The organism is Streptomyces cavernae (genome assembly GCF_004023625.1).
GTDB classification, from domain to species: Bacteria; Actinomycetota; Actinomycetes; order Streptomycetales; family Streptomycetaceae; genus Streptomyces; species Streptomyces cavernae.
The window spans coordinates 111,455-165,625 of record NZ_RPDJ01000028.1 but is presented as its reverse complement, the minus strand read 5'-3'; the positions used below and the strand labels follow the sequence as shown (position 1 = coordinate 165,625).

Below are 54,171 nucleotides of genomic sequence, written 5' to 3'. Positions count from 1 at the left end.
ACCAGAAGGGCGCGGACTACGGCCACATCACCAAGTCGTGGCTCGACAAGAACGACAACATCAGCTACTGGTGGGGCACTTGGCACCACGGCAAGACTGCCAAGAAGGGCTGGGTCAAGCTCGCGTGTGCCGACCCCCGGGCCGTCTGATGGCCGGCGCAACCATCCGGAAGACGATGGTGACCGCCGTGGCCGCCGCCACGCTGGTCGTCCCCGTGCTCGCGGGGTCAGCTGAGGCGGCCACGACGAAGGCCGTCGTCGGTACCTCTGCCTGCGGGAAGAAGTACCCGGCGGGCTACTGGTGGACGTATCCGACCACGAACACCAAGTTCCGGGCCGGCTCCGGCACGAACTACGCCGCACTCGGGCTCCTGCATGAGGGCGACGGCGTCGAGGTCAAGTGCAAGGCCAAGAAGGCCGGCTGGATGCGGGTCTACGTACTCAACGGCCCGCAGGACGGTCGTACGGGCTGGGTGGCCAGCAAGTACATCGCCTGATGCCAAACGCCGCCGGGCGGGTCCACTGCGGGCCTGCCCGGCGGCGTACGTGCCACCGAAGGAGCAGACTCCATGCTCAACGCCACATGGATCAGGCTGGCCAGCGGTCAACTCGTGCGCGCGGACCGCATCGTCGGCGTCCGCCCGGAACGTGCCGAGGCCCCCGAAGGCCGGTGGGCTGGCCCGAGCAACGTAAGGATCATGGTCTGTCTCGACGTCCCGGAAGCGGACGCCGAGGAGGACACCGGTGCCTGGTGGCAAGAGGCGGCCGTGTGCGCCCAGGACCGAGGTGACCTCCTGGTCGTGAACCTCCTGAACCTCATGGCCGACGCCACTGCGGGCTCGGGCCTCCGGTTCATCTACCCGGTCGTACGGGCCGGCCAGTTCGAACGGTGGGCTTCCGGATCCGTCCTCCCGCCGGCCGAGGAGCCGGCCGTCACCGGACTCCCGCGCATCCCGCGCGGTGTGGCGGCCCGCGCCTGAGCCAAGCCTCCCGTCGAAGCACGACCTGACGCTGCCCGGCGACGGGAACGATCAACGGGGAAAGAGAGGAACATGCGCACGCGAATGCGCGTCATGGCGGTAGCGGCGGGTGCTGTGACGCTGGCTGTAGCGCTGACCAGCTGCAACGACTCGGAGCCGGTGAACAACCAGGGCGGCTCCGAGTCCCGGTCAGCGGACAGCAAGACCGTCTACCGCCTGGGCGAGGCCAGCCCGCCGCAGGAATCCACCATGCAGAAGTCCAAGGGCGCCACCTTCACGGTCACCCCCACGAAAGTACAGACGGGGACGAAGGCTGAGGTGGAGAAATCCGGTCTGCAGCTCGACAAAAGTGACGGCCCCCAGGTCCCCGTGTACGTGTGGGCCACGCTCACCCACAACAGCGGCAAGGCCATGACCGTGGGCGACATGGACGACGACCTGGTCGTCGCGACGGACAAGGGGCAGCGCACCAAAGCCCTCATCGTCCTCATGGGACAGGCCAAGTGGCCGAACTGCCCGGCGGCGGACACCGAGAAGCCTCTGAGCGGCAGGCAGTCGGAGAAGATCTGCAACGTCTTTCTGGTTCCCGAGGGCCAGAAGGCCTCCGCGGTCGAGCTGACCCAGGGCTACTACAACGATCCACTGAAGTGGCCGGTCATGAGCTGACCCGACCGGCGTAGCAATCGAGCACAGCGGACCCCGGCAGAGCTGCCTGTCGGGGTCCGCGCCGCGTTCCCGGTGCGAGTTCGCTGCGCCAGAAGCGACTCCTCGGTGCCGTCATGGCGCGAGGCGTATAAGGGGCGACATGGACTTCCGACCGATCCCCCGTGAAACCGAGGCCTTCCAGCAGTCCGTCACCGCCGAGGACATCCAGGCCATGTGCCGGCGAGCCTTCGGCACCACCGTCCAGGTCACTTCTGCCGTGGAGCTGGACGGCGGCATGTACAACACCACGTCCCGGATCACCGCAGACGGTCTCGGCGCGCCGGTCATCCTGCGCGTCGCCCCGGCACCGGAGCGCCAGTTCGCCTCGGAGCACGCGTTGATGCGCAACGAGTACGCCACCGTGCCCTTCCTCGCGCCCGTCGCGGACCTGATTCCCGACGTGCTGTTCGCCGACTGGTCGCATGAGGTCATCGGCCGGGACTGGATGGTGCAAAGCCACCTTGCCGGTACACCCGCTCGCCAGCGCCTCGGCGACTACCCCCGCGACCTGTGGCCCGGCTTCTTCGCCCAGCTCGGCACGATCGCACAGGACGTCCATGCCGTACGGGGCCCGCATTTCGGCCCCGTCGCCGGGCCCGGCCACCCCACCTGGAGTGAAGCCGTGGTGGCCTCCCTGCACGACATCGCCGCGGATGTCAGCCGCGTCGGTCTGGACGCCACAGACGTAGACACGGCGGCCGCCCTCGCAGCCGAGCACCGCGACGTGCTGGACGAGATCACCGAACCCCGGCTGCTCACGGGCGACTTGTGGACCGTCAATACGATGCTCGCTCCTGCCCCAACGCCGGTGATCAGCGGGATTCTCGACCTGGACCGCACCTTGTTCGGTGATCCGGCTGCCGACTGGACCATCCGGATGGCCAGCGCCAAGCGGGATGAACGGACGGCGTTCTGGAGTACCTACGGACCCCGCGGCACCTCGCCGGCTGACGCCTGGCGGACCCTCCTCTACGAGGCACGGCATCTGGGTGCGATCCGACTGGAGCGGTACCGCCTCAACAACGCCTCCGGGATCCGTGACACCTACGACTCCATGGCTGCCGTTTTGGCCCGGATGGCCTGAGGTGCCCGCACGGCCGCTACTGGCCGAGCAGCGGAGCAAGTGCCGTGCGCAGCTGACCGAGTTGGCGGTAGTGGAGGCCGGCCATCCCTGCGTTGCAGGCCGCGGTGACATTGGCTTCGGTGTCGTCGACGAAGAGGCATCGGTCAGCCCTCGTCCCGACGAGTTCGGCGGCAATGCGGTAGACCCGGGGGTCAGGTTTCGCGACGCCAATGCGGGCGGAGTTGACCACCGTGTGGGCGAGGCCGTCCAGGCCCTGGCGGGCGAGATCCTGCTCCAGCCGTGTGGTTCCGTTGGCGACCAGGACTACGGAGGCGACCTCGCGTACTTGGGTGAGCAGGGCTACCAGCTCCATGTCCACGAGCGGGACGAGCTCGGTCCAGGCGGCCACGGCTGCGGAGGCCTGCTCCTGTGATCCGTAGGTTTCGGCGAGGTCGGCCGCCATGGCGGACCGCCACTGCTCGTCGGTGATCGCCCCGGTGATGGCGGGGTGGACGCGGGCCGGGGCGAAGGCCGCGGTCGCGATGGCGCCGCGGGGCAGTCCGTGCGTGTGCTCGATGTCGTCGTCAGCGGGCCAGTGCCGCAGTACGCGGTCGACGTCGCACAGGACGGCGTCATACGGCACGGAAGGGCGGGCCGGGTGCTCCTCAGTCATGCCTGCAGTCTGATTCCTCGGACCGCTCGGGGCAGGATCATCCGTCCAGGACGACGGGGCGCACGGGTGCACCGTGCTCGAGGACGCCGGTGACCAGGTCGGCGAGACCGATCGGGTAGACCGTTTCGGCCGTGGCATTCAGTTCGGCGAGGGTCCACCAGCGGTGTTCGCGGATGTTGTCGGGCTGCGATGCCCGGGCCGGGTCGATGGCGGCCGCGGGGATTCGGGCGAGGAAGTACTTCTCCACCTGGCGGACTTCGCGCCCGCCGACCAGGTGCTCTTTGCTGCGCTCCGCGAGCTGGTCCCCGAGCTCGATCGCCTCCTGGAGGACACCGAGCTCTTCGCCCATCTCGCGGAGCACCGCTGCGGCGTGGTCTCCCCCGTCTGTGTCCTCCAGGGAGCCGCCGGGGGTGGCCCAGAATCCGCCGTTCTCGTCGTAGCGCAGGAGAAGGACTCGGTTGTCATCGTCGAGGACGATGGCGCGGGCGGCTTCCCTCAGCGGCGGAGTGGAGGTCGTCATGCGCTCCAGTGTGGCAGTCCCGGGGGGACGTCAGGACCGCTCGACCAGGTATTCGCCAATGCAGGCAGCGTCCAGGTCGCAGGCCTGGAGCGTGGCGAGCGCGTGGGCGGGTGTCTCGACGATGGGTTCGCGGTCGTTGAAGGACGTGTTCAGGATGACGGGCACGCCGGTGAGCTGGTGGAAGTGCTCGATCAGGGCGCCGTAGAGGGGCGCGGCGGCTGGGTCGACGGTCTGGACGCGCGCGGTGCCGTCGACGTGGACGACTCCGGCGATCTTGTCAGTGTGGTCGGGGCGGACCGGCGGGGCCAGCAGCATGAAGGGGCTGGCCACGTCCAGGTCGAACCAGGTGCTGGCGTGGTCGGCGAGGACGGCCGGCGCAAATGGCCGGAAAGGCTCGCGGTGCTTGATCCTGCGGTTGAGGGCGTCGGAGCTTGCGGTGGTACGCGGGTCGGCGAGGATGCTGCGGGCCCCCAGGGCGCGGGGCCCGAGCTCGCTTCCGCCCTGGAACCATCCGATGATCTTTCCGTCGGCGATCATCTGGGCAGCGGTTTGGGCGATGTCGCTCTCCCGCCGCCACGTGAACGGCGTCCGGCGCCTTTCGACCAGGCCGGATCGGGGGTCGCGGTTCAGCGCCTGCTCGATCTCGTTGCCGGTGTACTCGCGGCCGAAGTAGTCGCTGGACAGCGGTCGCCTGGGCAGGTCACCGGTGAGGCGGTGCCAGGCATACAGGGCGCAGCCGAGGGCCTGTCCGCGGTCGGATGAGGCGGGCGGAGCGAAGTAGCCGGTGACCGCGTCCAGGCGGCGGATCTTGTCGGCGGCGACGCAGTTGAGGGCGACACCGCCCGCGAAGCACAGGTTGCCCAGACCGGTGGCGGCGATCGTCTGTTCGGCGAGCGCGGACAGGGCGCGCTCGGTCTGGTCCTGGACGTAGGCGGCGGCGTGAAACCCGAGTTCGTGCTCGCCGCGGCTGTCTGCCGGTCCGAAGTCGAAGCCGGTTCGTTCGGCGAGTTCCGCGATTCCGGGCGCGTGGGTGCGGGTCAGGCGCCCGTGCACGGTGGCGTCGACGACGTCGAACAGCGGGGCGTGGTAGCGGTCCGCATCGCCGTACGAGGCGAGCGCCATGGTCTTGCCGGCCTCCTGCTCGTGCCAGCCGAGCCAGTTCGTGTAGGCCTCGTACGTTGCGCCGATCCCGCCGGAGCGCGGCCGGGTGGGCGGGTTGCCGCCCAGGCGCTCGATCCCGTCAGGGGTGGCCCGGTAGTAGGTCTCGGTGTCGTTGTTGTTGCCGCCGCCATCGACGACCAGCACGGTCGCCTCCTCGTACAGGCTGAGGCAGTAGGCGGTGTAGGCGTGGCTGAGGTGGTGGTCGACCGGGACGATCCGGGCTGGGTCGATGCCGAGGTGGGCCAGGCCCGCCTCGGCCCGGGTGGGCAGGGTGCGGCCGATGCCGCTGACGGCGACCAGGTCGACGTCGCTGAGCTGGAGGCCGGCCGCGCGCAGGCAGTACAGCAGGGAGGCTTCGAAACCGGGGCTGTAGCGGGTGCGGTTGAGGCGTTCCTCGCCGATCGCGACCATCACGGTGTCGGTGATCAGGGCGGCGCCTCCGTCGTGCCCGAGGTTGATGCCGATGACGCAGGGCTTCGTGCCGCTCATCACGCGGCCCTCCGTACGGCGGGTGCGGTGAGCGGGTTCCACAGCCGGGTCCGGCCGGACGGGTCGCGGTGCAGGGCGCCGAGCTGGCACAGCTGGACGGTGCTGCCGCGGTGGGTGAGCGGCGGGGTGAAGGGGTGGCCGAAGGCTTCCAGGCCTCCGAGCTCGGCGTAGGCGTCGGCGAACTCATCGGCCAGCGGCGGCCGCGGGTTCGGGGCGGTGGCGGTGGTGAGATGTCGTGCAGTCTGGTCGAGTCCTGCGTCGGCGAGGACGCCGGCGATCTGGGCGAGGACCGCTTCGGGGGTGGCTCCGTCGGTGTTGATGATCGCCGGTGGGGTCGGGCACAGCGTGGGGGCGATCTCCACGTAGAAGGTGTGCAAGCGTTCCAGCAGTCCGGCGTCGAACCACTGCTTCCAGCGCGGGAGTTCAGCGACGTTTCCGCGGCGGTTGAGGCTCTGGTCGGGGCTGACCAGAAGGATCGCGGTGAGAACCGTCTCGGGCAGTTCGGGGGCGATGCGGCGGGCGTAGAAGTCGCGGGCGGTGCGGTAGGGCAGGGAGTCCTCGGCGCGGGTGGCGTAGCAGTACGCCAGGGCGCCGAGGTGGTTGCGGTCGGAGATGAGCAGGCGGGTGTCCGGGTCGGCGGCCAGGTGCCGCATGGCGCGGGCCTTGTCCAGTTCGTGCCTCAGGAACCACAGGGTGTGTCCGGCCGGGCTGGGGTGGACGGGAGCGGCGAGGCCGGTGGCGAGGCGGGCGTTGGGTTCGGTGAACCACATCGATTCGTCGCCCAGGGCGCACACCATACGTGCGAGCAGTGACGTCTTGCCCGCTCCGGGCGGGCCGTCCAGAACCAGTACGGGAGCTCGGTTTGCCACGATCAGGTTTCCTTCCGTGTGCGGGTGCCGGGGCGGGCGAGTTCCGCCAGGGCGAGAGCGAGGTCCTCGACGCGCAGGGCGAGGTCGACGCTGGTCGGCAGGTCGGCGGGGTGCTGCCCGGACAGGCGGGCGTCGACGGATGCCCATAGGGCGGCGAATGGGTCTTTGAAGCCGCTCTGGGTGCCGTCGGCCGTGGTCAGTCGGGTGCTGTCGGCCGGCTCGTAGGGGCGGGCGAAGTCGATCGTGGCGGCGGCGTCCGCGTCGGCGAAGTGGATCTGCTCGCGGAAGACACCGGCCGGAGTCGCGGCGATGACCAGGGTGAACGGCTCCCCCTCCGGTCCGTGCAGCAGAGCGTGTACGGACTGCTCGGACGCGTCGAGCGTGCAGGACGTGGCGGTGGTGCCGGGTACGGCCAGGACCAGCGCGGTCAGCAGGTGGTAGCCCTGCCACAGGAGGATCTGCAGTGCCGTCACCTGGTGCGGCGCAAGGCGGTCGGGGACCGGCTGCGGCGGATCGCCGGCGAAGGTGTACGGCGCGAAACCGGGCGGGAGCAGACGGCGGCGCGCGGCTTCGTCGACCCCGTCGGCTTTCACCAGCCAGCCGCCGGAGGGTTCGGGCACGTGGGCGAGGGCGGCGTGCAGCGCCGGGTCGTGGGCGCGCATCGCCCCGACTTCCAGCAGCAGCCCGGCGTCCCGCGCCCGCTCGGCGAGCTTGCGGGTGCGGATGACGTCCAGGCAGACGGGTTTCTCGGTGACGACGTTGACGCCGGCGTCGAGGGCCTCCTCGATGAGGTCCTCGTGCACGCCGGTGAGGATCACCAGGGCGTCCGCGTCCTGCAGCAGGTCGCCGACCCGGGTAGCGGTGCGGGGAACGGCGAACCGCTTCTGGGCCGTGCGGGCCCGTTCGGGGTCCCGGTCGGTGACGGCGATCAGTTCGAATGCCTCGGAGCCGGCCAGGAGTGGCAGGTGCAGTCCGAAGGCGGCGGCTCCGCATCCGGCGACCGCGAGCCGCCACGGCCGCGCGGTCGGGCGTGTGGTGGGGGTCATCAGGATGCCTCCGGAAGAGTCCAGCAGGTGGTGGCCGCGTGGTGGGAGCAGCGGGCGATCTCGCCTGCCGGCAGCGCCCGCAAATCGGGGTTGAACAGCTCCACCGACACCGGCCCGCGGTAGTCGGATCGGGTCAGGGCGTCGGCGAAGGCCGTCCAGTCCAGGGCGCCGTCGCCGGGGAACTCCCGTTGCGCGTCGGTGAGTTCGCCGGCCGTGCCGGGTCCGGGCTGTGGGATATCGGCGATCTGGACGTGCGTGATCGCGCTCGTGTCGAGACTGGTGATGTGGGACGGGTCGGCGCCGGCGACGGCCCAGTGGAAGGAGTCCACCAGCACACCCGCGTTGGATGTCTTGGTCTCCTGCAGCAGTTCGGCCAGAAGGGGCAGGCTGTCGACGACCGGGTGGGGGCCGTCCAGGTCGGGCGGCAGACCGTCTCGGACGCTGACGGCTTCGACGGCGAGCCGTACCCCGTGGGCTTCGGCCGCGGCGGCGAGCTCGGCGATCCGCTGCCGTGCGAGGGTCCGCGCCTCGGCGGTGTCGAGGGGCGAGCGGGGGTTGATCACGGTCGTGGCCACCGTGCAGCCGAGGGCCGCCATGGCCTCCAGACGGCTGTCCAAACCGTCGAGGCACGCGCGGTAGGTGTCCGGGGCGACCAGGAGCGGGGCGGGCAGGACGGGCCCGGCGGGCAGGATGCCGCTCGCGGCCGCCACGGTCACCCCCATCTCCTTCAGCAGGTCGCGTAACCGGCCGATGCCGAAGGCCTGGGCTTGCTGGATGGAGACTTCGACCTTGGGGAATCCGGCGCCTGCGGCCAAGGCGAGGAACTGATCCAGCGGGATACCGGAGAGGGTGGCCGGGTTCAGGCACGGCACGAACTGCCCGGCGGCGTCGGCGAGCGCCGCGGTCATGCCGTAGCCAGCTTTCCGTCGAGCAGCTGCTCGCGCAGCGTGTCCAGGTCCTCCATCACGTCGGCGATCACCCGCCGGACGCGGGCGGCACCGATGGGGTTGGGACCGGAGGCCTGCACGATCGCCTGCCAGGGGTCGGTCAGGTCCCGGCCGGACTGGGAGACCAGCGCAACCGCGCAGTCCAGCCCGGTCTCCTCGTGTAGACGGCGCGCGGCTTCGGCGGCCGCCAAGTTGTACAACTTGCCGACGTGGTACTGGGGGTTCTTGCCGGAGACGCCCTCGGCGGACCAGGGCCTGAGCATGCTGATCAGGCCGTTGGCGCGGTTGCCGCGGCCGACGACGCCTTCGTCGCCAGACTCGATCGACGAGCCGGTCGCCGTCAGGTACAGCTCGGGCCGGGTGTCGTCGTCGCGGGTGTTGATGGCCACGGTCACGTGGTGCTCGGGCGCGATCGTCGCCGCGAGTTCGGCGATGAGGTCGCGGGCCTGGGTCCGGTGGGCGATGTACGTCTCGAGGTCCGGGGTCTCGCGGGCGATCTGCGGGACGCAGGCGGTCAGCTGCACGCGCGGGCCGTGGCGGACGACCATGAGCTTGATGTCGGTGCCGTAGTAGGGGTGTTCGGCACGGAACGCCTCGCTTGTCAGCTGCTCCTCGATGCCGAGGGCGAGCTGCTCGGCGGTGCCCAGCGGCCAGTAGGCGACGCCGGCGCTGGTGTCGTTGCTGAACAGGCGGTGCCGTTCGGCGAGGTCGTCGAGGGTGCGTGGGGCGAACCAACGCTGGCGGGAGGCCTCGTGCTGGGCCGAGTCGGGGGCGTGGACGGCGCCGGGGCTGGACGCCTGGGTCAGCCGCGGCCGGACGTCGACCCACCGGTTGACGTCGAGCAGAGGCAGCGCGCTCGCGAGGTACTCGCGCGCGGCGGTGGTGACGATGTCGACGACCGGGATGGCATGGTCGCCGAGGGCGGCGGTGATGCGTCCGTTGACCAGGACCTGGACGGGTGCGGTGAGTTCGCCGTGGCCGAAGCTGACGTCGGCGGATCCGCCGAGCAGGCTGGTCTTGTCGGTGTTGTGGTGCAGGATCGCGCCGAACTCGTCGAGGCAGTAGCGGCTGTAGGCGCGGGAGATCGCCTCGGCCACTCCGTCGGCGAGGGTGTCGGGGTGTCCTGCTCCCTTGCGTTCGACAACCTCGGCGGCCAGGAGGGCGGAGGCAGCGGACAGGCCGGATGTGCTGGTCACGTCCATGCGGAGGACTCCTTCGTCGGGGTCGGGGCGTGCTGGGCGAGGGCGATGGGGCGGCAGCCGAGCAGGCGCAGGCGGCCGCGCTCGAGGTGGTAGGCGCCGATCCGGACCAGGTCGCGGGCGCCTTCGACGGCGCGGGAGCGGTCCAGGAAGGTCCACCCGGCGGCGAGGTTGATGACGGCGGAGTGCACAGCGTCGCGGTCGGCCTGGATCGCGGCGGGTTCCACGATCACGCTCAAGTGCATGCGGGCGACGCACACGCCGTGCCCGGCGCCCTGGCGCACGAAGTACTTCAGGGTCGTCTCCGGGCGGTAGACGGGGTGGGTGGCGACGGCGGCCGGCTCGATGATGGTCTGGTGGCCGGCCTGGCGTGCGCGGTCGATGAATTCGAGGTCCTCGCAGTCCCCCATCCACCGCCCGCGGCGTCCGAGATCGGTGCGGAACAGGCCGATGTCGAGCGCGGTCCGTCGGTGGAAGAGCAGGTTGCAGCCAGTGGCCCAGTACGGCCACTCGGCCGGCTCCCGGCCGTCGGGCCAGTCGACCGCGCCGTGGCACTCGCGCAAGGCCTTCGTCAGCGCCGTGACCTGCCCGCCCGGGTAGACGACGTTGGTGCGGCCGCCGACGGCGAACACCTTCTCTTCTTCGATCGCGTCGACGAGGGTCTGCAGCCAGCCGGGTTCAGGGGTGATGTCGGGGTCGGTGATGGCGACGTAGACGCCGCGGGCCGCACAGATCCCGCGGTTGCGTCCCGCGCTCAGCCCCGGGGTCGACTCGTACAGCACCCGCACGGTGAACGGCCAGGCACCGTCGCGGACCGTGTCCGCGATGGGCCGTACGGGCCCGGGCGGGTCGTTGTCCACGACGACCGCTTCCATGCGCTCTGCCGGAAGAGTCTGCCGGGCCAGCGCGTCCAGCAAATTGCGCACCTGGGCGGTGTTGCCGCGGGCGCTGACCACCACGGACACCAGCGGCGATTGCCGATGAGGCATCGGCGCTCCCTCCTCGCTCGGTGGGGGATCGGGATGCCGTTCATGTCACCGCCACCGCCCCATGGCGGGGAAGGCGAATCCTGTTGCGGAGCTGTTGCGGACCGTGCGTCGAAGTCCTGCACAGCTGGTGCCCGGACTGGCTAACGTGACGGTTCATCAGGGAGATTGCGTGCTGAGGGGGAACCGCGATGCCCGGCCAGCTGTTACTGCATCCGTTAGTCGCCTTGCGTGCCGAGCTCGGACTGACCGGCGAGGAGTATCTGGATCTGCTCGACGACGTGCACTACGCCCTCGGGTACGGCCGGATGGCCAAGAGCCGCCAGAAGATCTCCCGCTGGGAGAACGGCGTCAACGCCCCCGACGACAACGCCCGGTACGCCATGGCTCGCCTGCACGGCATCCCGCCCGAGGCCGTCCCCGAGCTCGGCTGGCCGACTTTCCTGTTGCTGGCCTTCCCCGATGACCGCGTGATCCTCGACAGCCCGTGGACCCTGGCGGGTACCGTGACGGCAGTAGCCGCTGCCGCTCGGGGAGGCTCCATGATGGATCGACGGGGATTTCTCATCGCCAGCGGTGCCGCGCTGGCCGGGCTGGCCTTGAGCTGGAGCGAGGCGCTTGCCGAGCCGGCGGCCGCCTCCCTCGCAGTCCCGCCCGACCCCGTTCTCGCCAACACCCCGCTGTCCACCGCGCTGTTGAACACGCTGGAGCAGCGCCTGGACGACTTACGCCGCCTGGACGACGTCCTCGGCGGCTCCCGGCTGCGCAGGACGGCGATCGCCGAATACGAACTGCTGAAGGACCTGGCCGAGAACACCGGCCAGCACGGGCCGCTCGAACACCGGCTGCTCTCGCTGCTGGCGGAAGCCGCACGCATGTGTGGCTGGCTGCACTTCGACGTCGGCCACCAAGCCCTCGCCCAGCGCTACTACGTCACCTCGCTGCGCGCCTCGGCCAGCGCCAATGACGCCCAGGTCGGCGCGAACACGCTCGCTTTCATGGCCATCCAGGTCTACTCCGAGGGCAACCCGCAAGACGCCGTCGGCTTGGTGCGTACGGCCCAGGACGCCACGATGCGCCGTACGACCCCGCGGGTGAGGGCGATGCTGCATGCTCGCGTGGCGCGCGCCCTGTCCAAGACCGGCGCCGGCACCGCGTGCTTCAACGCCCTTGACTCTGCGAGGACCGAGTACGCGCGGGGGCCGCACGACGATGATCCGTCCTGGTCGTACTGGCTCAACGAGGGAGAGATCGAGATGCTGGCCGGCTCCTCCGCCCTCGATCTCGAAGATCCCCGACGTGCGCTGACCCACTTCGAGCGGGCGCGCCAGGCCCAGTACGCGGTCGACGGCTACGTACGCGACAACGTCCTCTACTTGACCCGGACCGCCCGGGCCCATCTCCAACTCGGTGACCTGGACGCGGCCTGCGCCGCTGCGACGGACGCGTTCACACAGAACGCCGCCCTCGATTCCTCACGGCCGTCAGGCGCCCTCGACGATCTCCGCGATGAGCTGGGGGCCCACCGGAACGTTCGAGCGGTGCGGGACTTCCTGCTGCTCACCGCGTAGCTGTCGCACACTCACGGTGCGGGCCGGCCGCCGTCACCTAGTTGTGCTGTCGCATGAGGTTGGTGCCACGGTCGCGATTCCGGCCGCAGCGACGCCTCGCACGCACGGTCTCCTCGGGCGGGAGGTGAGTCGATGATGTACGGATGACATACATAGCTCCCCCGGAGTGGCCGCCGCCGGCTGGGTGGCCGCCGCCGTCCGACGACTGGACACCGCCGCGGGGTTGGACGCCGGATGCGCGCCGCCCGGTCCGCATTCCGCCGGATGGACACGGCGTGCTGCTGCCGGGGCTGCCCAGTGCTGAGGAACCCTCCGCGCCCGAACCACCGGCCGCTGCCGCGGATGCGCGCCCCGGGGTCGTGGTGCGGATGCTGGCGCTGTGGGCGCGGTCCGTCCAGCGCGACGCCCACAGCTACTACCAGGCCGCGAGCAAGGCCGCGTGGACGGACCGGGCGATCGACTACGGGGAGGAGTGGTCGCCCACCGAGGACGATCTCGCACGGGTACTCGAGGACGTCTGGGTTCGTGGCTACCAACTCATCATGTCGGCCTATCAGATGGAGCGCTGGTCGCGGGCCCACCAGCAGATCACCGGCGGCGCCGAGGAGTCGGACGAGCTCCTGGAGAAACTGCGCAACACCATCGAGCACCTCGACGAGGCGTCCTTCACCGACCTCGTCGCGCAGAAGGGCCCGCCCGACCCGAAACGCAAGAGGAAGAAGTGGTCCATCGAGGAGCTGCCCGGCAAGGAGCTCTTCCTGGGGTTCGACGCCGGCTATACCGAGGCCGCGTTCGGCCTGGTCAACCTGCGGGACGTGACGGAGCGGGCGCGCCCGTACGCCCAGCTTGATGCACCCGACGAGCCGTCGTTCGACGACTACGAGCCCGATTCGTACGACCCTGAAGGCGACTGAACCGCGCCTGCACAGCGGCGTGTTGTGCGGGACCGGGTCCCGCCTGCCGAGCTATCGCTGTGGTGTCTCAGATGCCGTGGAACCAACGTCATGAGACACCACACCTAGTCGTCGTCCGGCGCGGTCCCGACCCATGCCACAGGCTGCCCTTCGGGGGTGGTCCCCAGGTGCGGGTACTCCGCTTCGTGTCCGACGTCCAGCACACAGACCCTCCCCCACCTGCCGTGTTTGCCTGGGCACCTTCGGATCAGCACGTCGAAGTCGCCGTCCTGGACCGCGCGGTCGTACCGCTCCTGGAATCGCCGAAGCAGGGGCTCAAGCTCGTGCGCCAAGGAGGCTTCCACCCGGTCGATCTCTTCCTTGAGGCGCTGAACCGTGGGATCCGACATCACGGCGGTCAGGGCCGTCTCGGACTCCCACTGCACGCGCCACCGGGCGTGCGCCGCCCGGCGTTCCTCCGCGCTGTCCTTCACGGCTTCCCTTCTTCGGCTCGGGCCTCAACCCGGCGCCGGGGCTAGCTCTCGGGGGAAAGAAGCGTAGCCGCCGACGCCGGGAGCTTTCGGCCTCACCCGGGACGTCCCGTCCTTCGACGTGCCGGTGGGCCATGCATCGGATCAGGCGCGATGTGTACGGAGCGGTTCTTCGGTTCCATCGGCCCGGCGTCCGCGCCGATCCAAGGTGGTTGGGGCCTCACGGCTCGTCCGTGAGGCACTGGTGCTTCACCATCAGTTCGAGCAGCTCGTTCAGCGTCCACGCCATCCGCCGTATGTGTCCGACGGCCTGGCCGTAGCCGCCGGGCAGTTCCTCCGAACGGAGTTCACGACCCCGCGCGACGAGGTCAGCCACCTTCCGGTCCCGCTGGTCAACCTTGGAGGCGACGGCGAGGTTCACCAAGCGCGTCAGGTGGCTGCTGAGCCGCTGGGCATGTTCGACAACCTCGTCCTCGCACGGCATGTGGTCGTCCAGGACGGCGGCGACGTCATCGAGCAGCAGGCCATCGACATAGGGCGCCCAGCTCTGGACCTTCTCAAGGAGTCTCTTCAATCCCTCTGGGGTGCCGGGCAGCACAGCTTTCCGTACGGGATGCGTCCAGCCCGGGGCCGGCACGGTGTCGGTCATCGCACTCGCGCCTCCTCGATGGAAGGGGGCGTGGCAGCTGGCGCGGGGAGTCTGCTGGTCTCACCCGCGCCGTGCCGTGGCGCGAAGACGGTGTCGCCGTAGCCGCGCAGAACGATCGCGCGATTGCTGGCGTTGAACTGGTACGTCGTGTGGTGGGCCCAGCCGATTCCGAGCCCCTTGATCTGGGCTTCAGTGAATCCGCGATCGAAGGGCGGTTTCGGCGGGGTTGCGCCCGGCGTCTTGGCGCGACGGTCGGCTTCCGCATCGTCGGCGTCCGGGCCGGGGACTACGCGGACCAGGGCGTAGAAGGTGCCGGAGGGCTTGAGCCAGCGTCCCACGTCGGTCAGCAGGCGCGCGTATTCGAGGAACGGAAGGGCGTGGCGGCAGGTCACCAGGTCGATGCTTTCCGGCATGAGGCCGGGCGGGATCGGTTCGGCGTCGATGTCCCACCGCGTGTACGACAGTCCGTCGTGCAGGCCTGCGGCGCCGGCCTGGCGCAGGGCTTCGGCGGAGAAGTCGTATCCGGTTACGAGCACGTCCCAGGCCGCGAGTTGGCGCGTCCACTTGCCGTTGCCACAGGCCAGGTCGACGGCGGTCATGCCGGGGTGGGGCTGGACCGTCCTGCGGAAGTAGTCGGCTTCCTTGTCGGTGACGACGGAAGGCCAGCCGGTGGTGTACCAGTGGTCCCAGTCGGCGGCCGTGAGCCGCTGCACCGCGGTGTTCACGGCGTACCAGTCGGCTCGTCGACGACCCGAATGCGGTGCAGCCGGCCCGGGTCGAAGCGCCGGTCGACGACTTCCCCGTGCGGCACACCGAAGAGGTTCACGGCGGAGGGTTCGTCGGGGAAGGTCGGCAGCGCGTTCAGCGCTGCCTGGGGGTCGCGGTTGGGGAGCTCTTCCTCCAAGTGCTCCGGTGCCTCGGCCATGGGTCTCAGCTTCCGTAGGTGATGAGGATGGGGATGATGAAGGCGGCGACCGCCATGGCGGTCAGGATCTGCGGGCACCACTGGCGCCAGCCGCCCGGCAGGCGGGTCATGCGCTCACCTGCCTCGCTGGCAGGGTGGCCCGGACCGTCTTGCGGCGTCCGTCGGCGGCGAGGAACCACTCAAGACGGGCGCCGAGTTGCCGGGCCTCGCGCAGGCCGCGGCCCTTGTCTCCGCGCAGGGCCGCCGGTGCGTCGGGAAAGCCGGGCGAAGGATCCTCCACGTCGATGACCAGGTCTCCCCTGTCGGTGAAGGAGAGGTGGACGTGCATCTGGGCCGTTGTCCCGTTGGCGGGCTGTGCGTGCACGACGGCGTTGAACGCGAGTCGCGCGAGCACCTCAACCGCCGAGTCGATGTCCCCAGACCACTGCCTGATGGCCAGGCGGCTGCGGGCCGCCCCGAGCAGCTGTCGCACACTGCCCGGGACCAGGGCGAACGAGCGGGACCACACAGAGGCGGGGCCGGCAGAAGGCGCCGGGGGCCGGGGATAGACCGCGAACGCCGACTGGTCGATGATCCAGCCGCGGAGCGCGGCACGGTCTGCGGGGTGGCAGGCGATCTCCTGCTCGGACGGGGCGACGAACCCCGTGGCGTCACCGCAGATCAAGGCCTGCTCGATGGCCCGCCAGCCGGTCCGGCGGTGGCGTGGCGTGCCGAGCGGCGCCAAGTCGTACGCCTCGTGGACGGCCGTCCAGCCCTGCGCGGAGGCGAAGGCGCGCAGGACGGTCAGCGTCCTGGTCGCGATCGCGGAGTCGATGGCGCAGGTGTAGAGCACGACGCGTGCCCCGGCGGAGGCGCTGCCGACGATGCTGCACGCGGGCGGGAGGGGCGCGACGTGCTCAGGGATGCCGGTGTGGGGGCGTAAGTGGCTCACGACTCACCTCGGTCGTCTTGCGTGTCATCGGTGTCGACTTCGGCCCAGATGACCGAGGTGCCGTCCTTCTGGAGGCTGTGCCCGAAGCGGTCGGCCGCCCGGATGAGGAGGTGGAGGAGGTTCACCAGGGTGGCTTCGCCGATCGTGGGTGGCACCTCGGCCTCGATCCGGACGCGGTCGTCCGTCTCGTCGGTGGCCGGGGTCGCGCCGAGCGAAGTGAGCATCGAGGCGATCGCGGTGGCCTGGGTCTTCGGCGACTTCACGGATCTCCCCCGCGCACAACTGATCACGTACCGTAGTTTTAATGCATTAGCTTGAACCTGATGCATTAACTTGTCAATCGGGTCGCCCGAACCCGGCGATCCGGGAGCCGCTGACCAGTACGGAGTCCTTGCATGGGCCACGAGGAGCCGCCGCAGCATGAGGTGGTCGCCAACGACCTGCGCCGCCGACTCGACAACAGCGAATGGCGTGTTGGCGACAAGCTCCCCTCGCGCGCCCAGCTCGCCGAGGAGTACGGCGTGGGCGCCAACGTGATGCAGAAGGCGCAGGAGCGCCTCATCCATGAAGGCCGGCTGGAGGGCCGCGTGGGATCCGGCACCTATGTCGCGAAGCCGCGCGAGCGACGCCGCATGATCCGCTCCCGGCACCGGGAACGCCGCGGCGGCAGCCCGTTCCGCGCGGACATGGCCGAACTCGGCCGCACCGGCACGTGGGAGGCGCACTCCGAGGCCCGCACGCCCGCCCCGCACCCGATCGCCCAGCGACTGGGTATCGAGCCCGGCGCTCTGTGCGTCCGCACGAGCTACGAGTTCCTCGCCGACGCGCAGCCCGCGCAGCTCTCGGTCTCCTGGGAGCCGATGTCGATCACAGGAGACACCCCGATCGTGCTGCCCGAGATGGGCCCGCTCGCCGGCATGGGTGTCGTGGAACGGATGCGGTCCATCGGCATCGACATCGTCACCGCGCTCGAAGTGCCCCGCCCGGCCCGGGCCACCCAGGAGCAGGCCAACCTGCTCGGCATCAGCCGCGGCGACCAGGTCCTCGTCATCGAGCGCACCTACTTCGACGGCGACGGCCGCGCGGTGGAGACCGCCAACATCACCGTCCCGGACGCCCGCTGGGAAGTCGCCTACGAGTTCGGGGTCGACGCCCGCTAGCGTCGTACGGGCCGCCACGCTGTCATCGGCCTCCGTCACGGGGAACCCCGTCCCGTTCCCGCCCGGGACGCGCAGCGCGCACACGGCTCGGAAGCCACAGCTCACGCACCACAGCGGCAGACGCCGGCTCCCCCACGGGCCACCGCCGCACCACGGCCTCCAGCGCCACGAGCAACGCGGCCGCCGACGTCAGACCCTGCGATCGCCCAATCAGCCAGTACGGCCCCGGCGGCGCCTCCTTGTCGTCCGGGGGCAACGCCACCCGCACCGAGGATCCGCAGGCGGTGGTGTGAGGCAGCCGCCAACCGGCGGCGGCACCCGAGGGCACGAGAAAGGACAGGGAGGGAGCGGCCGGAAACGGGTCCACGGTGACCGCCCCCGGAGCAGGCAGCCTCTCCAGCGCCTGCAGCGCGAGGAACCGGCAGACCGTGACGACGTCGACGTCCCCCTCGTCGACCGCAGCCATGCCCTGCCCGATCGCCCGAACCGTCCCGTCGCCGCCCATACGGCTTCCTCCTCCACCCGCGGTTCGCGTGAAGGTAGGGCCGAACAAGGTGAGTTGGGCGAACTGACAGTTCGCAGAACCGTGAGTTCCCTACGTCACGTGCGGGGGACGAACGCGTGCGGCGATTCAGGCCGGGGGAACAAAGGTGCCTGCTCCATCAGCTGAGGGGCGAGGTCCTGAGGCGACACGGCACATGGCTTGCCATAGGCGCGGGCCCATCCCATCGCGGCACCGCGCGTGCGTTCGCGACGAAGGACTCCGTCTTCCTCGGTGTGCACGAACCAGTCGCAGCGTCCCCACGCTGACAACCACGCACGCCGTATGGCGCTCGGCTGAAGCCACACCCTGCGTCCCTCTTTCCTGCCCGGGCTCTCACTGAGGCGGGAGATGACTGCCCGGATCCCGACCATAGATGCCGTCGACGCCGAGGCGCACCCCCGGCGACGGCCAACCGCCCTGGCCGGCGGGCGGACAGATTCTCGTGCTCAGGCGAGCTGGAGGCGATCGGCGAGGGCGTCGACCTGGCGACGGAACGTGGGGCGCACCCGCTGCCGCAGGTCTAGGACCATGTCCCGGGCCAGCGGACTGCGGGAGAGGTCCTCGGGAGCCAGGTCTTCCAGGCTGAGCAGGTGCACCAGGACGGCGGCGTCGTCGCGGCGCAGGTCGTAGCAGCGGGCCACCTCGAGACCGAACGTGAACTGCCGCTCCCTGCTGGGCAGTCGGCTGATGTCGACCTGGTCAGCCAGGCGCAGACCTTCGGCCGCCTCGCCGGCGAGCATCTCGATGCTCATCGCGTGCAGGGCCACGTTGGTGGGGCCGAACACCGTCCACTGGACGTTGCCCTCCCCCGCGTTCCGGGCGAGCGGGACGGCCCGCTGCTCCAGCCGCCGACGAGCTTCCCGCCACCGGCGGCGCCGGGCGTCGGAGACAACGGCGACCAGTTCGAGAGCTCCTTCGACCGCCCGGGAGGCGGGGGTTGCCGGGACCGTTCGCAGTTGCTCGACGGCCTGGAGCGCGACCTCCCTGGCTTCTTCCACCGTGTCAGGTTCGTTGTGGGAGAGAAGGACGTGGCCCAAGTTCCACGCTGCGGCGGCCCGCCGAACAGGGTCGTCGGCCTCCTCGGCCGCGTACTTGGCCCGGTCGGCGACCACGAGGGCCAGATCCAGACGGCCCACCCGGCGACAGTACGAGCGCAGCAGCCCGTACAGATCGGCGGCTACCCGCAGTACCTCGCGCCGCGCGCGGGGATTGCTGCCATGACGGTGGCGTCGTACGGCGTCCTCCACGTCCGCGATCAGGTCCGGCAAGTGGCGGGCCGCCTGAGTGAACCGGTCCTTCGAGGCCTGCCAGGAGTGCCATGCCCGCTCGACGCGTTCCCGCAGCTGCGCCGGATCCGCCGGTTCAGGCCCCTGTGACCGGGTGTGGCCCAGCAGAGCGCGGGCGACCGCCGGCGCCACGCTGACGGGGACCGCGGGTTCCTCGATCGGGTCCTCGGACAGCAGCGCGGCCAGGGGCACGCCCAGCACCGCGGCGATCCGGTCCAGCACGTCTACGGACGGGACCTTCGTTCCGTCCTCGATCATGTGCAAGTAGCGCGGGGAGATGCCGCACAGCCCGGCGACTGCGGCGACCGGCCGGTCGCCCTTCTCTTGGCGGTACCGCCGGATCTTGCGGCCCACGGACAGGTGCGGCGGAGTCGACGTCATATCCGTCGCCCCCTTCCCGGGCCGTGCTCGTACCGTCAGCGTAGAGGCTGGGACCGTGTCCGCACCTACGGTCTGCCCACGTTCGAGTGACACGCTGTGACCCGGTGAAGGCTGGGTAGTTGGGGAGGCGCTGAATGGCTGGACTGGTCCTGTGGGACGTCGACCACACCCTGATCGACACGCGCGGTGTGGGCCGCGAACTGTCCGCCGCCGCGTTCTTGCAGACCACCGGGCAGCCCATGCGCCAGCAGGCACGGATCGACGGCATCACCGAGCCGGTGATCTTCCGGGAGACGGCGAAACTCCACGGCCTGGTCACGGACCGCGAGGACTTCGAGCAATTCGCCCGCGCCCTCACCGTCGCGCACCTGGAGCGCGCCGCCGAGCTCCGGGAGCGTGGCCATGCTCTGCCAGGGGCGGCCGCGGCCCTCGGATCGCTTGAGGCCGCGAGGGTGCGGCAGACCGTGGTCTCGGGGAACATCCGGCGCGTCGCCGAGCTCAAACTGCAGGTATTTGGTCTCGACACCCCGATCCTGTGGGATCTGGGCGCCTACGGGGAGGACCACGACGTGCGCGCCGACCTCGTCCGTCTCTCCCTGGAACGTGCGCAGGCGACGGCAGACGATGCCGTGCTGATCGGTGACACCCCGACGGACGTCGAGGGAGCCCATGCCAACGGAGTGCGTGTGATCGCCGTGGCCACCGGTCGAAGTGACGAAGCCGCGCTCCGCGAGGCCGGCGCGGAGGTGGTCCTCCCCGACCTGCGGGATTCCGAACTGCTGGTCAAGCTCGTGCGCAACGGCGCCTAAACAGGTGTGACGTCGACTCGATCAGACGGCGGAGCCGAGGAGCACGCCGACGCAGGCTCCTGTGAGGAGGAACGGTCCGAGCGGGTGGGCCGTCCTCCGGCTGGCACGGCGCGCGACGATGAGGCCGAGGCCGTACAGCGTGAAGAGCAGGAACCCCGCGAAGGTGCCGGCGATGAGGATGTCCCACCCGTACCAGCCGGTGACGGCGCCGAGGGTCAGGGCGAGTTTCACGTCTCCGAAGCCGAACGCGGTGGGGCTGATCAGGAACATCACGAGACAGAAGGCGCCGAACGCGAGAGAGCCGAGCAGAGCCCTCCGCCAACTGCCGTCAGTGCCGGGCACCAGCGCTGCCACGCCGAGCAGGCCCAGCGTGATCACGGCCAACGGAAGGGTGACAACGTCGGGCAGCCGTTCCACCGCGAAGTCCACGGTGGCGAGCAGCACCCCGATCGGGACGATCACCAGCCAGACCACCAGTTCGGGGCGGACACCGGTGGCGGCCGCTAGGACAGCGCAGACCGTAGCGGTGACCGTGGCGAGGACGGGCGTGCTGGGGCCGTACGAGGCGCAGTCGGTGCAGCGGGCCCGTCCCAACCATCCGTTCCCGGCGCCGGTGAAGGCGTGTCCGGCTGGACACGCTGCCCGCCACGGCGCATCGGGTGGCACGGAAAGCCGGTACACGGCGCGCGGTATGAGCAGGCCGGTGCCGGCGCCCCACAGAACCGCCGCCGCGGTGATCCAGAACGTCTCCACCGGACGGAGCTTAAGCTCAGCTCCGTCCGGTGATGCGGATGGCCCGTACCGTGAGGAGCACGTGGATGCTGTTGAGGCCCGGAACGACCTGCGCTGAGGCGATTGCGTTGCTGGACCGCCTGACCGAGCAGGGGCTCACCGACCTCCAGAACGCCGCACCCCACCACTTCATCGCCCGTACCGTGGATGGCGCGACCGAGAACTGGGAGCAGGCCGCCAACCGGGTGGTGGGCCAGTACGACCGGTGGACGCTTCAAGCCGCGACCGATCTGCTGGAAGCCTTCGCAGACCGGTCGGTGGCGGCCCGGCTGCGCGGCGAGCGCTACAACGCGATCGTGCACGGCCAGTTCACCGCGGACCGGTGGACGCTCCTGCTCAACACCGAACTGCAGGAAGTACGCACGTACTTCATGGACCTGGCCAATGAACTGCGCCGGACACAGGACCGGTTCATCCGCCATCGCGTTCGGACGGTGGTGCTGGACACCAACGACCTGCTGCACTACATGCGCTTCGACAAGATCCCGTGGCAGCGGCTCTTCGGCCGAGGAACAGCCGTGATGATCCCGCACGTCGTGATCGACGAGATCGACAAGAAGTCGTACGAGACCAACGACCCCGGTGTACGGAAGCGCGCACGCGGCGTCTTCGCGCTTCTGGAGCAGACCCTGGCCCAGATCGAGGCCGACGGCCACGCGGTGGTGAACGAGGACACCGTCGTCGACGTCCTCCTGGACGAGCCCGGGCATGTGCGGCTGCCGAACAACGACGATGAGATCGTCGCGCGCGCCTGCTATCTCCAGCAGGCCATCTCGCCGGCCTCGGTCACGGTGGTCACCGGGGACAACGGGATGCGGGCCCGCGCGCTGTCATGGGGCCTGAAGGCCAAGATCCTGGACGAGAAGTACAAGATCGAGCGGCTGAGTGCTGCGGAGAAGGACGCCAACGAGCAGGCCATCACGTTCGATGTGCCCGACGACGAGGCCGGATAACCCCGAGGGCTGGCCGGGCCTCAGCCGGTGGACCAGGCTCGCAGTTGCGCGGCGACCTCCTGGACGCGGGCGCCCTTGTGCTTGGCGCGCATGACGAGAGCGAGGGCTTCCTCCGGCTCGTAGTCCAGTGTGACGCCGTTGGTGTTGAGGAACGTCTCGGCGACCAGCCAGGCGAAGAACTCGTTCTTCGCCTCCAGCGGCTCGTGCAGCGCGATGGACTCCAGCATGGCGGCGGACTTGAGCCAGTCGCTCGCGTACACGTCGCGGCCCATGTAGTGCGCCTGGGCCCGGGCGCAGACGGCGTCCAGCACACCCAGATCGAGACAGGCCGGGTCGCCCGGGAGGGTCTGCGCGATCTGTAGGAGTTCTTGCGGGGTGAGGAATCGGGTCACGCGGCGTGACCGTGCTGCGGGAAATCGTGCAGGTCACGGCTGCTCATGGGCGCGGGATCGGGCCACGCGGCCGTGCTGGTGTCGGCGGCGTGGGTGTCCTGGGTGGCGAAGACCTCGGCGAGCTGCGGGACGCGGTCGCGGGTCCGGCCGAGGGCCTTGAGGAACGGGTCGTCGGCGGCCTTGAGCACAGCGTCGCGGACGAAGTCCTCGGGGGACTTTCCGACGATGTCGGCGGCTGCCGCGACGCGCGCGTACTCCTCCGGCTCGAAGGGCGGCACCTGGGATCCGTTCTGGTCCATACGAGCGACGGTACCAGCGGATCCGGCTCCCGCCGAAGGCGTTCGAGCAAGAAGAGAGGGGCAGCGGCCGACGGACGGCGGGTGCCCCTTCAAGTCTTCAGGGAACGTACCAGGCGCTCGTCGACTCGCGCGGGGCGCGTGATCGTCACGCGCTCGTTCGCGCGGCCTCGGAGTACGTGTCGAAGAAGCGGTCACCCGTGAGCTTGTGGTGAGCGAGCTGAGCGGCGACAGCCTGCTCGTCGCCCCACCGGCCGAGGTCGCTGGCGAGCGCGAGGGCGTACTGGACGACCGCCTGCTTCAGGAGCTCGTACTTGGTCGGCGTCACCACGCGCATCCCCGGCTGCGGGGTGGCCTTGGCATCGCAGACGCGGCTGGGATGCACCATGACAGGCAGGGCCCTGACCTCGGGGTTGTTCTTGTTGAGCCAGCGGATGCTGCCGCCGAGCTGGTCCGCGTCCTTCTTGGCGATCGTGTCGGTGACGCACCCGGTCTTCAGCTCGATCACCGCCTGCCGCGCGGCCGACAGCGCCCAGAGATTGTCCGGACCCGTGCCGTACAGCTTCTCCGGCCGCGTGCTCACGAACCCGAGGTGGCGGCCCAACCGCTCCCATGCCCGCTCGGCGTCGTCGGAGCGGTCCTCATCGCCCCACACCACTTCCTCGAGCAGTGCTTTCACCCCCAGGACCAGGTTGACGCCGTCGCCGTATTCGGCGGACAGAAACGTCGCGGCCTCTCGGGCTTGCACGGCGGCCGCCTTGATCTGCGTCGGTTCCACACCGCCCGCGGGCTTCAGGACGAACTGGTTCTCGTCCAGCGCCCCGGCCAGCACCTGCTGGGCGGCGACAGGATCCGTCATGTGCAGATAGGCGGCCTTCTGCTCCCTCAGCCAGCCCCGCAACGCCTTGTCGTCGAGGTCGTTCACGGTCAGCTGGATACAGTCGGCCGCCGCGGTGGTCCGTCCGGTTGCCGCCAGGTCGAAGGCTTCGCGCAGCGCAATGGCCTCCGGTCGTACGGTCCCGTGCGGGGCGTATCGCACCTCGGCGAGCGCCCGCCGGCTGCGCTCGGTCCACTGAGGCGCTCGGCCGAGGCAGGCCCGCAGTGCCTGGCGCACGGAGTCCAAGCCCTCGCCCTTGATCTGCCGTGCGATGTCGCTGCTGAGCTTGAGTTGGGCTTGGGTGGCGGGCGAGAACAGGCTCAGGTGGCGCGGTTCGTGGATGGCGACGCCTAGGCTGGCACCGAGCAGCAGCACGGCGCAGTAGTCCTCGCTGTCGCGCACGCCGCGGCCCATGCCCTGTTCGATCCGCTGCACCTCGCGGGCCAGGCGGACCATGCTGTCGGCCAGCGCGACCGCCTCGCGCCGCTCCACTCCGTCCAGGGGACGCGGGATCCCGTCGAGGATCAGCAGGCGGCAGGCGTCTGCGGGCAGGTCGACGCCGTCGTACTTGTTGACCAGGACCACCAGGCCGACATAGCCAGCCTGTAGTTCCTTGACGCCGACAGCGAGGTCGCCGACGCGGTGGGTGCGGTCGGCGTAGCTTTCCCAGGCCTTCGCGGCCTTGTCGCTGGGCACCAGGACCACGACGTTGACCGGCTTGTCCTCGGCGATGCCGTCGCCGTCCCGGTCCCCGTTGGCGAACTGGCGGGCCAGCTGCCGTACGGCCTCGGGGTCGAGCTCCGGGTTGAGCGCGACCGGCGCCAGGATCATCCGGTCTCCGAGATCGGCCGCGCTGCCCGGGGTGACGGGCCGGGCGACGAGGGCGGGATCGGCGTCGAGGTCTGTAACGAGGGCGCTGTCGTCGGAGAGCGTCGCGGTGAGGTAGACGCGTCGGCGTGCGCGTACGAACGAGGGGATGCGGTCGATCGGCGGGCACGAAGGCCGGATCTCCACGGCCTTCGTCGTGGCCGTCGCGGTGCACAGGTGCAGCACTTCGGCGATCAGCGGCCAGGCGAACTTGAAGGCGTCGTCGAACCGGTGGGGGTGGAGGATCTCCATGACCCGGGCCTTCTTGTCCGCCCACGCCCAGAACGGGATCGGCGCCAGGGCTGTGGGGTCCTTGGTCTGGAGTTGCGCCCACGCGTTCGCCGACTGGTGTTGCAGGTCCTCAGCGAACAGGTCCAGCAGCTTCTGGTACGCCTCGTGGCTCGCCGGCACCCGCAGCCGGAACTGGTCCTCCGCAGTCGCCAGCGCGGCGTGGGCGTCGTCGACGACGACGATCCCCAGATCGACCGGCTGACGCCCGTCGCCGACGATCCCGAACACCGACTTGCCGTTGATCAGCTTGTAGTAGTTCGTCACAAGCACGGCCTGGGCGGCGAGGAACGCCGGGTCCTGGGGATCGTCGGTGGTGGCCACGCTGAGCTTCGCGGCCTCTTCGCGGACCTGGCGGACCAGGTACTTGTCCGGGGCCAGATACACGGCCTTGCCGATGCCCTCGTTCAGGGTGCTCTGCGCGATCAGCAGACCGACGGCGGTCTTGCCGCCGCCGGTGTTCTGCTTGATCACGACATCCGGTTCGTGCCGGCGGTGGTCGAACCACTCATCGAGCACTTCGCCCTGCTCGTGGCGCAGATAGGGCCACGGGCGGTTGGCCAGCCCCGCGTAGATGTCCCGGGGACGCAGGATCGCCTCGCTGTCCCCCGCACCGATCCGGTCCCAGTCCAGCGCCATCCCGGCACTCCTCCCCAAACGCACGCGGGCGGCTCGCCGCGCACCCAGATGTCACCATTCTCTACCGACTCACGGGGCCGAGGGGGTCTAAGTCGATCATCGTCCGGTCCGGGATCAGGGTTTCCAGGTACGCGAGGTGGCGCGCGGCTGGCACCGAGGGACTGCTCGTCCTTGGCGGCCGGGAAGCCGCTCTCCGCACGGGACTTGGCTGTGCCGCGCTCGGAGCGGTCCTCTTCGAGTGAACGTCCTGCCGAACGGCGGTCCGTGGCGCCCGGGCGGTTCTACGATGACGTCGATGGCTTCCTACGCGAACGACTCGCGCTGCATGGCCATGGCCGAAGCCATGGTCCCGTTGCTGCGCCGCACCTGTCCCGAGGGGGCCGGCGGCTACGGCGGCTCCTACGAGGTGCGCCTGGACGACGAGGAAGCCGTCGGGCTCGGCGGAGTCGAACTGATCAGGGCCGCGATGCGCAGGGCGGCCCGGCAGCTGGACTGGAAGGTCGAGACGATCGGGTGGATCGGCACCCGCTTCGGCACGATGGTCGCCATTCGGGACACCAGGGAGGTCCCCGAGGAGCATCGCGCGGTGGTCGACGCGGCGAGGTACGAGCGGATGAGCGCCGCGGTGGCCAGGGTGTCGGCGGAGCCCGGCGATGCTCCCGTCCAGCGCGGCTCGGCGACCCTGATGACGCAGGAGTTCCGCGCGGCTGTCGCTGACGCGAGCGCCTGATCAGCGGGGTCCGCAGGACTCAACAGGCGCGTGGGGTAAGTAGCCCGGGATCAGCTGAAAGACACGCAGGTTCGCGAGGCGGTGACGATGGCGCCGCCGCGGGAGTTCACTGGAAGCATGGCGAGTTATGACGCTAGCTCCATAAAACGGCCTCGCCGTACAAAAGCGCAGGTGGAGACCCTACGGGCGGCGATCTGCGAGCTGGCGGAGGCAGCACAGCCGTGCAGCGTCCGCCACGTCTACTACCTCGGCATCGGGCTTCTGTGGGACAAGGACACCGGCCACTCCCGCCGGAACTACTCCGTCGTCGTCCGTGAGGTCGGCTTCCTGCGGGAGACCGGGAGGCTGCCTTGGGAGTGGATCACCGACGGCACTCGCATGATCCGGCAGGAGACCCAGTACGACTCGCTCGACGACGCCATGCACCACAACACAGAGAGCTACCGGCGCAACCTGTGGGCCTCACAGTCCCGCCGCGTCGAGGTCTGGTGCGAGAGCGACTCGGTCGGTGGCGTGCTCCTGCCGGTCACCTCTGCCTGGGGCGTGGGCCTGTACTCCTGCCGCGGCCAGTCCTCCAAGACCTTCGTCTATGAGGCCGTGCAGCAATACGCGCACCAGGGCAAAGGCGTGACGGTGATCTACTGCGGCGACTGGGACCCTACCGGCCGATGTGTCCCTCGCTCGGTGGTCGAGCGGATGGCGCGCTACGGCAATGGCGAACTCGACCTGGAGTTCCGGCAGATCGCCATCACCGCCGATGACGTCCGCTCCGGCCGGCTCACCACCCACGACGTCAACACTCGCGACGTCAACTTTGCTCGCTACCGCGAGGAGTGCCTGCGCGAACGCATCGATCCGCACACGGCCGTCGAGGTCGAAGCCCTCCGTCCCGGTCTGCTGCGGCAGCGCCTCGACGAAACCATTGAGGGCCTGGTCGACGACGTCCGGCAGTGGAACATCGAGTTCAGAACGGAGGATGCCGAGCGGGAGCTGCTGCGCTCGCTGCAAGCCGTGATGCAGAAGATCGTTCGAGGCGAGTCGCCGATCGAGAACGAGCAAGACGAGTAGCAGCGTTCCCGAGTGCTCGAGGACGGCACTCTGTGTCGTGGCCCTCGGTAACTGCCGCGCTGTTCCCGGCTCGCGGAAACGAACCGGAAACGGCCGGAGCCCCGCACAGGGCGGGGCTCCGGGTGGATGATGATCCGGTGTCCGGGGCTGTTAACGGCAGTCCCGGGCACGCCTACTTCTGTTGCCCCGCGGCCACGGGGTCGCGGAGCTCGTGCACCGTCCGCCGGGGCACCCTGGCACGGATGGCGATCTCGCTGTCGCTGCGGCCCCAGCCGATCGCGTCCGTGACCAGTTGCTGGCGTTCCTGGCGGGTCGACTCCAGCTCCTTGTCCACGGAGTCCGTCGAGTGCTCCAGCTCGGCGATGTCGGCACCGAGGACGGCCAGCCGGTCCCAGACCCGGTCGCGCAGATGGTCCCGATACGCGGAGGCGGCCTCCCGTACTCCCAGCAGGCGCCAGCCCCGTCGTGCGGCGTTCTCCTCCTCGCGGTCGGCCCAGTGGTCGAGTTGGGCGTCCGTGGAGGTGGACGTGATGTCACCGGCGGCCAGGCGGCCGTGCTCGATGTCCCAGTCCCGGAACTCCTTGAGCGGCCTGGGGTCACCGTTCATGAGGACGCTCCGGTACCAGGCGCGTGCGCCCAGGACGTCGTGGCCCTTGCCGCTCCCGTCGCGGTAGGGGATGCCGAAGGCCTCGTTGACCTCCGGGTGCCAGTGCTCGTTGCTCCCGAGGTACCGGGTGATCGACTCGCAGTTCTCGGCCATTTCGTCCAGCGACCTGCGCAGCAGGTTCGGCCGGTACACCTGCGGGAAGCGGGCCACGATGGTGCCGTAGTCGACCAGGTGGGCGTCCGCCTCGGGGCCGGCGGCCTTCCGGTCCCGCTTGCACAGGCGCGTGATGTTGCGGCCGGCGTGGCCGGAGTCGGCGGACCAGTCGAGGTCACCGCCCGCGTCGAAGAGGCCGTCCAGCAGGGCCTGCGCGTACGGTGCCAGCTCCTGCAGCAGCGCGTTGGCGGCGTCGACGTCCAGGTACGGGAGTTCCTCCACGCCGGAGTCGATGGTCCAGGACAGCAGCTCGGGCACCGGCTCGAACCACTGGTGGGGTCCGACGCCCGAGAAGAACGTGCCGGGGTGCCACCGCTTGTAGGTGTCGCGCGGTACGTCGCTGATCGACTTCCAGGCGGGGTTCCACGGCTCCCAGTTCTCCGGGATCTCGTGGAAGCGCAGCTCACCGCTGCGGGTGTCCAGCAGCACCTGCTGGTAGTGACCCGGGCGCCGGCCGCCGAGCGGCTTCGCCGTGATCACTTCGGTCACCGGTACGGAACGAACTCGCGGTGCCGCGTAGCGGGCGACCGTGATCTCCGGAACCGTTAAGGCCTCGTGCGTCATGTGCGTTGTCCTCCTTGGGAGATGGGGCGATTTCGTGCGGGAGCGGGTCAGTCCGTGCGGAGCATGCCGCCGGCCTTCAGCTCCGTCTTGTGGCGGTCGATGAGGCGGCGTACGCCGTCGTGGACACCGGCCATGGACGAGCCGCGGTATACCTCGGCGGAGTACTCGATCTTCCAGTCCCTGGAGTCGACCCCGGCCTCGGCGGCGGCCTCCTGGATGAGGGCGATGGTGACGGCGACTCCCTTGAGGTGCTCGTCGGCCAGCGCGGCCATGCGCTCGGCGTGGTAGTCCCAGTTCACCGCGGCTTCCCACGCGGCGTCGTGCGCGCGGGACAGCTTCAGGATCTGCGACTTCCACATGGTGTCCGGCGTGGTGTCGAAGGCCGCGAAGATCTCCTCCATGGCGGTCTTGGCCGTCACGTAGGCGGTCCACAACGGGGCCGCCTCTTTGGCGAGCGGGCGCAGCGCGGTCTTGAAGCGCGCGAGCTGCCACTGCTGGTGGGCGACGCGGTACTCGTCGGTCAGTTCCTGGGCGAGGTCGGGACCAAGGGTCGTGCGGTGGGTGGTGTAGATGTCGTCGCCGCTGGTCGGCTCCAGCTCCTCGCCGGTGAACGGCCGGAAGACGAACTTGCGGAAGACGCCTTCGCGGTCGGTTCGCAGGTAGTGCGGGTGATGCAGGCCGGCGAGGGGGTCGGTGGTCGTGGTGGTCACCTGTGTGTCCTCCTGGCGGGAGTTGAGGATCGTCTGGACGGTCCCCTTGGCCAGGGCGCTTGCCTCGATGATCTCGGCCTGTGATGCGCCTGCCCGGGCGGCTGCGATGACCAGCGGGTTCCGGTCGTCCATGAAGCTGCGCCAGGTCCGCAACGCAGCGAGGGCCGCCTCTTTAGGGGAACGTGCTTCCATGGGACAAAAATGTACCGGGCTATTTTTGTCCCACGGAAGAGTGTCGGGGACAACTGGCCAATTCACACGCCGACTTGGCGCATAGCTCATCCTTCGCGCGGAGCCGGGAAGCGAGGGAGTTCTCTGCGTTGTCAGTGGCGTGCCTACGTTGACCGCGAACACCGGTAGCTGCCGGTTGCCAAACCCTGATGGGTGGTTTCGCGGTGAACACCGCCGTGTCTTCCGGGCGTTGGCCTACCCTGCGGTGCCATGGACATCGAGCTGACTGACGATGAGCACCTGCGAGCGCTGGCTGCGCTGGAGGCCGTCGTCGGAAACAACGACGATGCCCTCGCCGTCCTGGCGGGCAGTGCCGGCGAGCGGCCGCTGCCGGCACTGCTGGCCGCCTACGGACAGCACACACTCCACCGCATCCTCATCGCCGCATTCGGCATCGACGCCACCATGGACTACGACGAAACTGGCCGGCTGGTCGCGGAGATCAACAGTGATCCGACGGCCCGCATCGTCTTCGTCCTGACCGACGCCCTGCACAATCAGGCAGCTCTCGCCGGCGACGACCCCGCCGCCGCGAAGCTGGTCGCCGGATCCATCCTCCTGGCGATCCACGCGTTCACCGACGCCGACAATCAGGACGCCCTGACCTTGCTGCGCGCACTGCGCAACGAGGTCCTCCAGGTCGACTGAGCGGCACCGGTTCAAGTTCAGTGGCACCGGACAACCTGCCATGGCTGCCGGTCAGCGATGGACGACATCCCGGTCGATGTCACGGTGGGCCAGCTGCACGACCAGGCCCCGGTCGACGAACGCCTTCGCCGCGTCGGCCAGCCCGTACGCGGCGGCCTCCTCGACGTCGCCAGCAACGACGGCGTGCAGCGCTATGGCCGTGACCGCGGCACGGTGACGTCCGCCGGCGCACTGGGTGACCACGGTGATCGGCGCCTTGGACGGGCCGGTCAGGTACGCCAGGATCTGCAGCGCGGTCGCGGCGAGGAGCTCACGCACGCCCGGGGTGCCCATCACCGTGTCGCGCACCGCCTGGTCGTGCGCGGTCAACTCGCGCAGATCGGCGCTGACATGGGGGTCCCGGAAGTGGAAGCGGAGATCCACGGCGACCGTGGCGCGCGACAGGATGTCGGCGTACTCGGACTCCTCGGCGTCGTGCAAGCGCCCCGTGGACACGATCGTCACGACGGGGGCGGGCGGCTGGGCGATGACGCGGTCCCGCTCGTCGTCCCACGCCGTGGCATGGGTGTCCTCGCGGCCGTCGGCCCACCGGACCGAGATCTCCCACGGCCCCCAGCTGTCCGGCTGGTCATCGATCCTGAGGACCTCGTACTCCTGGCCCCAGTACCCGTTGTAGTACCGGCCTCCGACCTGCTGGGGCCCGATCTGGCGGGCGATCCATTCGGCGTCCTCGCCATCGGTGGCCGTCGCGTCGATGTGGCTGCTCACTTCGGTGTTCCCTTCCTCGTCGGTGTCGTTCTCGGCCCGGCGCGGCGGCCGGGCTGAGGTTCGTGGTGCGGGATGTGGTCAGTCGGTGTCGCCGGTGTAGGGCGGCGGGTTGGTGGCGCCGGCGAGTTCGGCGGCCTGGTCCCCGGTCAGCAGACCGCGGGCGTCGATACCGGCGGCCACGGCTTCCACCTGGGGCCACAGCATCGACAGCATCAGGTCGGCCATCCGGCACGCCGTGGTCCACGACATGCCGGAGGGGGCGTCGTCCGGAAGGTCCTCATCGCGGGTGAGGACGTGGCCGGCGTTCTCGAACCAGGCGGCGGTGTACTCGAAGTCGTCGTGGTGGGCACACGCGGCCTCGCTCTCCGCAGACCACAGGCGTGCGGACTTCAGGTAGCGGGCCTGCGCGCGCTCGCCGGCGGCGCACTGCGCGGCGAACCGCCAGAACGGGATCGGCGGCCCGTCGAACTCGGTGCGCCCGGTCAGCGACCACTCGACTCCCTCGGCGGGCACGTCGATGACGCCGGTGACCTTGATGTGCGCCCCGTACGCGGCGGCGACGACGGCGTGCCCCGCCTCGTGGAAGGCGGCCGACCGCCGCGCCAGCTCGTACGGCAACGCCACCTTCAGCAGCGGCTTCGTCGTGCCGTCGTTGTACGTACGCCAGGCCTCGGTCGCGGCGGCGTCCAGGGACGCTGTGCCGTTCACCTGATCCGCGAGGGTGGCCTGCACCGGGGTGCGCCGGGCCCGTTCCCGGCCGGGCTCGCTCACGGCAGTCACGCCGGTACCGCCTGCAGGGAGTTGAGGAAGCGGGTGAGGAACGGCCACAGCACGGTGTCCCGGCCCCATTGCGGATCGATGAGCGTGACCTGCCACGCGGTGGCGACCTCGCGTACGGCCTGGCGGTCGCAGCCGGGGAAGGTCCGACGTACCGCGCGCGGCGATATCCGGTCCCCCATCCCGGTCATGACACCGTGGCCCTCCCAGGTCGTCACGTCGACGGCGTCGCGTTCCCCGTTCTCGTCGACACGGCGCCCGGGCCGGTACGTCCGTACGACCAGTCCGGCCTTGGCGGCCTGCGCGGCCAACGTCTGGGCGGGCTCCGGGTGGGCGACGAACACGGTGACGTATGCCCGCTGCCGCCAGGGCCTGCCGTGGAGTACGGCCAGTTCGCCGGGCTGGCTGGTCTCGGTGAGGATCCCGGCGAGGTTGAGGTCCGCGAGGACATCGACCAGGGGCAACGTCTCAGGGTCGGGGCCGCCGACGTGGCCGTTGGGAGTCCACCACATCTGGCCCTTCAGCCACCGGGCCGTCAACGCCGCCAACTCCTCCAGCGTGCCCGCCTGGTACCAGGCACGGGCCTCGGCGCGCCGCCGTCGGCAGGCATCGAGCCACTCGGCGAGCCTGCCGCGTGTCTCCTCGATGCCGGCGGCCCACAGCTTCGGCGCGGCGGCCGTGCTCATGCCGCGGCCTGGACGGTGAAGACATCGATGGTCTTGATACCGGCGGGCAGGACCGGCTCCTGCTCCGCGTAGCCGCGTACCACCACCCGGTCGCCGACCTGGAGCAGGCGCCCGAGGACCTGGTCGGCCACGGCGCAGCGGTCGTCGCGGATCCGGGCGTGCGCCGCCTGCCCCGCCTCGTCCTGCAGCAGCAGGCGCACGTACCCGTTGGCCTGCCGGATCGAGGCGACCGACACGGTGGCCTCGACGCGCGCTCCCTCCGGCACCCGCGACAGCGGCTTCCGTGAGACGCCGAGGGAGGCGTGGTGCTCGACGGGCAGGTTCCCGACCATCGGCACCGTACGGACGGACACGATCTCGCCCGTCCGGTAGGCCTCGGCCAGGTGGTCGAGGTACGACGGCCGGTATCCGTCCGGCAGGTAGATCAGAGCGCAGGCCTGGTCGAGCCGCGCGTACAGGTCGTTGAGCTCACCGTCCGCAGCCCACAGGGAGTGCCACTGCTCGGTGCTGAGCTCGGTGCCCGGGATGTTCCCCAGGAGCTCGCTGGTCTGCTTCACCTCCAGGTAGCGGCGGATCGTCGCCTCCACCTCGGTGCGGGGCAGGTAGCGGGTCGCGTTCTCCCGGGCGTGCTGCTCGTCGTACCACGTGGGCAGGCCGTACGACGCGGGCTCGCTGCTGCCCGCCGGGCCGAGGCCGGCCGGCTGGCCGTCGTGTGTCAGGACCGAAGAGGTTCGGGTGATCATCAGGGTGCCTCCGCGAACGGGAAGGAATCGGAGCACTTGCGCGGGAGGGCGGATGACGCCGGATCACCTCCCGGGGATCCGGCGTCCGCCCACGTCTTCGCTCGAACTTCGGTGATCCGTGCTAGGAGCCGGGAGTGACGTCGTCGACGCCGAACTCTCCGGTGATTCCGGTCTCGCAGAACAGCGCGTCGTCATGCCGCACGCCTGTCGGCCAGAGCCCCACGGTGGGGCGCTCATCGATGACGACGCACCCGCCCTCGCTAAGGAAGTAGTTGAACCAGGCGAAGGGCCGCTCGCCGCGGTCCATGCCGGGGTCGACCACGCCCGGGACGGCGCTGTAGGGGTAGATGGCCATGGCGCCCGGGACGGTCTCGCCCTCTTGGTCGACGCCCGGGCCGAACGTTCCCATGGACACGTCGATGCGCATGCAGGCGGTGCAGTAGCAGTGCGGACGGACGAGCTGTCCGCGGTGGCCCTGCACCGACCACAGGGGCCAGTGACTGGTCCGGGGCATCCAGCCGAGGCGCTTCTGCTGACGCACCGTCTTGGCGCACGCCTGGCAGTTTTTCGGGATCCGCCCGTGGGCGTCGATCATCCGCTCGTACGCGGCCCGGGTGTCGGGTATCCAGAAGTCGGCGAGGTCGCCTCCGAGCCCGGAGCCCCAGTTGGGCTTGCCCTTGTGCGTGAGGGGCAGCATGGCCGGCGATTCGGAGGCCTCCAGGGCGAGCGGCAGCAGCGCCGCGGTGTCGGCGTCGGAAGGCCAGAGCCCGCCGGGCAGGCTGGTCACGATGCGCGCCGCAGCCGAGGCCGCGTCCGGGCGGGTCAGGTACGGGAAGCGGCTCGCGCGGTGCCCGTCGGGCGTGGAGATGTTCCAGCACTGGACGCTGCTGCCTTCGTAGGCGGGGTGCTGGCTCCGCTCGTTCGGTGCGCCGTCCAGCGGGCGGGACCAGCCGGTGTGCACGACCAGGCCGCCCGGCTGGAGGTAGCCGGTGCCCGTCTCCACCTTCAGGTCGTCCGGCAGAGCCGGGGCGAACTCGATCTCGCGCGCCCCGGCTGCCTGGCTGATGCCGGCGCTCACGCTGACTCCTCAACGGGCTGCGGCACCATCACGACCGGGCGGCCGTCGTGGTCGAGGACGACCAGGGGGCGGCGCTCGCTGGCGGCGTCGAACACGGCCTGCCCGATGTCGTTGCCGCCGACGACTGCGTCCGGACTGTCGGTGACGTCCATGAAGTCGACCGGGCACTGGAGGGCGACCCGGACGGCCTCGCGCGACGCGGCGAGCGCCGGGGGCCGCAGGCCCGCCCCGGTGGCGGCCTGGTCGAGGTCGGCGTCGGAGGCATCGTGGCCGACGCCCGAGCTGAGCGCCGCGCTCACGAGGGCGGCCTGGTAGCTGGCGGGGTTGCTGCGTTCACTGATCTTCACGGGCAGGTTCCTCCACATCCCATAAGTGGCTTGCCACTTTCAAGGTAGCGCCGAGCCTTGAAAGTGGCAAGCCACTTATGTAAAAGTTCTTCGCATGCCCCCTCAGCGACGCGATCGGCACAGAGACCCAGGTCTGACCGTCCGTCCCGACGCCACCCTGAAACAGCAGGCCACGCAGGCGCTAAGCGACCGCGACCGAGAGATGAAGGCCTTCGTCGTGGCGTGCCTCAGCGCGCTGGTCGCTGACCCGGACGGCTTCCTGGAGCAGCTCAACGAGCACTGGCCTGCAGAAAAGCCCCGCGGCCGACCACGAAAGGCCACCTCGCCGTTGACCGACGCCGACGAGACAGACGACGCCCCGTGAACTGACCGGCTTCTTCTCCGGGCCTCCGCCGCTGCGCTGTTCGCGGGCGAAGGTGGCCTGTACGCCGCGCGCTCCGGCCCGACAAGATGGCCCGATGATCGAACTCCCGCCCGTGCCCGGCCGGATCGCCGGTCTCCCCCGCGATCCCCGCGGCTACCCCGTGCCCGCCGAAAACCTCTGGCTGCGTGGCAAACCTGAACTGGCCGTGCAGGACTTCCGCCGATGTGGCGCGCTGTACGCCCACGGGTGCTGCGCGGTCTGCGGCCTCCCCCTCACTCCCGGGGAGAGCCTCTACCGGCTGTTCGCGCAGGATGACGCCGAACAGACCGTTGCGCAGAACGCGTGCAAGCGCACGGACGGTCCCGGACACCGTGACTGCATGATCTTCTCGGGTGCGGTCTGTCCCTTCTTCGCCACGGCCGGTGCCCGCCGAGGCCGGGAGACCCGCGAAACTCCCAAGGGAACACCCCGTGGCACTACGGCGGCCCTGCTGGGTTTCGAGGCCGTACACATCGCGGTCGACCAGGAGCCGCCGCACCAGGTGTGGTTCCACTACGGCGGCGTCCAGGAGCACATCGCCTTCACCGGCGGAGAGGAGATGGCGGCCTTGCTGACCGAGACCGAGCCGCCGCGCGGCCCCGCCGTCATCCGCAAGTACTGGAAGACCGAGCCCGAGGTGAAACGCGTCTGGGCACAGACGCTGAAGCTGGCCCGCCGGCACGGCACCTCGATGCGCGGCTGACCTCGCCGGGCCGCCTATCCCTTCCGGTCGTGTCCCGTCCCGCTTTCCCGAAGCCGCGGATCGCCGCTGACGGCCCGCCACCACTCCTCGGTCTGGTTCATCCCGGGCTCGTGATCAACCGTCATGTCGAGCACCCAGCAGGAGTGATCCTCGTCTGGGTGATCCCAGCGCCAGTTCAGCGAGACGATCAGGGTGAGCGGATACTCGGCCATCCAGGACCCGGCGGCGTGCAGGACATCCGACTCCTCCGAGCCGGAGAAGGTGACCACCTCAAGGGTGTGCATGTGGCTGGTCTGCTTGACCGGGCCGTGGGTGAACGCCGCCTCGCCCTGGCGGCCGGTCACGATCCGCGTCACCCGTTCGCGGCCGCCGCCGTCCGTCTCTTCACGGTGATCAGTCATGACCGCGATTCTCCCGAGCATCGCCCACCCTTGCGCGACGTGATGCAGCTCCACCGCCAGCGCAGGTTCGCTCATACCGGGATTCTGCCGCCAGTAGCCCCGGTGGCCACCAGTTCAGGAAAACGCCGCTCCCAGCACGTGCGCACCAGCTTGCCCACGGCGATCCGCAACCGCGGCCAGTGCCACACGAGCAGCTCGGCATTGAGGTAGCCGGTCAGGTCGTCGCGCAGCCCGCTCGTGAGCACAATGCGATACAGGCCCACCAGGAGCTTCTCGTCACTCACCTCAAAGCGCCTGAGCCCCGACCACGCAAGATGCAGGGGCAGCTCCACCGTCCCTGTCTCAGGTCCGGACAGCTCCTCAAGATGCGCGGGCAGACGCTCGGCCACATGAGCCCAACGGGAAGCGGAGGCACGGTGCATGGGCACGGCTTCAGTATGGGCCCTGGTGGAAGGACTCATCTCCCAGCGGTGGAAGCCAGGTCTGCCAGCGTCCAGTCCGTGCCCTCCGGCCCAGTTGAAGGCCGCCCCAGGCCGCACAACCGCCGCACTCCACAGGAGCTCGCAACGGCTCGATGCAGTCTTGCTCGCCCCGCAGCCGGACAGAAAAGATCAACTCGAACCGACCGCGACACCACGAAGACGAAGAGGGGGAGATGACGGTGACCAACTCGCCGCTGTCACCGGCCGGATGGCTCGTGCTGGGATTGCCCTGGCCGACCGAGACTCGCGACGGCTGGGGAGAGTGCGCGGTGGCCATCGCGCCGACGATGATCCCTCGCTCTCTCGTCAGCAAGGGTGCCGGCATCGTGCTCGACCTCTCCACTGGTCTGGCCCGTGAGCCGAACGACGGCCCGGGCGAGGCCGTGTTCTTTTCGGACGTCACGCTGTGGCTCGACAAGCAGGGCAAGGACTGGGGCGACCTCGGCATCGACTACGAGGCCGTCATCGACGAGCTCCTGGACGCGCAGGTCCCGCAGCTGTACCTCACCCTCACGCAGAAGGCCCACGCCATCCTGTGTGACGCCAGCCGCGAAGGCCTGCGCCTGCACTACACCAACGGCGACGTCGAACACGTCACCCCGCAGGTCCGCCAGAACGTGCGCGACGGCATTGTCCAGAGTCTGAAGCGGGACTGGCCGCCCTACATCCAGAGCCTCATCGACAGCGGCGCCCTGCAGACCCGGTGAGCCTGATACAACAGGGCCTCCCCATCCTGGCCTTCCTGGCCCAGGACCCCCGGCTTCGCTGGCCTGCCTGCGGGGTCCCGGGCGACCACGGCGCCTGCTTCGGTGTGCCGTGGGCGCCGTACGACCGGTGCCTGGCCCAATCTCGAACCGGATGAGCGACACCAGGAGCTCGGGGCGTTATCGCCCGGCGCCGCGGTGGACTGCCGCGGTGTCCCCTTCACCCGCGGACTGCTGGAAGAGCTCAAGACGGCGGTCGACAACACCTTCGGCGAGGCCCTGTTCGGCCGCGCCCGCTTCCCCGAACTAGCCGACTTCACCTCCGTCACGTTCACTGGCGAGGCCTTCTTCTGGCTCGCCCACTTCGAAGAAGACGCCCGGTTCTACGAGGTCACCTTCAACGGCGACGCCGTCTTCGAGGAAGCCGTCTTCCAGCTGGGAGCCGCCTTCGAGCACGCGGACTTCCAAGGCACCGCCTGGTTCCAGGACACCCTCTTCGGCTCGGACGCCGACTTCGACCACGCCAAATTCGCGCGCGATGCACTGTTCTCCCGCGCCCAACTGCTCGGCGAGGCCGCCTTCCACGCCGTGACATTCACCAGCGACGCCGTATTCGTCTCAGCAGAAGTCGAAGGGAGAGCAGGGTTCTTCGAATCGGCGTTCGGCCGCGACGCCATATTCGCCGGGGCCCGCTTCAAAGACGACGTCGCCTTCCCCGACACGACGTTCAACGGGCCCCTCGTGGGCCCCATCGTCTGCGGAGGCCAACTGGACCTGACCCAAGCCGTCCTCACCTGCCCCATCCGCATACGGATCGCCGCCGCGCACATCCTCCTGCAGGCCGCGCAGATCAACACGGCGCTCACTCTCGACGTCCGCTACGCCGACATCAACCTGCTGGACGCCGTGCTCTCCCAGCCCGTCGCCATAAACTTCCACCCCCGGCCCTTCCCCTTCAACAACGACCTGATCCCCGAAGAACCGCTGACCGGACAAGATCCACAGCCGTCTATCGCCACGCTGGCGGGCGTAGACGTCTCCTTCCTCGCGCTGTCCGGAGTGGACTTGTCCGACTGCCTGTTCACCGGCGCCCACCACCTCGACCAGCTTCGCTTCGAAGGCCACGTCCCCTTCGCCGACCCGCCGGCCCCCTGGACCCGCCGCCGGACCATCGCCGAAGAACACCACTGGCGCGCCCTGCCCCTTCCCGGCCGCCGTTCCGCACAGACCCGCGGCTGGGAACCCGGCCCCGCCCACCCCGATCCGGCCGCGACCCCCGGGCCCAAGGACCTGGCCGCCACCTACCGGCAGTTGCGCAAGGCCCTGGAAGACGGCAAGAACGAGCCCGGCGCCGCCGACTTCTACTTCGGCGAGATGGAGATGCGCCGCCTCGACCGCGACACGCCCTTCGGCGAGCGCCTCCTGCTACACGCCTACTGGCTGGTCTCCGGCTACGGCCTGCGCGCCTCCCGCGCCCTGGCCGCGCTCGGCGTCGCCATCACCCTGACCATGGTGCTGATGGTGCTGTGGGGCCTGCCCGATCCGACGCCGAAACAGACAGCGACCGGCACCATGCCCTCCCCTAGCAACCGGATCCACCTGGTACTCGACAAGGCCGACCCCACCCTGTCCGGACCCCTCAGCCAACGCTGGACCCTCAAACGAGCGGAGAAAGCCGGCCACGTCGTACTCAACTCCGTCGTCTTCCGCTCCAGCGACCAGGACCTCACCACCGCCGGCACCTGGATCGAGATGTTCAGCCGGTTCAGCGAGCCCATCCTCCTCGGACTCGCCGCTCTTGCAGCACGCGGCAGAATCAAACGCTAAGGACACCAAGTGCACGTGGGCGGCTACTCGTCCGGCCTAACGGCGGGGACCCCGCCACCGCCTTTGTCGTTGGGCGGGGCATGGGAAGAGCGTCACGGGCAAGGGCGGCGGTTCGGGCACAGCGTGCTGAGGCTGGAGGAATGCTGATCCGCGAGCCCCGGCTCGCTGACGAGGCCGCGGTGCGCAAGCTGCTGGGGCGGGTGGAGTTCACTGGTCCGGACGACGCTGAGGAGATCGCCTGCCTCGCGGCCAGGAATCACCGGCTCGACCCCGCCTGCGGGGTGCGGGGTGCCTGGGTCGCCGAGGCCCGGCGGGGCGACGTCGTGGCCGTGGTCGCCGCAGCGCCGCCCCTGGGGTGGGTCGGCTCCATAAAGTACATGAGCCCTGAGCACCGGTCGTGGGTTGTGAACCAGGTGGTGGACATTGAGGCGTTGTCCGTGGCGCCCGAGGCCGGCGGCCGCCGTCTGGGGCATCGCCTGATCGAGAGGGCCAGCGCGTACTACCGCGGTCTCGGATACCGGCTGATGATGGGCACCTTCACCACCAGCAGCCCTTTCCTCACGGCGTACTACCGGCAGGCCGGTTTCACCGTGCTGGAGCCGGGCGAGAGCATCGTCATCTACGACCCGCTCGGCATGGCCCTCCACCGTCCTTCCGCCCCGCACGTGGTGCAGGGGTGGAAGGCGCTTCACCCCGATGTCGCGGTCGTCGACACGTACTTGCCCGACGGGACACCCATCAAGCTGATCACCGAGGTCCTGGTGCCGCAGGACGGCGAGCCGGAGGCCGTCCTCAACGACGACGGGACCCTGACACTCAAGAAGGACGGGGCCAGCCACACCTTCGAGGCCGAGACCGCCGACAAGATGCGGCAGATGTTCCAGACCCCGGTGACCCAGCAGGAGGTGGCGGCGATCGCCGAGGAAGCCGCGCGGTACGGGATCGAGCCTGTCGTCGCCGCCCGGCTGCGCAAGGCCTCGGGGTACTCGCTGCGCGAGCTTGTCGGCACATACTCACACTGATGACCAGCGGTGGAATTGGCTCGACACACCGACCAGGTCAGGAAGCCGGGGACGGCCTGGGGCAGTCTCACCCCGGCCAGTATCCGAGGTGGTGCTGGCGGGCGGTGACCAGGGAGCGCCAGCGGGCACGGACGGTGGGTTCATCGTCGAGCCACTGTATGGCCGACTCGCCGGGCTGGGGCAGGTCGCCCATGGCAGTTGCGATGTGGATGTAGTAGGTGAAGTCGCCGTTCGCGGTTGCCTCGCGTAGACGGTCGATGGTGGAAGTCAGGGCGTCTTGTGCGCCGCGTACGGCGTGGTGGAAGGCGAGGGCGGTCTCCAGGAGCGGGGTGAGCCAGGCGAGCCCGGCGACGGTGATCTCGGTGCGCAGCACGGTGGCGCGGTCGGTGACGTCGTTGGTGCCGGCGTCGCGTACGAGGGTGGCGACCTGGGCGAGGAGAGTGGTGGCCCGCTGGTCGAGTTGGCCGAGGAGCTGGTGGGCGAGGGCGAGTTCGTCGTCGGCGCGGGCCGGGTCGGTGAAGGCGCAGGCCAGGGAGAGGAGGGTCTGGGCGATGGCCCGCTCGCCCGGGGCGTCGTGCTGTTCAGCTTCCGTCCGTGCGGCGTCGAACGCGGCGATGGCATGGACCATGTCGCCGTGGGGGAAGCGGATATGGCCCAGGACGCGGTGGTGGCGGCCCTTCCAGCCCAGGGTGGGGATGGCGGCGAGCGCGGTGGGGAAGTCGCCGCGGATGCGGGCGAGGTTGGCCAGGCCGCGGCGGGCGCGCGGAGCGAGCCGGCCGTCTGCGTTGGCGACCTGGCGGTAGCCGTCGAGGGCGGCGTCGGTGCGGCCGAGGTCCTTGTGGGCCTTGGCGCGGTAATACAAGGCGAGTTCGGTGAGCTCGCCGGACAGCAGACCGGAGTCCAGGACGGCGGTGAGGCGCTCGGCGGTGCGTTCGCGGTGCTCGTGCTGGCGGCGGGCGATGGCGGCGAGAAGCTCGGCCAGGGCGTCGGCGGGCGTGTCCGGCCCCGGCTGGTGTGCGGCGTTGCCGGGCGCGGGCTGCTGGGTGGGTGGGGCGATGGGCTCCCAGACGGAGTCGTCGGTGTAGGCGTAGGCGGCGTCGGTGAGCCAGTCGAGGTCATCGAGGCGATGGTCTCGGGCCAGGCGCAGACCCTGGCGCAGGCACGCGACGAGCAGAATCCGGCCGGGAACGACGGTCTCGGCATCCTGCCATTGCCGGCCGAGGGCGGCGAGTGCGCGCACGGCGGCCTGGTGCCAGTCGGCGGGGGTCCACTGGTCCTCGGTGTGGTCGTCGGCTGTGCGCAGCGCGGTGCGGATGGCGCCGTGCAGGTGATACGGCCAGGTCGCTTGCGGGTCCTCGCTGATCATCGGTCGTTCGATGAGTCGGCGAGCCGCTGACTGATGGGTGAGGCCGGCGGCCTGGGTGGCCAGGTCCAGGTCCCAGGCGTCCAACAGGCTGGCACTGCGCAGGACGTGGCGTTCGTCGGTGGTCAGGTCCGAAAGGGTGCGCGCGATGAGGGCGGGGAAGGTGTGATCGAAGTCGGCCGACACGGGAGTGCGGCCGGTACGACGGATCTCCAGGAATCGGCTGACGGCCAGGTCCAGGTGCAGGGGCAGGCCGTGCGAACGCTCGGTGATGACCTCGCGGATTTCCGGGCTGATCAGCGGCTGGCCGTCCTGGGTGAGGCGGCGGGCGAGGTGGTCGTCGCAGTCGCGCGGGGAGAGGTCCCCGATCAGATACTGGCGGGCGCCGCCCTGCCCTGCGGTCGAAGCCGGCTGCTGGGTGTCCAGGCCGGGCCAGGCTGCCGGACCGGTGTAATCCAGTTGGCCCTGCAAGGCGGGATTGGCCCAGGGCAGACGGTTGCGGCCGCTGACGACGAAGAACGCGTTCGGCATCAGCCACACGAGCCGCTGTAGCAGGCGCTCGGTATCGCGGTGGCGGTCGCCCGTGTCCTCGAAAGTGTCCAGCAGGATGGCTGGCACCACCGAGTGCTTCGCGGGCAGGCGGCTGATTTCCCATGCCAGCAGGTGCGGATAGTAGGAGAGCGCCTCCAGGTCGGGTTCGATCTCCAGCAGATCGGCGGTCCTCTTGCAGCCGGCCAGAGCCCGCGCCCGCTCGCGCCGCTCGCGAAGTGCCGTGATGAGCGCCGACGCGACCTGCCCGGCGGCCGAGCCGACCAGACCAGGCAGTTGCAGGGCGCTGACGGCCTCGCTGACCGCGCCCTGAACCTGCTGCGGCAGCATCTGCCCGAACTTCCCCGCTAGGCCGGTGCGCCGAACGTACTCCTCGAGCGGCTCGCCGGGGTGCTGCGCGTCCCAGTAGCGGCGCAGCGCCAGGTCGAAGCTGGGCAGGGGGCGGCCGATGTGGGCTGCAAGGGCGAGGCGGACCGTGAGTAAGACGCGTTCGTAGTCCGACCCGTTCGATGCCGAGCGGGCCAGGTCGATACGGACCGGCAGGATTCGCTTGCCTGCCCAGGCGGGCTCGCCCCACTGGACGGGACGCTGCTCGGCGTCGGTGAGCGACGCCTCGATCTTGCGCAGCAGGGTCGACTTCCCGACCCCGCCCACCCCGTGGAACACGATCACGTTGTTGCGGGGCGCCTCCAGATCCTCGACGTCGAAGCCCGAGGCGGCGATGTGTCGCAGGTGCTCCTCGATGGCGGTGGCGACGAGGTGCCACTGGGCCTGACGGTTGGTGAATGCCTCGTTGCTGCCCACGGGGTCATTGGAGCTGAACAGCGCACGAAGGTCGGCCATGTGACGAAGTCCCCCCAGAAGTGATCACCTGAGACCCAATCTATGCCGCGTACCGTGACCGGCCACAGGCCAGGTCCAGCCCAACACCGAAAATGATCTTTTCGCCGTTGGTACCCGACACCCCGGAGGTGGTCTTCCTATGCACGACTCCGCATCGCCCTCGCCGTCGTCCCCCGATCCGCAATCCCCGTCAGGGCCGGCCCCGGGCCCGGGTGACGAGAACACGGTCGGGGCTGAGGACGCGCGCCAGATCGTGGGCGCCGTCATCGCCTGGTACAACCGGCAACTGCTGCTCGCTCGGCGCTCTGACGACCAGCAGCGTTTGGATGAGCTGACGAGGCAGCGCCAGAAGTGCGTGGAGGACCAGGCACGGCTCCAGGACGCTGGGCCTGAGGAGATCACGCGTATCGCCGACTTCTACACCGGACGTCTCACGGAACTGGAAGCCTCCGAGCCGCCCGCTGAGGCATAGCCGGAGCGGGCCTGAGAGCCACCGCGACAGGCCTAAACGGGCACGGGCAGCGCGGCCGCGGGGGCGTACGTCGGCAGATGGCGCGGCTGCTGGGCAGGCATCAGCGGGCACGCCAGCGCGCCGATCGCGATGAGGTCGTCGCGGTACTGCGGCATCGCCGCGAGCAGCCAGCGCTGCGTGGCCCAGAACCGGGCGGCCTCCTCCAGGGTGTAGGGGCGGGCCTGCTCCGCGACCAGGGCGAGTTCGGCGGCGGGACGCCCCGCCCAACGCCCCTGCCCATCCTGTGCGTTGCGATACAGCGGGTGAGTATCGCGCCGCATCACCAGGACCTCGTCGACGACCGACAGCTGCTCCGCCATCGCCACCACCTGAGGCAGGACCGCGAAGTGGGCGTCGTGCCCGACCACGGTGGTGAACCGGGCGGGCACGCCCCGTCGGCTCACCTTTGTGTAGCGGGCGGCCGTGCCCTGCCGCGAATCGGCCGCGCGCACCGCCAGGACCACCAGCTCCACCCGGTAGCCGGCCTGCCGGTACAGGGACGCGTCGGCGACGAACCCGGCGGCGCTGGACGGGGTGACCTCAATGACCACGTCCCCACGCCGCTCGCGCACGTACGCCTCGGCCTGCGCCTGCCAGGCCCGGTAGTCAGCTCGGATCCGCGCGGAAGCCGTACGCGGCTCCTCACGCAACAGTTGCAGGTAGTCCGGGTGGGAGAACTTGAAATCGTCGCCCGTGATGTGGGCCGGGCTGCGCAAGGTACGGCGGACCATCTGAGCGGCCCGGGTCTTGCCCGCGCCGGGCTGGCCCACCACGTACACCGCGACCGGTTTCTCCTGCGGCGTGATCCGCCCCAGCAGGGACGGCACGATCAACTCATCAAAAACCCACTTGTGTTCATCTGCTGAGAGCCGGTGGTAATCGACCCCAGGCGCCTCCCGGCGAGGCTGTGCGATCCGCCGGACCGGCTCGGCCAAGGCGGCCGCACGCTCGGCATCACGTCGCACCGCCAGCGACCAGTCCTCCGGCAGCTTGTGGTCGTACACGCGTCGGTCGGCGTCGGCGAGCTGACGGCGGAACAGTCCCGTCTCCCTGGCGTCCCACGGGCGCTTGCGCTCAGCGAGCACCGCCTCTGCCGCGCCCTCCGGGCGGCACCAGACCCCGTCTGGGCCGAGGTCGTTGCTGTACATGACCTCCAGTGCCTCGGCGGCACGCCGTACGACGAAGACCCGGTCCACCAGGTGCGCGGTCTCCACCATGCGGAGGGTGTCGACCAGCGCGGCCGCGCACGCGTCGTGGTTGTCCCAGGAGACGTACCGGGCCCTGCCCTCATCGGCGAGACGCAGATACCGGTCCAAAACGCCGAGCTGGCTGACGGCCTCGGGCACCGCCAAGGCCACGACCTCGATGCGGTAGCCCGCCTGCCGGTACGCGGCCACCTCGTTCAAAAACCCCTGCGCGTCGGGCAAGGGCGCCTCCACCACCGCGTCATAGCGGTCGGCCCGCACCCGAGCCTCCACTTCGGCCTGCCACCTGTAGGTCTCCGGCCGCACCCGTACCCCAGCGGTGCGCACGTCCTCGCCGAGGAAGTCGGCGTAGCGGGGGTGGACATCCTTGTAGACGTCGCGGTCCACCCGCACCGCACCGCCTCGCCGCTCGAGCGCTCGGTGCACCAGGTCGACGACCAACGTCTTGCCGCTGCCCGGCTGCCCGGCGACAAACACCACGACCGGGCACCGTTGAGATACCACCCCGCCCAAAGCGCTGGGCAGGACAACGTCGGCCAAGACCTCCTCGGACCAGTCCCCCACCGAAGCGGTCGTAGCAGACGTGGCCAGACCTGTCCCCGGCCGCTGGACCGGGGGTTTCACAGGCCGGGGCCGACTCGCCGAACTCACGTACTCCTCCACGCACGGGCTGCTGCTGGGACATCAAAGTGAGGGAGAGAACCCGGCTCAGGCCGGGCCAGTTGGTCAAAGCTGCTGAAGTTGCGTACGCAGCGCATCGAGGGTCTGGCCAGCAGCGGTCCGCCAAAGTGCCCACCCGTTCGACGCCGTGCCAGTCACAGCCGAAGCCGCCTTCGACGGCGAGGTAAACGGCACCGCCTTCCCCTCGACGATCAGCCGCCCGTCAGCGGCCACCGTCGCCACCGCCTCCCGACCCGCCCGCGGCTGCTGAAACGACAAGGTGTCCCCGGCCTTCAACAGACCCTTCAGTAGCAACTCGGCAAGCGGGCCCTGCGGAGCGACGGCACGCCCCTCACCAGAGAAACCACCGTCATGCGCGTTGTCGGGTGCGACGTCGACCGACAAGGTGATATGGACCGTTTCATCCGGCCCGGCAGCCGCCAGACGGGCCACCAAGGATGAGTCGAAGTGCAGGCTCACGGTCGGCAACGCGTGTCTCCTTTGAACGGCAACATCACACCGATCACTACTCTACCTCAGAGCACTCAGGAGAACTCTGGATCACTCGTATCTAAAGAATTCAGCAGAACATGGCTGACCGGCCCGCGCACAGTTCCGACCCGGACCACCTCACATCCTCGGCGCCGGACACTCGTCTCCTGCGAGACAACTCCCCAGCTACAGCGCGGCGGAAGGGGCGGGGTAGGCGACCGGCAAGGTGAACCGTGGCTGCTACGGGGTGGAGTGCAGTGCTCGGCAGTTCGCTCGTACGCCTGCTGGACCACATGGGAAACACAGCCCAGGCTTCGGCTTGAACGCGTGTGCGTGTCGCGGGTGTTGGTGCTTGACCCGCCCGCTACAGTGCTCAGCGACACGCGCGAACTCGGGACCCCGACGTGCCCGGGTCGGCCGACACCAAGGCGCCCCCAAGCGGGCTTGAGCCTAATTGCGCTGTCCCTTGATTGCGTGGCTGTTGTTGCGTAGCCCGGGGCATGCCCCGCGAGCTTGATCGTTGAGCCCACGCCCCACTGACACCGAGCAGACCAGGATGAACAGCCACAGGACGGCCCTGGCAAGGCAGCGAGACCAGTGAACGTCGGCACGGCCTCAGCAAGATCCCACGTACACAAACGTGGTGGTCGGGCTGAGGGCCGTACACCCTGGGTCCGGCCGCTGGAAAGGGCATCCGGACCGTTGAAGTTCAACCCGTCGTTCGGCGTCAAGGTTCTGCTGGTCGTGATCTGCGCACTGGTCTCGATAATCGTGGCCACCGGCGCTGGCATCCTCACCTACACCACCGGCTCGTCGCTGGCCGAGGCCGTGCTGTCCGCAGGAGGAGCCTTCGCGGTATCCATGGGACTCGGGCTTACGACCCTGGCCGCGCTCAGCATCGTGTGAAGAACGCCCCGGCCGGCCTCGTGCGCAGCCGACTCACTGGTCGACGTGCGTCACAGCCGTCGGGGCTTCACCGCGCAGGAAGTCGCCGCTGAGAGTCTTCGCGCGGCCCCTCATTCATGCTGAACACTTGCCGCAAGGGCGCGGCTTCCGGCTCTCAGCCGTCGCGCGGCGCGTCGCCCGCACCACTGTGGCACCGCCGCTACGTTGAACGCGTGCCTTCCAAGTACGCAGACCTCGGGACCCCGACAGCCTGCCCGCGCTGCGGGGACACCGTACGACGCCACACCGACCCGGACGGCGTCCCAGTCGACCTCGACATCCGCGAGGCCCCCACCCGGCTTGCGCCAGGAGGCCTGCGCTGGCGTGTCACCGGCAACGGCACCGCCGTCAACCTCGGTTGGGCCGACCCAACCGACACCGTACGCGTTGCGCACCAGGACGTCTGCACAACCAGCCCGCGGTCCGATATGGCCAAGCTCCTGGCCTACTGGCGCACTGGCGCATCCCGTGCGGCCACCCAGGCCGCCCTTGAAGCGCTCCAGCCGGACGTGTCCCACCTGCGCCGCACCCCCAACAGGCGGGAGGTGCGAAGCGTCGCCTGCCCTCAGTGCGGTGTCGCAGCAGGACAAGCATGCCGCGCCCCGGACGGCGCCACCCGGTACGTCAATCACCAGCGGCGTGTCACCGCCTACCACGCCGACCGACACCGCAGCATCCCCGGCCCTCAGGTCGGCGGGCAGCATCGGCTGCAGCCGCCCCGCGAACACGTCCGCACCGTGCCCTGCCCCCGATGCTCCTCCCCCGCGCACGCTCCCTGCACCGGCGCAAAGGGCAAAGAACGCACCTCCCACCATTTCGAACGCGTCGCAGCCTTCACAGCCTCACACTGACCGCGCCAGCGCGCGAACCGCCTTGCCATCGGACCCCGTTCGGGACAGGCCGGAAGAGCAGAGGCTGGTCCCCCTCAGTTCCCGGACGTGCACTTCAACGGAGAGACCCGATCGTTTCAGCCGTCGTCCTCGTCCTCTTCCTCGGCGTATGGTTCGGCCAGACGCAGTCCGAGGTCGTCCTGCCAGTCCCGGACCCACGCTCGCAGCTCGGCGATGCGGTCGGGGGTCATGTCGTACGCGGCGTACTCCTGGTCGGAGGTGAAGTCGACCGCTTCGAGTCGTCCGTGCAGTTCCTCGAGGTCGAACTCTTCGTCGTGCTGAGCGCCCAGACGCTCGAGTTCACCGATCGTGTAGAGGTCGCGTGCGCTGAAGACGTCGATGACGTCCCGAGGGAAGCCGCGGTCGTGCAGGGCACGGACCTTCAGGCCAACGGCATCGTCCCGGGACAGCGTGGGCCCGGCGTCCGTCTGCGCGGGAGGTCTGTGGAAGATCTCTTTCAGAATGTCGAGCTCGCAGGCTTCGCCGGTGGCCGCGTCGGTGGCAAGCAGACGGGCCATCCGAGGGGCGACCTCGACGACGTGGATCGCCCAGCCCTTGTCCTCCAGGCCAGCGGCGACGGCGCCGGTGATCTCGTGCAGGCTTGCCGATGCGTCGGTGGCCAGGTCCAGGTCCTGGCTGGTTCGGCTCACGAGTTCGTGAGCCTGGATCGCGTAGCCGCCGGCGAGCACCAGCCGGTAGGCATGGCCGCTGTCCAGGGCGTCGCTCAGCAGACGTCGGTGCAGTTCCGGGAGTCTCATGCCGCGGCGGCGGCCACCAACTCGGGAAAGCGCTGCTCCCAGCATGTGCGTACGGGCTTGCCCAGGGCGATCCGCAGCCGTGGCCAGTGCCTGACGAGCAGTTCGGCGTTGAGGTAGCCGATCAAGTCGTCGTGCAGGCCGTTCGTGAGCACGATGCGGTAGAGGCCCAGCAGCAGCTGCTCGTCGCCCACCTCGAAGCGCCTGAGCCCCGACCACGCCAGATGCAGAGGAAGCTCCACCACCCCGCTCGCGGGGCCGGACAGCTCCTCAAGATGCGCGGGCAGACGCTCGGCCACATGAGCCCAGCGGGAAGCGGCGGCATGGTCCACGGTCACAAGGTCAGTATGGCCCCCGGTGACGGGACCCATCACCCATCGGCGGAAGTGAACCAGCCGCCCGCGTTTCCGGCCAGCACCCGCCGCAGCCGCCAGACAACGGCCTGACCTGCTCCTATCGAACCGTCTACTCGCAGATCTATCGTTGACCATGGACGATTGGGGGTCGTCGTAGTGCGCGACACACGGCTGGTGCAGACGGCAGTGATCGGCGACGAGCACTCGGATGTGCCTGTCGTCCTGCCGACCGAGGCCATCGAGCTGGACGGGTTCCGCCACGCGCACGCCCACGACACCTTCTGGTGCGGGCTCCTGCTGGGCGGCTGCGGCGCCCAGCTCGCCCACAAGCTGTACGTTGACCGGCAGTGCCACTTCCAGCACTTTCCGCAGGTCAACGGCACCCCGCACGCTTGCCGGAGGCCGAAGGTCGGCGAGTCCAGCGCCGACCACCTGTATGTGAAGGCGGCCATGTCCCGGTCCCTGCTCGACCATGGCCTGGCCGGCCGGTTCGCCTTCCTGCCACCGATCGGGTCGCTGCTGGACCTGGACCTCGACGACGGCGTCGCATTGCGCGTCTACATGGACGGCACGGTGCCACCCGACTGGGCAGGCGACCGGATCCCCGTCCTAGGCCCCGGCGTAATGCCGGAGCCGGGGTGCTCTCCCGGTGCCCATACGTGTACCGGGTGCGGTGCGAGAGCAGCGGAGCCAGCCGCCAGGTCTGGATCGGCACCCAGAGCCTGGCCCACCCCACGGAATGGATCCCCCTCGCCGACTGTGCCTGGACCGACGACGGCCTGATCACCCCGACCGCCACCGAGATCCTCCGCGACCGCCCCTCCCCCACCGCCCCGGCGGCCGACAGGCACCACGCGGGAACCCTGCCGGAAAACGTCACCCGCTTCATCCGAGGCCTGGAGGCAGCCCAGCGCACCGGCACCGTCGAACACGTACGACGGCTGTGCGACGGCAGCGGCCCCTTCCTCGAAACCCTGGCCCCCGCCGTCCGTGCCGACGCCGAGCAGGCCCTGGCCGAGGCCCGGTCCTGGCTTGCCGGCCACGAGGACTATCAGCAGCGCGTCTTCGCCGACCTCGCCCAGGCCGTCTCCGAGAAGCGGGCCTGGGACGTACGCTCCCAACTCCAGACCGCCACGGCGCTCACCCGGCGCGGCGCCAGCCCCGCCGAGCAGCGCATCCTGACCGCGGCCCGTGCCTTCCTCCGCCAGCAGGACCATCTCTCCGATCCTGGCGCGGCCCGGACCGTCCTCCACCCTCTCCTGGCGCCGCGCCCCAAGCGACGCCGCAAACCGAAGGCAGCACCCAGGCCACAGCAGGCGCCGACGGAGAAGAAGGAGAAGGGGAAGGGGAAGAAGGAATCGAACAGTGCCCGGACGGAACGGCGCGAACGCAGTGCAGCCGTACGCCAGGCCCGGACGATCCTGAACCGCCTCCAACGGGGGGACCGCCTCCCCGCCGATGAGCAGCGGAAGCTGACCGACGAACTCGCCACCGCGGTGCAAACCGCCGGCGACTGGCTGTCCGCCGGCGAGCGGCAGCAGGCCAGGTCCTGGATCAAGAAGACGTCCCAGGCGAAGAAGCAGGCCCAAGCCCGTGACCGCCAGGGGCGCCGCGAGCTCCCGCCGGACGTCCTCGAATCCGCTGCCGCCGCTGTGCGCGGGGCGCTTAAGAAGACCGCCCGCGAGCAGACCACCACCACCTGGTCCCGGCTCAGGCAGCAGCTCGGCTCCGCGCTCCCCCACATGACGCTCGCCGACCGCGTCGAGGTCCTCACCCTCGTCGACCGGACCACGCCCGCCGACCAGGCACTCCTGTCGTCCCTCGTCGCCGCAGGAGACCCGGACATGATGACGTCCTACCGCAAGGTCGCCGGCGAGCTGGGGCTGGACGTCCCCGCAGACGACAATGACCTGCGCGACATTCTCGAAGCCGACGTGCACCAGGTTCACCACCACTGGCGCCGCCAATAGCCCATCCGTACAAGGCAATTGCCTGGATGCGCTTGTACGCTGGCGGGCGCCGTGGCGGGGCGGCGGTGCTTCTCGCTACCGTCGCCAGATGACCTTCAATGATGCGTTCGCCGCCGACTTACGACCGAGCGAGGCTCCGACCGGCGTGATCGTCAGTGCATTGCGCTGGGACATCCTGAACGAGTGGGTCCGGTACCTGAACGACGACAAGCACCCGGACAAGACGGCTGAGATGGCGTACGTCTGGGGCTTCATCAACCGGGATTTCGGCGGCGACGCGCTGCGGTGCCTGTGGGGCAAGCACGAGACCAACTACCCCATGTTCGCCGAGGCGGTGTGGCTGCTGCACCGCGAGTTCAGCGAAGGCGCCGGATCAGACCATCATCCTCTCTTCGCCGACCTGCCGCCGATCCCTGCCAACGTCCTGTTCCGAAAGATCGCGAACTCGTCCGCGGTGGCCTTCCGGAAACTGACCGAAGACCAGATGCTTGAGATCCTCCGCAAGGCACCACAGGACTACGCGGCAATGCGGTAGGCCCACCCGAGCCGCCGACGGCCCCGCTCTGGAGTTCGCCTGATGGGCGGGGCCGTCCATGGCTCTCGCCAGCCGCGCCGGGGTCCTGACCCGCGTCGGCTAACCGCGCCCGACAGGTCTGCCCACCGGGACGGCCAGCCTCACCAGGCTGCGCCGCGGCGGATGCCAGCATGAGAGCGATCACCCCGTCCGACGCCCGGGAGCCGTCGCATGTCATCCCGTGTTCCGTTCCGCATCGCCTGCTGCCTGTGCGGCAAGAACATCCCGCTCACCCAGGACATCTACGCCCTGGACCAGGAATGGGAACGGCGCTACCCAGCCATGCTAGGAACACTCGCCTGCCCCAAGTGCGCTCTCACCACTTCGTGGAGCTGCACCGCACGCGACGGCAGCTTCGTCGACGGACACATCCCTTCCGCCAAAGGCACCGACTTCGACGCGTGGAGCCACATCCTGGGCAACGGCACCCACCGTGCGATGGTGCTGTCCTACCCGCGATCCGGCCTCCTCCAAGGCGCCGAGGCGTACCTGCGCACCGCCGCCGAGCGCCGGACCACTCATCCGAAGGTGGCCGCGCAATTGCGCGCCGCTCTCCACACACAGGCCACGTCGCCGGCCTGCAGCGACCTCTGATCAGGACGGGCGGTGCGCACTCACCAGCAGCGTGTCGGCGGTGCGTGTTCCTTCGGTGGTGGCGGGGAGCACGTTGACGGTGATCTCGGTGAGTCCGGCGTCGTCGAGCAGCTTGGTCCACACGTGCTCCTGCAACACCCAGCGGCGCATCGTGGCTTCCTCGCCGTCCGGCGTCTTCGCCAGCACATCGGCTGCGACCACACCCGGTTGAGCAGGCGCCCCGCTCAAGTAGTGGGCGAGCGTGGCGAACACCAGCCGCCCGCGCGGCCGCAGCGCGGCGGCCGCCGCCGGCAGCAGCTCGTGCGGGTCGGCGAAGTCGATGGCGCCGAAGACGCTGTACAGCACGTCGTACGTGCCCCGCATTGCGTGCAGGTGAGACACCACGTCGGAGTGCACGATGTGCAGGCGCGGCGCGAGATACCTGTACAGGTCGGTCGCCATGGCGTACTGGGCGGGTGAGGCGTCGACCGCGGTGACCCGGGCTGGCTGGTGCTGAACCGCCAGGTGCGCGGCGTGCCTTGCAGCCCCGGCGCCAAGGTCGCCGACACGGCGACCGATCAGGTTGCCCAAGACCTCCGCGCCGGGTCCGGAGTCCTGCCCCCAGGCCCAGTAGAAGCCGTCCGGAACAGCACGGTCACTGGCGGCGCGTGCACGGCCATAGTGGTGCCAGAGGTCTGCGGTGCTGGTGGTCCCCCGCCCATCGTGGCGGCCGAGGGCCGGCGGCGGGCGGCTTCGACGAAATGTCACCCGGGGGGCATGCCGAGGGGCCCCGGCCGTCTCGCCAGAGCCCCCAGGTGACCGCACTACGGCATGGTCAGTGCGAGTCGTTGCCCGGGTGGCACGGCCCGCACTCGGCGGCGTCCGCCCACAGCGACAGGTCGACCTCCCAGCCGTCGGCGGCGACGATGTGCGCCGGCGCCCTCGCCCCGGACATATCGGGCGTCAGACCTGTCCTGCGCGGAATGCAGCACCGATCTGCGGCATGAACCCCGCAAGGCCAGCGCCCTCGTATCTCTTGACGGGAGCTCAGTTTCCGAAAGCTGGTCTGTCGTCGAAGGGGAGGGCGGTCCACTGCCCTCTCGGGAGCGAGAGAGCGTGGGCACCGGGGTGCTGCTGAGGGTCAAAGACCTCCCACTGCGGCGAGATGTCGTCCGCGAGCGGCGTAGAAGCGGTGTGGTGACGGGTGCAGTGCTGGGCCGCGTACTGCTCGGCGAGGTGGTCAGGCACCTGGGTGGCGCGTACCCAGAGCAGGCCGCTCTCGGTGGGGAGCCCGAGCAGGGACTGCTGCCAGGGGGTGAAGCTGGGCAGCTTGGTCACACAACGCCCACCGCTCTGGTTGCGGATCACGCAGCGGATGCTGGGAAGGCCGGGCATGAACATCAGCTGACCACTCAGCAGGTAAATCTCACCGGGCTCGGTGTCCGGGGTCGGAAGCTCGGGGGGTTCCATCAGGCCCTTTCTGCTTGGGCGGCCAGAGCCGCCGTTTCGTGCAAGCCCCCGTCAGACGGCGGACTCGCCGGCGGGCCGGAGACGGTCGAAGTAGTCCTTCAGGACTTCCTCGCTGAGTTCTCCGTCCAAGTTCAGCGCGCTTCGCAGGGCCTTCACGGTGGCCTCGGGGGGAGTGCCCCATCGAGTGTGCGCGGCACGCATGATCTCGCCGATCGTCCAGTGGGCTGAGTCGGGGTGGTGCCGGACGAACCAGTCGAGCATCTTCGCCACCGGGATCGTCAGGTTGAGGTCCCACCAGTAGGGCTCCTGGGCCGCCTTCTTCCGGTCCTTCGCGTCGCGGAGCTCGAGCATCTGACCGAAGTCGTCGAGGACGGCATGCCGGATCGTCGCGCCGAGGATGTCGGTCGGCAGAATGCGGTCCAGGCTGACCGCGACGCTCCACGCCAGATTGTCGGCGACCTCCTTGACCGACGCCTCGTTACGCTGGCGCAGGATCCACCGCTTCCGGACGTCCGGGCGCTCCCAGAGAGTGTTGAGGAAGTCGTTGGCGAACCGGTCCCGGACCTCGGCGGCACCTGGTGACAGGGCGTGGCGATCACCGGCGGACATGGCCGCCCGCACACCTTCGGCGGAGCGCCGGCGTGCTTCCACCCAGTCCTCGGCCACCGGCCGCGACCACTGCGCGCGGCCACCGACGGTCGCCTGCGGCAGCGGTACGTCGCTCTCCCGGCGCGAGATGTAGGACCGCAGGGTGGAAGCGCTGATCTCCCCCATCGCGGCCATTTCGGGGATTCCCAGCAGCTGGTCGCCGGACAGCTCGGGGCTGGCCACGTTGACGACGCACCGTTCCAGTGGCAGTGCGTTCTCCTGCTGCGCGTGCAACTGCCCCCACAGGGCCAGGTGGTCGAGCCAGTTCGCCAGC

Annotated in this window: 63 protein-coding genes (2 of these 63 only partly in view); 25 read left to right on the top strand and 38 right to left on the bottom strand. The window is 69.7% G+C overall.

Going from position 1 to position 54,171, the window contains the following annotated elements; genetic code table 11:
• The 5 genes from EF387_RS33460 to EF387_RS33440 form a co-directional block, all read left to right on the top strand.
• On the top strand, positions 1 to 149 hold the 3' portion of the coding sequence (locus EF387_RS33460) for a hypothetical protein (RefSeq protein ID WP_128380419.1). It extends 187 nt beyond the left edge of the window; only the last 149 of its 336 coding nucleotides appear in the window; its start codon lies off the left edge, out of view; the stop codon is at positions 147 to 149.
• The gene (locus tag EF387_RS33455) at positions 149 to 496 is read left to right on the top strand and encodes an SH3 domain-containing protein (protein WP_128380418.1); all 348 of its coding nucleotides are present in this window, start codon (positions 149 to 151) and stop codon (positions 494 to 496) included. Before EF387_RS33460 ends, EF387_RS33455 begins: the two co-directional genes overlap by 1 nt.
• Positions 497 to 568: 72 nt before the next feature.
• Positions 569 to 979, top strand: coding sequence for a hypothetical protein (locus EF387_RS33450; protein ID WP_128380417.1), 411 nt, complete (start codon positions 569 to 571; stop codon positions 977 to 979).
• 72 nt (positions 980 to 1,051) lie between these two features.
• Positions 1,052 to 1,645 (top strand): hypothetical protein, encoded by a 594-nt coding sequence (locus EF387_RS33445; RefSeq protein ID WP_128380416.1) that lies wholly within the window; start codon positions 1,052 to 1,054, stop codon positions 1,643 to 1,645.
• A 139-nt stretch (positions 1,646 to 1,784) separates the two neighbouring features.
• The gene (locus EF387_RS33440) at positions 1,785 to 2,768 is read left to right on the top strand and encodes a phosphotransferase family protein (RefSeq protein ID WP_128380415.1); all 984 of its coding nucleotides are present in this window, start codon (positions 1,785 to 1,787) and stop codon (positions 2,766 to 2,768) included.
• Between the two features lie 16 nt (positions 2,769 to 2,784).
• Here EF387_RS33440 and EF387_RS33435 read toward each other — a convergent pair whose 3' ends face one another.
• The 8 genes from EF387_RS33435 to EF387_RS33400 are packed head-to-tail and all read right to left on the bottom strand — an operon-like array spanning position 2,785 to position 10,640.
• Positions 2,785 to 3,420 carry an HAD-IA family hydrolase gene (locus EF387_RS33435; RefSeq protein WP_128380414.1) on the bottom strand — a complete coding sequence of 212 codons (636 nt, stop codon included), beginning with the start codon at positions 3,418 to 3,420 and terminating at the stop codon, positions 2,785 to 2,787.
• Positions 3,421 to 3,457: 37 nt separating this feature from the next.
• Positions 3,458 to 3,940 (bottom strand): NUDIX hydrolase, encoded by a 483-nt coding sequence (locus EF387_RS33430; RefSeq protein WP_128380413.1) that lies wholly within the window; start codon positions 3,938 to 3,940, stop codon positions 3,458 to 3,460.
• 30 nt (positions 3,941 to 3,970) lie between these two features.
• A complete protein-coding gene (locus tag EF387_RS33425; protein WP_128380412.1) occupies positions 3,971 to 5,590 on the bottom strand; it encodes a carbamoyltransferase family protein in 1,620 nt (539 codons plus the stop codon).
• Positions 5,590 to 6,459, bottom strand: a complete 870-nt coding sequence (locus EF387_RS33420; RefSeq protein WP_128380411.1) for an AAA family ATPase — start codon at positions 6,457 to 6,459, stop codon at positions 5,590 to 5,592. The genes EF387_RS33425 and EF387_RS33420 overlap by 1 nt, the downstream gene beginning before the upstream one ends.
• Before the next feature lie 2 nt (positions 6,460 to 6,461).
• The gene (locus tag EF387_RS33415; RefSeq protein WP_128380410.1) at positions 6,462 to 7,505 is read right to left on the bottom strand and encodes a Gfo/Idh/MocA family protein; all 1,044 of its coding nucleotides are present in this window, start codon (positions 7,503 to 7,505) and stop codon (positions 6,462 to 6,464) included.
• On the bottom strand, positions 7,505 to 8,413 hold the full coding sequence (locus EF387_RS33410; protein WP_128380409.1) for a sugar phosphate isomerase/epimerase family protein: 909 nt from the start codon (positions 8,411 to 8,413) through the stop codon (positions 7,505 to 7,507). Before EF387_RS33410 ends, EF387_RS33415 begins: the two co-directional genes overlap by 1 nt.
• Positions 8,410 to 9,654 (bottom strand): methionine adenosyltransferase, encoded by a 1,245-nt coding sequence (locus EF387_RS33405; protein ID WP_128380408.1) that lies wholly within the window; start codon positions 9,652 to 9,654, stop codon positions 8,410 to 8,412. The genes EF387_RS33410 and EF387_RS33405 overlap by 4 nt, the downstream gene beginning before the upstream one ends.
• Complete coding sequence (locus EF387_RS33400) at positions 9,645 to 10,640, bottom strand: glycosyltransferase family 2 protein (protein WP_128380407.1); 996 nt, start codon at positions 10,638 to 10,640, stop codon at positions 9,645 to 9,647. The genes EF387_RS33405 and EF387_RS33400 overlap by 10 nt, the downstream gene beginning before the upstream one ends.
• 224 nt (positions 10,641 to 10,864) lie before the next feature.
• Between EF387_RS33400 and EF387_RS33395 the strand changes: the two genes are divergently transcribed.
• Together EF387_RS33395 and EF387_RS33390 are read left to right on the top strand one after the other, a co-directional pair.
• Entirely contained in the window at positions 10,865 to 12,208 is a 1,344-nt protein-coding gene (locus tag EF387_RS33395) for an NsdA family TPR-like regulatory protein (protein WP_128380406.1), read from the top strand.
• Positions 12,209 to 12,483: 275 nt separating this feature from the next.
• On the top strand, positions 12,484 to 13,122 hold the full coding sequence (locus EF387_RS33390) for a hypothetical protein (protein WP_128380405.1): 639 nt from the start codon (positions 12,484 to 12,486) through the stop codon (positions 13,120 to 13,122).
• Positions 13,123 to 13,226: 104 nt separating this feature from the next.
• On the opposite strand, the gene EF387_RS33385 is transcribed toward EF387_RS33390, so the two are convergent.
• The 6 genes from EF387_RS33385 to EF387_RS33360 form a co-directional block, all read right to left on the bottom strand.
• Entirely contained in the window at positions 13,227 to 13,595 is a 369-nt protein-coding gene (locus EF387_RS33385; RefSeq protein WP_128380404.1) for a hypothetical protein, read from the bottom strand.
• Between the two features lie 217 nt (positions 13,596 to 13,812).
• The gene (locus tag EF387_RS33380) at positions 13,813 to 14,241 is read right to left on the bottom strand and encodes a DUF6415 family natural product biosynthesis protein (RefSeq protein ID WP_128380403.1); all 429 of its coding nucleotides are present in this window, start codon (positions 14,239 to 14,241) and stop codon (positions 13,813 to 13,815) included.
• On the bottom strand, positions 14,238 to 14,966 hold the full coding sequence (locus EF387_RS33375) for a class I SAM-dependent methyltransferase (protein ID WP_128380402.1): 729 nt from the start codon (positions 14,964 to 14,966) through the stop codon (positions 14,238 to 14,240). Before EF387_RS33375 ends, EF387_RS33380 begins: the two co-directional genes overlap by 4 nt.
• Positions 14,963 to 15,166 carry a hypothetical protein gene (locus tag EF387_RS33370; RefSeq protein WP_128380401.1) on the bottom strand — a complete coding sequence of 68 codons (204 nt, stop codon included), beginning with the start codon at positions 15,164 to 15,166 and terminating at the stop codon, positions 14,963 to 14,965. The genes EF387_RS33375 and EF387_RS33370 overlap by 4 nt, the downstream gene beginning before the upstream one ends.
• A gap of 106 nt (positions 15,167 to 15,272) precedes the next feature.
• The gene (locus EF387_RS33365) at positions 15,273 to 16,097 is read right to left on the bottom strand and encodes an ATP-binding protein (protein WP_128380400.1); all 825 of its coding nucleotides are present in this window, start codon (positions 16,095 to 16,097) and stop codon (positions 15,273 to 15,275) included.
• Positions 16,094 to 16,360, bottom strand: coding sequence for a hypothetical protein (locus tag EF387_RS33360; RefSeq protein ID WP_128380399.1), 267 nt, complete (start codon positions 16,358 to 16,360; stop codon positions 16,094 to 16,096). Before EF387_RS33360 ends, EF387_RS33365 begins: the two co-directional genes overlap by 4 nt.
• 132 nt (positions 16,361 to 16,492) lie before the next feature.
• Here EF387_RS33360 and EF387_RS33355 point away from each other — a divergent pair, with 132 nt between their 5' ends.
• Complete coding sequence (locus EF387_RS33355; protein ID WP_128380398.1) at positions 16,493 to 17,257, top strand: GntR family transcriptional regulator; 765 nt, start codon at positions 16,493 to 16,495, stop codon at positions 17,255 to 17,257.
• Positions 17,258 to 17,279: 22 nt separating this feature from the next.
• Here EF387_RS33355 and EF387_RS33350 read toward each other — a convergent pair whose 3' ends face one another.
• Positions 17,280 to 17,762 (bottom strand): hypothetical protein, encoded by a 483-nt coding sequence (locus tag EF387_RS33350; protein ID WP_128380397.1) that lies wholly within the window; start codon positions 17,760 to 17,762, stop codon positions 17,280 to 17,282.
• Between the two features lie 485 nt (positions 17,763 to 18,247).
• Positions 18,248 to 19,468 (bottom strand): helix-turn-helix domain-containing protein, encoded by a 1,221-nt coding sequence (locus tag EF387_RS33340; RefSeq protein WP_128380395.1) that lies wholly within the window; start codon positions 19,466 to 19,468, stop codon positions 18,248 to 18,250.
• Between the two features lie 134 nt (positions 19,469 to 19,602).
• Between EF387_RS33340 and EF387_RS33335 the strand changes: the two genes are divergently transcribed.
• On the top strand, positions 19,603 to 20,277 hold the full coding sequence (locus EF387_RS33335) for an HAD family hydrolase (protein ID WP_128380394.1): 675 nt from the start codon (positions 19,603 to 19,605) through the stop codon (positions 20,275 to 20,277).
• Between the two features lie 21 nt (positions 20,278 to 20,298).
• Here the strand turns inward: EF387_RS33335 and EF387_RS33330 are convergent, their stop codons facing one another.
• Positions 20,299 to 21,030 (bottom strand): prepilin peptidase, encoded by a 732-nt coding sequence (locus EF387_RS33330; RefSeq protein ID WP_128380393.1) that lies wholly within the window; start codon positions 21,028 to 21,030, stop codon positions 20,299 to 20,301.
• 65 nt (positions 21,031 to 21,095) lie between these two features.
• Here EF387_RS33330 and EF387_RS33325 point away from each other — a divergent pair, with 65 nt between their 5' ends.
• On the top strand, positions 21,096 to 22,022 hold the full coding sequence (locus EF387_RS33325) for a PIN domain-containing protein (protein ID WP_162467254.1): 927 nt from the start codon (positions 21,096 to 21,098) through the stop codon (positions 22,020 to 22,022).
• 20 nt (positions 22,023 to 22,042) lie between these two features.
• Here EF387_RS33325 and EF387_RS33320 read toward each other — a convergent pair whose 3' ends face one another.
• From EF387_RS33320 to EF387_RS33310, 3 genes are all read right to left on the bottom strand, one after another.
• Positions 22,043 to 22,414, bottom strand: coding sequence for a type II toxin-antitoxin system death-on-curing family toxin (locus EF387_RS33320; protein ID WP_128380391.1), 372 nt, complete (start codon positions 22,412 to 22,414; stop codon positions 22,043 to 22,045).
• Positions 22,411 to 22,713: a hypothetical protein gene (locus EF387_RS33315; RefSeq protein WP_128380390.1), complete on the bottom strand. Its 303-nt coding sequence runs from the start codon at positions 22,711 to 22,713 to the stop codon at positions 22,411 to 22,413. The genes EF387_RS33320 and EF387_RS33315 overlap by 4 nt, the downstream gene beginning before the upstream one ends.
• Positions 22,714 to 22,858: 145 nt before the next feature.
• The gene (locus tag EF387_RS33310; RefSeq protein ID WP_128380389.1) at positions 22,859 to 25,381 is read right to left on the bottom strand and encodes a DEAD/DEAH box helicase; all 2,523 of its coding nucleotides are present in this window, start codon (positions 25,379 to 25,381) and stop codon (positions 22,859 to 22,861) included.
• A gap of 295 nt (positions 25,382 to 25,676) precedes the next feature.
• On the opposite strand from EF387_RS33310, the gene EF387_RS33305 reads away from it, so the two are divergent.
• Positions 25,677 to 26,111, top strand: a complete 435-nt coding sequence (locus EF387_RS33305) for a hypothetical protein (RefSeq protein ID WP_238431842.1) — start codon at positions 25,677 to 25,679, stop codon at positions 26,109 to 26,111.
• Positions 26,112 to 26,282: 171 nt separating this feature from the next.
• Positions 26,283 to 27,179, top strand: coding sequence for a hypothetical protein (locus EF387_RS33300; RefSeq protein WP_128380388.1), 897 nt, complete (start codon positions 26,283 to 26,285; stop codon positions 27,177 to 27,179).
• Between the two features lie 172 nt (positions 27,180 to 27,351).
• Here the strand turns inward: EF387_RS33300 and EF387_RS33295 are convergent, their stop codons facing one another.
• Both EF387_RS33295 and EF387_RS33290 read right to left on the bottom strand, forming a co-directional pair.
• The gene (locus EF387_RS33295; RefSeq protein WP_128380387.1) at positions 27,352 to 28,563 is read right to left on the bottom strand and encodes a hypothetical protein; all 1,212 of its coding nucleotides are present in this window, start codon (positions 28,561 to 28,563) and stop codon (positions 27,352 to 27,354) included.
• Positions 28,564 to 28,610: 47 nt separating this feature from the next.
• Positions 28,611 to 29,465 carry a hypothetical protein gene (locus EF387_RS33290; protein WP_128380386.1) on the bottom strand — a complete coding sequence of 285 codons (855 nt, stop codon included), beginning with the start codon at positions 29,463 to 29,465 and terminating at the stop codon, positions 28,611 to 28,613.
• A 249-nt stretch (positions 29,466 to 29,714) separates the two neighbouring features.
• Between EF387_RS33290 and EF387_RS33285 the strand changes: the two genes are divergently transcribed.
• Positions 29,715 to 30,152 carry a hypothetical protein gene (locus EF387_RS33285; RefSeq protein WP_128380385.1) on the top strand — a complete coding sequence of 146 codons (438 nt, stop codon included), beginning with the start codon at positions 29,715 to 29,717 and terminating at the stop codon, positions 30,150 to 30,152.
• 51 nt (positions 30,153 to 30,203) lie between these two features.
• Here EF387_RS33285 and EF387_RS33280 read toward each other — a convergent pair whose 3' ends face one another.
• The 6 genes from EF387_RS33280 to EF387_RS33255 form a co-directional block, all read right to left on the bottom strand.
• Positions 30,204 to 30,920: a RapZ C-terminal domain-containing protein gene (locus tag EF387_RS33280; RefSeq protein WP_238431841.1), complete on the bottom strand. Its 717-nt coding sequence runs from the start codon at positions 30,918 to 30,920 to the stop codon at positions 30,204 to 30,206.
• Positions 30,921 to 30,998: 78 nt separating this feature from the next.
• The gene (locus EF387_RS33275; protein ID WP_128380384.1) at positions 30,999 to 31,700 is read right to left on the bottom strand and encodes a hypothetical protein; all 702 of its coding nucleotides are present in this window, start codon (positions 31,698 to 31,700) and stop codon (positions 30,999 to 31,001) included.
• Entirely contained in the window at positions 31,697 to 32,383 is a 687-nt protein-coding gene (locus EF387_RS33270; RefSeq protein WP_128380383.1) for a DUF6919 domain-containing protein, read from the bottom strand. Before EF387_RS33270 ends, EF387_RS33275 begins: the two co-directional genes overlap by 4 nt.
• Entirely contained in the window at positions 32,380 to 33,126 is a 747-nt protein-coding gene (locus EF387_RS33265) for a hypothetical protein (RefSeq protein WP_128380382.1), read from the bottom strand. Before EF387_RS33265 ends, EF387_RS33270 begins: the two co-directional genes overlap by 4 nt.
• A gap of 121 nt (positions 33,127 to 33,247) precedes the next feature.
• Positions 33,248 to 34,204: a hypothetical protein gene (locus EF387_RS33260; RefSeq protein ID WP_128380381.1), complete on the bottom strand. Its 957-nt coding sequence runs from the start codon at positions 34,202 to 34,204 to the stop codon at positions 33,248 to 33,250.
• Positions 34,201 to 34,551, bottom strand: a complete 351-nt coding sequence (locus tag EF387_RS33255; RefSeq protein WP_128380380.1) for a hypothetical protein — start codon at positions 34,549 to 34,551, stop codon at positions 34,201 to 34,203. The genes EF387_RS33260 and EF387_RS33255 overlap by 4 nt, the downstream gene beginning before the upstream one ends.
• Positions 34,552 to 34,645: 94 nt before the next feature.
• Between EF387_RS33255 and EF387_RS33250 the strand changes: the two genes are divergently transcribed.
• Positions 34,646 to 34,915, top strand: coding sequence for a hypothetical protein (locus tag EF387_RS33250; RefSeq protein ID WP_128380379.1), 270 nt, complete (start codon positions 34,646 to 34,648; stop codon positions 34,913 to 34,915).
• 94 nt (positions 34,916 to 35,009) lie between these two features.
• Positions 35,010 to 35,657, top strand: coding sequence for a hypothetical protein (locus EF387_RS33245; protein ID WP_128380378.1), 648 nt, complete (start codon positions 35,010 to 35,012; stop codon positions 35,655 to 35,657).
• 14 nt (positions 35,658 to 35,671) lie between these two features.
• Here EF387_RS33245 and EF387_RS33240 read toward each other — a convergent pair whose 3' ends face one another.
• A complete protein-coding gene (locus EF387_RS33240) occupies positions 35,672 to 36,058 on the bottom strand; it encodes a hypothetical protein (RefSeq protein WP_128380377.1) in 387 nt (128 codons plus the stop codon).
• A 71-nt stretch (positions 36,059 to 36,129) separates the two neighbouring features.
• A complete protein-coding gene (locus EF387_RS33235) occupies positions 36,130 to 36,480 on the bottom strand; it encodes a hypothetical protein (protein ID WP_128380459.1) in 351 nt (116 codons plus the stop codon).
• Between the two features lie 233 nt (positions 36,481 to 36,713).
• Here EF387_RS33235 and EF387_RS33230 point away from each other — a divergent pair, with 233 nt between their 5' ends.
• From EF387_RS33230 to EF387_RS33220, 3 genes are all read left to right on the top strand, one after another.
• On the top strand, positions 36,714 to 37,247 hold the full coding sequence (locus tag EF387_RS33230) for a hypothetical protein (RefSeq protein WP_128380376.1): 534 nt from the start codon (positions 36,714 to 36,716) through the stop codon (positions 37,245 to 37,247).
• A 195-nt stretch (positions 37,248 to 37,442) separates the two neighbouring features.
• A complete protein-coding gene (locus EF387_RS33225) occupies positions 37,443 to 39,071 on the top strand; it encodes a pentapeptide repeat-containing protein (RefSeq protein WP_162467253.1) in 1,629 nt (542 codons plus the stop codon).
• Between the two features lie 140 nt (positions 39,072 to 39,211).
• Positions 39,212 to 40,093, top strand: a complete 882-nt coding sequence (locus EF387_RS33220) for a GNAT family N-acetyltransferase (protein WP_128380374.1) — start codon at positions 39,212 to 39,214, stop codon at positions 40,091 to 40,093.
• 67 nt (positions 40,094 to 40,160) lie between these two features.
• Here EF387_RS33220 and EF387_RS33215 read toward each other — a convergent pair whose 3' ends face one another.
• A complete protein-coding gene (locus EF387_RS33215; protein ID WP_128380373.1) occupies positions 40,161 to 42,848 on the bottom strand; it encodes an ATP/GTP-binding protein in 2,688 nt (895 codons plus the stop codon).
• Positions 42,849 to 42,987: 139 nt separating this feature from the next.
• On the opposite strand from EF387_RS33215, the gene EF387_RS33210 reads away from it, so the two are divergent.
• Positions 42,988 to 43,320: a hypothetical protein gene (locus EF387_RS33210; protein WP_202918443.1), complete on the top strand. Its 333-nt coding sequence runs from the start codon at positions 42,988 to 42,990 to the stop codon at positions 43,318 to 43,320.
• A 32-nt stretch (positions 43,321 to 43,352) separates the two neighbouring features.
• On the opposite strand, the gene EF387_RS33205 is transcribed toward EF387_RS33210, so the two are convergent.
• Together EF387_RS33205 and EF387_RS33200 are read right to left on the bottom strand one after the other, a co-directional pair.
• Entirely contained in the window at positions 43,353 to 45,128 is a 1,776-nt protein-coding gene (locus EF387_RS33205; RefSeq protein ID WP_420802650.1) for a zeta toxin family protein, read from the bottom strand.
• A 162-nt stretch (positions 45,129 to 45,290) separates the two neighbouring features.
• Entirely contained in the window at positions 45,291 to 45,704 is a 414-nt protein-coding gene (locus EF387_RS33200; protein WP_238431849.1) for a DUF4357 domain-containing protein, read from the bottom strand.
• 714 nt (positions 45,705 to 46,418) lie between these two features.
• Here EF387_RS33200 and EF387_RS33195 point away from each other — a divergent pair.
• Together EF387_RS33195 and EF387_RS48710 are read left to right on the top strand one after the other, a co-directional pair.
• Positions 46,419 to 46,622, top strand: coding sequence for a hypothetical protein (locus EF387_RS33195; RefSeq protein ID WP_128380370.1), 204 nt, complete (start codon positions 46,419 to 46,421; stop codon positions 46,620 to 46,622).
• 116 nt (positions 46,623 to 46,738) lie between these two features.
• On the top strand, positions 46,739 to 47,512 hold the full coding sequence (locus tag EF387_RS48710; RefSeq protein WP_238431839.1) for a DUF6083 domain-containing protein: 774 nt from the start codon (positions 46,739 to 46,741) through the stop codon (positions 47,510 to 47,512).
• 116 nt (positions 47,513 to 47,628) lie between these two features.
• Here the strand turns inward: EF387_RS48710 and EF387_RS33190 are convergent, their stop codons facing one another.
• Positions 47,629 to 48,309, bottom strand: coding sequence for a nucleotidyl transferase AbiEii/AbiGii toxin family protein (locus EF387_RS33190; protein ID WP_128380369.1), 681 nt, complete (start codon positions 48,307 to 48,309; stop codon positions 47,629 to 47,631).
• Complete coding sequence (locus EF387_RS33185; RefSeq protein WP_238431838.1) at positions 48,306 to 48,644, bottom strand: hypothetical protein; 339 nt, start codon at positions 48,642 to 48,644, stop codon at positions 48,306 to 48,308. Before EF387_RS33185 ends, EF387_RS33190 begins: the two co-directional genes overlap by 4 nt.
• 159 nt (positions 48,645 to 48,803) lie before the next feature.
• Here EF387_RS33185 and EF387_RS47170 point away from each other — a divergent pair, with 159 nt between their 5' ends.
• The 4 genes from EF387_RS47170 to EF387_RS33170 all read left to right on the top strand — a co-directional run bounded on the left by EF387_RS47170 (position 48,804) and on the right by EF387_RS33170 (position 51,800).
• Positions 48,804 to 49,445: a hypothetical protein gene (locus EF387_RS47170; RefSeq protein ID WP_162467252.1), complete on the top strand. Its 642-nt coding sequence runs from the start codon at positions 48,804 to 48,806 to the stop codon at positions 49,443 to 49,445.
• Positions 49,331 to 50,632, top strand: a complete 1,302-nt coding sequence (locus tag EF387_RS33180) for a hypothetical protein (protein ID WP_162467251.1) — start codon at positions 49,331 to 49,333, stop codon at positions 50,630 to 50,632. The genes EF387_RS47170 and EF387_RS33180 overlap by 115 nt, the downstream gene beginning before the upstream one ends.
• Positions 50,633 to 50,720: 88 nt before the next feature.
• Complete coding sequence (locus EF387_RS33175) at positions 50,721 to 51,167, top strand: hypothetical protein (protein ID WP_128380367.1); 447 nt, start codon at positions 50,721 to 50,723, stop codon at positions 51,165 to 51,167.
• Positions 51,168 to 51,377: 210 nt separating this feature from the next.
• On the top strand, positions 51,378 to 51,800 hold the full coding sequence (locus tag EF387_RS33170; protein WP_128380366.1) for a hypothetical protein: 423 nt from the start codon (positions 51,378 to 51,380) through the stop codon (positions 51,798 to 51,800).
• Here EF387_RS33170 and EF387_RS33165 read toward each other — a convergent pair whose 3' ends face one another.
• From EF387_RS33165 to EF387_RS33155, 3 genes are all read right to left on the bottom strand, one after another.
• On the bottom strand, positions 51,801 to 52,547 hold the full coding sequence (locus EF387_RS33165; RefSeq protein ID WP_128380365.1) for a class I SAM-dependent methyltransferase: 747 nt from the start codon (positions 52,545 to 52,547) through the stop codon (positions 51,801 to 51,803).
• Positions 52,548 to 52,826: 279 nt separating this feature from the next.
• On the bottom strand, positions 52,827 to 53,249 hold the full coding sequence (locus EF387_RS33160; RefSeq protein WP_128380364.1) for a hypothetical protein: 423 nt from the start codon (positions 53,247 to 53,249) through the stop codon (positions 52,827 to 52,829).
• Positions 53,250 to 53,300: 51 nt separating this feature from the next.
• A protein-coding gene (locus EF387_RS33155) for a hypothetical protein (RefSeq protein WP_128380363.1) crosses the window boundary here: on the bottom strand, positions 53,301 to 54,171 show its 3' portion. It continues 524 nt past the right edge of the window; only the last 871 of its 1,395 coding nucleotides appear in the window; its start codon lies beyond the right edge, outside the window; the stop codon is at positions 53,301 to 53,303.

Bases quoted from the DNA above. Each gene is read 5' to 3' on its own strand.
- EF387_RS33175 (WP_128380367.1), top strand. From the start codon at position 50,721: ATGACCTTCAATGATGCGTTCGCCGCCGACTTACGACCGAGCGAGGCT.
- EF387_RS33445 (WP_128380416.1), top strand. From the start codon at position 1,052: ATGCGCACGCGAATGCGCGTCATGGCGGTAGCGGCGGGTGCTGTGACG.
- EF387_RS33435 (WP_128380414.1), bottom strand. From the start codon at position 3,420: ATGACTGAGGAGCACCCGGCCCGCCCTTCCGTGCCGTATGACGCCGTC.
- EF387_RS33310 (WP_128380389.1), bottom strand. From the start codon at position 25,381: ATGGCGCTGGACTGGGACCGGATCGGTGCGGGGGACAGCGAGGCGATC.
- EF387_RS33380 (WP_128380403.1), bottom strand. From the start codon at position 14,241: ATGACCGACACCGTGCCGGCCCCGGGCTGGACGCATCCCGTACGGAAA.
- EF387_RS33315 (WP_128380390.1), bottom strand. From the start codon at position 22,713: ATGGACCAGAACGGATCCCAGGTGCCGCCCTTCGAGCCGGAGGAGTAC.
- EF387_RS33350 (WP_128380397.1), bottom strand. From the start codon at position 17,762: ATGGGCGGCGACGGGACGGTTCGGGCGATCGGGCAGGGCATGGCTGCG.
- EF387_RS33415 (WP_128380410.1), bottom strand. From the start codon at position 7,505: ATGACCCCCACCACACGCCCGACCGCGCGGCCGTGGCGGCTCGCGGTC.
- EF387_RS33235 (WP_128380459.1), bottom strand. From the start codon at position 36,480: ATGCACCGTGCCTCCGCTTCCCGTTGGGCTCATGTGGCCGAGCGTCTG.
- EF387_RS33440 (WP_128380415.1), top strand. From the start codon at position 1,785: ATGGACTTCCGACCGATCCCCCGTGAAACCGAGGCCTTCCAGCAGTCC.
- EF387_RS33190 (WP_128380369.1), bottom strand. From the start codon at position 48,309: ATGAGACTCCCGGAACTGCACCGACGTCTGCTGAGCGACGCCCTGGAC.
- EF387_RS33355 (WP_128380398.1), top strand. From the start codon at position 16,493: ATGGGCCACGAGGAGCCGCCGCAGCATGAGGTGGTCGCCAACGACCTG.
- EF387_RS33450 (WP_128380417.1), top strand. From the start codon at position 569: ATGCTCAACGCCACATGGATCAGGCTGGCCAGCGGTCAACTCGTGCGC.
- EF387_RS33220 (WP_128380374.1), top strand. From the start codon at position 39,212: ATGCTGATCCGCGAGCCCCGGCTCGCTGACGAGGCCGCGGTGCGCAAG.
- EF387_RS33285 (WP_128380385.1), top strand. From the start codon at position 29,715: ATGGACATCGAGCTGACTGACGATGAGCACCTGCGAGCGCTGGCTGCG.
- EF387_RS48710 (WP_238431839.1), top strand. From the start codon at position 46,739: ATGCTGAACACTTGCCGCAAGGGCGCGGCTTCCGGCTCTCAGCCGTCG.
- EF387_RS33215 (WP_128380373.1), bottom strand. From the start codon at position 42,848: ATGGCCGACCTTCGTGCGCTGTTCAGCTCCAATGACCCCGTGGGCAGC.
- EF387_RS33160 (WP_128380364.1), bottom strand. From the start codon at position 53,249: ATGGAACCCCCCGAGCTTCCGACCCCGGACACCGAGCCCGGTGAGATT.
- EF387_RS33455 (WP_128380418.1), top strand. From the start codon at position 149: ATGGCCGGCGCAACCATCCGGAAGACGATGGTGACCGCCGTGGCCGCC.
- EF387_RS33245 (WP_128380378.1), top strand. From the start codon at position 35,010: ATGATCGAACTCCCGCCCGTGCCCGGCCGGATCGCCGGTCTCCCCCGC.
- EF387_RS33295 (WP_128380387.1), bottom strand. From the start codon at position 28,563: ATGACGCACGAGGCCTTAACGGTTCCGGAGATCACGGTCGCCCGCTAC.
- EF387_RS33430 (WP_128380413.1), bottom strand. From the start codon at position 3,940: ATGACGACCTCCACTCCGCCGCTGAGGGAAGCCGCCCGCGCCATCGTC.
- EF387_RS33305 (WP_238431842.1), top strand. From the start codon at position 25,677: ATGGCTTCCTACGCGAACGACTCGCGCTGCATGGCCATGGCCGAAGCC.
- EF387_RS33340 (WP_128380395.1), bottom strand. From the start codon at position 19,468: ATGACGTCGACTCCGCCGCACCTGTCCGTGGGCCGCAAGATCCGGCGG.
- EF387_RS33270 (WP_128380383.1), bottom strand. From the start codon at position 32,383: ATGAGCACGGCCGCCGCGCCGAAGCTGTGGGCCGCCGGCATCGAGGAG.
- EF387_RS33265 (WP_128380382.1), bottom strand. From the start codon at position 33,126: ATGATCACCCGAACCTCTTCGGTCCTGACACACGACGGCCAGCCGGCC.
- EF387_RS33410 (WP_128380409.1), bottom strand. From the start codon at position 8,413: ATGACCGCGGCGCTCGCCGACGCCGCCGGGCAGTTCGTGCCGTGCCTG.
- EF387_RS33325 (WP_162467254.1), top strand. From the start codon at position 21,096: ATGCTGTTGAGGCCCGGAACGACCTGCGCTGAGGCGATTGCGTTGCTG.
- EF387_RS33405 (WP_128380408.1), bottom strand. From the start codon at position 9,654: ATGGACGTGACCAGCACATCCGGCCTGTCCGCTGCCTCCGCCCTCCTG.
- EF387_RS33425 (WP_128380412.1), bottom strand. From the start codon at position 5,590: ATGAGCGGCACGAAGCCCTGCGTCATCGGCATCAACCTCGGGCACGAC.
- EF387_RS33290 (WP_128380386.1), bottom strand. From the start codon at position 29,465: ATGGAAGCACGTTCCCCTAAAGAGGCGGCCCTCGCTGCGTTGCGGACC.
- EF387_RS33250 (WP_128380379.1), top strand. From the start codon at position 34,646: ATGCCCCCTCAGCGACGCGATCGGCACAGAGACCCAGGTCTGACCGTC.
- EF387_RS33230 (WP_128380376.1), top strand. From the start codon at position 36,714: ATGACGGTGACCAACTCGCCGCTGTCACCGGCCGGATGGCTCGTGCTG.
- EF387_RS33170 (WP_128380366.1), top strand. From the start codon at position 51,378: ATGTCATCCCGTGTTCCGTTCCGCATCGCCTGCTGCCTGTGCGGCAAG.
- EF387_RS33400 (WP_128380407.1), bottom strand. From the start codon at position 10,640: ATGCCTCATCGGCAATCGCCGCTGGTGTCCGTGGTGGTCAGCGCCCGC.
- EF387_RS33335 (WP_128380394.1), top strand. From the start codon at position 19,603: ATGGCTGGACTGGTCCTGTGGGACGTCGACCACACCCTGATCGACACG.
- EF387_RS33370 (WP_128380401.1), bottom strand. From the start codon at position 15,166: ATGGCCGAGGCACCGGAGCACTTGGAGGAAGAGCTCCCCAACCGCGAC.
- EF387_RS33210 (WP_202918443.1), top strand. From the start codon at position 42,988: ATGCACGACTCCGCATCGCCCTCGCCGTCGTCCCCCGATCCGCAATCC.
- EF387_RS33240 (WP_128380377.1), bottom strand. From the start codon at position 36,058: ATGACTGATCACCGTGAAGAGACGGACGGCGGCGGCCGCGAACGGGTG.